Raw genomic sequence first — 57,671 nt, forward strand, 5'->3', positions numbered from 1 at the left:
TTATCATATTCTAAAGTTTGTCTTTTATTAAAAAAAGTTTTTTTATTAATTCGTTAAAATAAGCTTTATAATATTCACTTTCATAGTGTGAGAAAGAGAACCCAAATGGGTGATTTTTACAAGAGTACAAATTGTTTTCAGTCAAATCAATAATTTGTGCATTAGGATAGTTTGAAACAAAAATATTATCTAATTTTTCCCAAAAATAATTATTTCTTTTTATTAGTTGAATTGTACCAAATTCCTTCAACTCCCCATTTTCATAAAACTTTTCTGATAAACGCCCCCTATTTAATATAATATTTGATTCTGGTATAATTTTCGTTACTTTGTCCATAAATTCATGTAGTGATTCACTCCATTTTTCTAACATTCCCTCTTCTGTAATAAAACGATATTGATCCCACTCTTTTACATATCCTGCCAAAGCATTATTTTCTTTTATTAAATAATTATATGTTATTTCACTGCCATTATTTAATACTAATGGTTTTAATAAAGCATCTGCGTATAAATCAACAACAAGAACTTGAGCGTTTGAAGCTGCTAAATCTTCAAAAAACGTTTTAGCCATATCTCTATAAATATGGGGGAATTCATTGTGATCTCTATATTGATCTATTAATTCCATAGGTGCACTCTTTGAATTTATGGAATCCAACCTACTATGAAATTGAGTGAATACACATTCCAAATACATTTTATATTCCGGGTTAAAATATTTTTTAGTATTTAAAGCATTTCTAGAAAAACAAGTCCCTAAAACTGCTACTTTTGGTAGAGCATTATTTTTCTTTTTTATAACCTGCTTCAAGTACATACTTAACGCGTTACGTCCATTGACATAAAATTTCCCGTCTAAATAACTATTAATTTCAAAAGACCCTAGTTCTTGTATTATTTTTTTTTCAACAGTTATAAATTTTGCATTTTCAAATGAAGAACCAACCAATATGTCTATATTGTCTTCAGACTTCACATAAAATTTTTCTATAATTTTAAAATCTACCGTCACCTTCTTATTGTGTATTTTGAAAGAAGAATATTCCTCGTAGTTGAAAACATTAGCTTGCCTTGATCGAATCGCAAAATATAAATTATAATCACTCATATCCTGTTCAAATTCAATTTCACAAAAGCTCCCAATAATTTTTAATCCTTTCAAAGGGATTATTTCTAAATTAAAAATTTTTCTATAAATAAAAACATTTCTTTTTTGATTGAACGTTATTGACTTTTTCATTAGTATGTCTTTGTTTTTTTCAAAAAAAGAGTTAAGATTGATGAAACTCGTGGCCGTATTCTTATTATCGTCTTTAATAAAAGCTTGAATCTTCCATTGCTGATTTATAATTGGATTTGATTCTATTATTGAGGTTACATCTCTTATTTTTATATACTTTTCATTAGTAATAAAATGTTTTGAAGAAGCAAAATCGGTATTTTCTACAATTCTTGAAAGATAAAACTTTAAATCATAATCACTTAAGATATTTAATTTTTCATTATTTAATTCGCATGTGTACAATATTTCTTTTTGTTTAACTAATATATACAAATATTTTTCTTCTGAATAGACATGAATATTATATAGAGAATTAACGTCTGTTATTATTTCATTAATTTTATTTAAACTGTGAATATGTATACATATCTTTAAATCACTAATAATCCCATTTTGAAATGACTTGATTAAATTCAGTTTAATTCCCTCAATACTATAATAAAAATTTAAATTTATTCTTTGCGAAAAAATTCCTATTTTATCTATAAATTCAAATTTAATATCATCGATATCTTTTATATTTTGAAATAATAAATCACCTTTATCTACCTTAAAAAAAGATTCCAAATAGCCTACCTCACTTCAGGTTTTTTATAATATTTATAGTTTTTTGTCTTATATTTTGTTTTACTTCAAATAATTTTTCATACGAATCTCGATACCTAGTTATTAAATGAAAATTATTTTGTTTTACTTCTTCTAATGCATTTTTTAAATCATCTAAATTTGTAACTATTTGTCCAATATCACTATATTTAATTTGAGTTGAAGGAACATGATGCGAAGCATATTTATTATATTGATAAAATATAACGTTTTTTTGTTGGAACAAGAAATCTACAGCTACAGAAGAAAAATCAGTTATTAAAAATTTAGATTGAGCAATCATATCTGCTATTTCTACTTTATCTGTAGATAAAAATTCTATTTCCTTAATATTACTTTCTAAATAACTAACATATTTTTCAAATTGGGGATGCATTAATACTTTCAAACTCAAACCGTTTTCTTTCAAAAATTTAATTATTGATGGATCACTTATCATTTCTAATAATTTTTTATAATAATTACTTTCTAAGAATTGTTCTGTAGATAAATTTTGTAATCCACGTTGCCACGTAGGCATAAATAATACTCCTTTACTATCAGCTATATTCACAGAATTCTCAACTAAATTGTCATGTCGCGACATGCCAGTTATTAGAACTTCATTATCATTATAACCTAATGTTTCTTTTATTATTTCTTTTTCATAAACGCTATTCGCAGTAATATAATCTATCCAATAATTTTTTTTACTTAAGTAGGGTGAAATATTATGGATAATCATACCGTGTTGAATTGAAATCACTTTCTTTTTCAATAATTCTTTTTCGTATATTTTTTTATATAGTTTAGCGTCAAATGGCAACATAGTTTCTTCAATAGTAAATGATGTTATATAATTACTTGCAATTAACATAAATAATTTATGTTTAAAAGATCCGAAGTGTATAAATTCTCCAAAGCGTCCAACTTTTTGTTTAGCCTGTTTTGCATCCTCGTCAATGATGTAATATGATTTTATGTTTTTTTCATTTTTGTTTATATATTCAAATAAAAAGTATGAGTTGTCAGAAGCACTGTTTTTTCGTTCCGATATCAACCATATAGGCTTTATATATATAAATTTATAAATTTTAGAAATGATTTTCAATAAATCTTTTTCAAGTATATGTAGCAAGGCTCTACACTTTAGTCTTGCATTTCTAAATTTTTGAGTTTTTCTCCATGCTCGTGAACTTCTAACATTAAATGAAGTGTCCTCAATTTCTTTAGTCATTTGTTGTTCTATATGATACCAATATCGTCTACTTCTATATAACATTAATGATGTTAGAGCTTCATCATAATATTCATTAAATATTAAACCGTAAAACAAATATAGTGGAGTATTTTTTCTGTTTGTTAAACTTTTATAGGTTTTAAATTTTTCTTTTATTAAGTACATATATTCTAACTGTTTATTTTTTCTTATCTCTTTTTCAAAAACTTTATTATCTATTAAAAAATCTAAAAGTTTTATTAAATCATGCTCTGTTTCAAAAATAGCTTTCATAGTATTTAAAGAATTGGATTTAAAAAATTCAATAGCGAAATCAATAATATCTTTTTTATATTTTTTATTATTTAAATTATTGCCAATATAATAAGAAGACATATACCCCTTACTTTTAGTATATGTGATATTTTTAAAATAACTTTCCATACTTAATGTAATGCCTTCCGCTGTATTAGGGACTAGAACAGTAGAGAAAATTTCTCTATAGTTATCAAATGTATATCTGTTGTTAGAGATATTGTTTATGTTCCGTAAACTCCATTGAACAATTTTTATCTTTTTATTTTTTATTTCTTCTATTCCTTTTTGAATTTGTTTTTGTTTTATTAAAAAATTGGGATTAGCAAATAATATAAAATCGTAATTAGAAGTTTCGAAATTTTCAATGTATTCATAATTGTCGTCAACAACAATCACTCGATCAAAGTAGCTATTATTTTTCATTAATTCAAAATTATCCGCGTTCATATTTCTCATTTTGAATAAAACTAACATTATTTTCATTTTTGTCCACCTCCTATAAGATTCTTAAAAATTGAAAATATTTTATACAATTTATAGCTTTTGCTAAGTTTAAAATTATTAATTTCAGTCACTTTACTTTTAAGTTCTAATCCATTATAAAAGTATTTCCTTCTTGCTTGTAATAAAGCAGAATAAGATATAGCTAGGTAGTAATCTTTATTTGAAATCATTTTTATAATTGGCATCTCATTGTGCATATACATTTCAATAATATTAGGGTTATATTCTTTAATGATTTGGTTTATTTCTTTAAAAATTTTCACTTTTTCATTATTGGTCAATAGTTCAAATTCATCGTCTAAAATTTTCCAGAAAAGGGATCTTAATACATTAATTCTAAAAAAATGAAGTTGTTCTGCATTATAATTTTTATAACAAATATAATAGGCATTTATATCGTTATTTATAGAGTCTAAGACATCTTGATGAGTTAAAGATTTATTTTCTCCTACGTCTCTGTTTCTGTAATAATATACAATAAAAGGGATATATGAAAATGAGGTAGCTTTTGTATATAATAATGTGTCGACTAATTTATCTTCTCCGTTCCTCATATTTTCTACAAATTTGATATTGTTATTTATATAAAATGATTTTCTAATCAATTTCAACACCACACCAACTTTTACTTGAGCAAAAAATGGCGTTAACATTAAATTTGTATTTATATAAGTTTTATTCATTTTATACTCTCTGAAGGTAACATGTTGGAATGTAGAGCCGTCTTCATTAAACGACAACATTTTCCCCATGATAAAATCATCACTAGGTCTAATCTCTTTCAGCAAGGTTTCATAAGCATAAACATCTAAAACATCATCTGGATCCATAAAATGAATAAATTCCCCAGTTGAAAACTCTACTCCAATATTTCTTGGTTTTCCAGGTGAACCTTGGTTTTTCATTAATCTATGATATTTAAAATTCGTGAACTTTGTTTGATAGCATAAAATTTTTTCTTTACTACTATCTGTTGAACAATCATCAATTAATATTACTTCAATATTTTCTTCTCCAATGCTTTGATCCAATATTGAATCAAGGCAATCTTCAATGTAATCTTCAACATTAAAAACTGGAAGTATTACTGAAATTAGCATAATTTTTCTCCTTTAATATGTATTTAGATTTTATTTTTTAATTTTCATTAATTTTTTAAATACTCTTAAAAATAACGAAGAACTTCTGATTTTTAAAGGATATGAAAGATTTTCGTCTTTAATAACTAAATTAATCCCTGTTAATAATTCAATAAACGATACTTTAGCAGAAAAAATGGTTCGGCTAAAATCTTGTACTTTAATCCCTAATATATCTAATTTCTTCTTTTCATAGATATTAACTTTATTATAAATTTGGTTTCGTCTATGAGTATAAACTTCAGCTTGCTCAGATACACCATAAGATTCATGTGAAAACGAAAACACCATTTCTTTATCTTTAATTGAATATTTATGAATATAGCATTTTATTTTTTTAAAATATTTATAATAAGGAAATTCTACACCCTTGATGTTATATAAAACCCACTTGTAACTATTAGGCACTTTTAATTCATTAATTATCCCAATGTCAATATATTTAAATAAAGAAAAAGTTTCTAATTCAAATAATTGATTACCTTTTATAAATTTATAATTTATAATTTTTTCATTTTGTTCTACCATATAATTTAAGTAGTGATTTAAAATAAGATATTGTATATATTTAATCACTTCACCATATCTTTTAATTGAATATGTTATAAGTGGTTTGTAATTATTAATTATATGTGGAGCGTATCTACTTTTAAAATTCCAAGCAACTTTGCTTAAAGAACTATTTTCGTTTCTATCATACAAATAACTTACATTTTTTACTAATCCATACTTTTTTTTATCTAAAAGCAGCATATTAATAAATTTTGCGTCTTCCCAATAATTTACTTGTTCATCAAATAGGTATAAGTTCATGTTAAATATCTTAGACTTAAATACCATGCCGCCTATGTGATATTGGATATATTTAAAATCATTTAAGATATTAATTATTTTTTTGTTTGTATAAAAACGGTAATTTAAACTTTGTTCATAAATCTTATTATCCTTTACAAGTTTTATTGGGGTTGAAATAATCTCTACATTATTATATTTGTTAAAAAAGGATAAAACTTCCTCGAAAAAATTTTTGCTTAAACCATCAGAATCATCCACAAAGGTAACAAACTTCGAATTTTCACTTAAGTTTCTTATACCTGTGTTACGAGCTGCACTAACACCAGCATTAGGTTGACTGATTATTTTCACTTGTGAATTATAACTATATTTTTCTAAAGTTTTCAAAGTATTATCGGTACTGCCGTCATTAACTACTATAATCTCATCAGAGGTGTGTAATAATTTCTTCAAAATATTATTCAACGTTTTCTCAATACTTTTTTCACTATTATGGGTTGGTATAATTACAGAAAACAAATATATCTACTCCTGTTAAATGAATTGTTTTTTATTTTTTAATTCACAATTTTAATGTCTTTATAAACTCTTTTATATCTTCTGACATTTCTTCATCATTTAGTGCAAATTGTATAGTTGTTTTTACAAAACCTAACTTTTCTCCCACGTCATAACGCTCCCCTTTAAAATCGAAAGCGTATACACAATCATCATTGTTTAAATGTTCAATAGCATCAGTAAGTTGAATTTCCCCGCCTGTACCTATTTCTTGTTTTTCTAGATAATCAAATATTTCAGGAGTTAATACATACCTGCCCATGATGGCTAAGTTAGAAGGAGCAGTGCCTTCCTCAGGTTTTTCTACAAATTTTCTCACACTAAATAATCCGCTCTCAGAGTCTAGTGGATCAACGATACCATATCTATGTGTTTCTTTTTGATCAACTTTTTGTACACCAATAATAGACTTTCCAGTTTTTTCATATTGATCTACTAACTGTTTAATTGCAGGATTCTTAGACTGTACTATGTCATCACCTAACAAAACAGCAAATGGTTCAACACCTATAAATTGTTTAGCTGTCCATATCGCATGACCTAAACCTTTTTGTGCTTTTTGTCTTACGTAAAACATATTTGCTAAATTACTCGGATATTGTACTTTATCTAGTAAATCATATTTAACTTTTTCTTCCAATTTCATTTCTAATTCCTTTTGATTATCAAAATGGTCTTCTATCGCTCTTTTATGTTTACCAGTCACAATAATAATATCTTCAATTCCTGCTGCCACTGCTTCTTCAACTATATATTGTATCGTCGGTTTATCTAGTATAGGTAACATTTCTTTAGGCATCGCCTTTGTTGCTGGTAAAAATCGTGTTCCCAATCCTGCTGCTGGTATAATTGCTTTTCTAATCTTCATAATTAATTCTCCCTTAAAACTTTTGAATTCCCATTTCAAAATATATTATTAAGTAGTGCTAAATTGTAATTTTAAATACTAAAGTATTAATAATTAATATTTGAAAAAACACATTGCTTATATTATAACAAAATTAGAAAATATTAATATAGAACTTTACTCTTTTATTTATTTTTTTAAAAACATATATAAAAATTATATCAATTGTATTATCTAAATAGTTTATTTGAAAAGTTATATTTTTCATTTTATTACAAAAACAGTTAAAACGTTTAATAGTATTATGTACACAAACAATATTTAAATAATAAGTTTTAATATATTTATCGCTTATATAACTTAATTTAACTTTACATTTTCTAAATGTTCTTACGGAGCTAAAATCTAATTACTACAATTAATATGCCCCTTTTAAAATAAAAACTTAAAAAACAAAGACTTTATAAAAAGCTTTTATGATTAAGAAAGTGATATAGGTATTGGATATTTGATGATTTATTAAATAATATGAATAGTGTAAGATGCTTTACAAAACATAAATAAAGGACGTATAGATCAGTCAGTTAAAATAACTGAACACTATACGTCCTCTATTGATATCCATTACATTAAGCGTTTCTTACTAAATTTATTATATACCCATCTAATTAATAATGCTGCACTAATAAATAACCCAATATAACCAAATGTTTTAAATACAAAGTTCACGAGGTCCACAAATCCAATGAAACTTAAGATAAAGGCTACAATTAATGAAATCGTTAATAGCGTCACATAGCCCTTACTACTTGGCTGTGTAAACCTACTTAAAAATGGATACAGCATACCAATACAACTATTAAAGATAACACCTATCATCACTGCAGACATAAATATACCAATATAGGGGTGAATATCGTTTGCTAATAATAACGTTGGAATATCTACGCTATTGGCATTTTGAATATTTGCCATCAAACCGCAAGTCATGATTAATAACAAGATACTAAATGAAAGGCCGCCATAAAATGCGCCTCTACGTGCTGTTTTATGACTGATTGAATCGCTCCCCACTATCGTTAAAAAGCTGAAGCTGTTTCCAATTATCAACCCGCCATATACAATAGCATCCCACCACCATAACGAACTAGACGTTTTAGATGGTTTAATATATTGTTCTACGTCTGAAAACGGGATAGTTGGGTTAATGATATTATAGCCAGCGATAATCAATACCGCGATAACTAAAAAAGGTGTAACAATGCTGAGTATGGTCATAATCTTATTAAATTTAAGTTGTAACACAACGAACAATAAAATAACTATACCTAAAGAGCCGGTCCATACCGGGAGACCAAAGCCTTGATATAAAGCAGATCCTCCGCCTGCAACCATAACTACGGTTAATCCAAATAAAAAGAAAATCGTTAAATAATCAATGATTTTCCCCACATATTTACCAAAAATACTATTTAATGAAATTTCATATGTATTCGCATCTAATCGATAACCAATCTTTGAAATTTGTCTAGTTGCAAACGTCACGATAATCCCTGTGAAAATCACAGCAATGTACGCATAGTTACCATGATTAACGAAAAATTGTAATAGTTCTTGGCCTGTAGTAAACCCAGCGCCTACTATAAAACTAAGATAAGCTAGCGCAGTCTTAACTGCAGCTTTATTATCTTTACTCATTTATCATACATCCCCTTTAAATTTGATTAAATTATACTACTTATTAATTTTTCAATGTAAGCTTAACCATTATTAAAAATAATTAATCACTACCTACGAGGACAAACGTTAAAAGATAGTGCCATATCAAAATCTAAAATAAATAAGGGCAAGACAGAAACCCTTTTTTTACAAAGGTTTCATTGTCCCGCCCCAGCAAGCATGATGAGGGTTAAAAAATGAAGTCAGTACGTTTCCAATCCAATCATATACTGTTAACATCATATAAAAGGCTATGCGTTTTATTTATTTCAGCCTCTTAAACAATAATTACGTGTTTTTAAATAGCGCCTGTCTCTTCTAGATTTTTTTCTTTTGTTTCTGGCGCCATACTCAATGATAGTATAAAACCAATAAATAATAGTGCTGAAGAAATATACATGGTTATACTTAGCCCATAATTTGCTAAAATCATAGGGAAGAAAAATGTACTTAAAGTAGAAGCTAATCAGCTTACTGTAGTAGTAACCCCCCGCCGGTGCTTCGTACATGCGTTGGGAATAATTCATATGGATCAATCCATTGATGGCTCCCCACTGCTGTATTGAAAATGCCATATATAATAAATAGTACAAGTATAATTAAAAATGAAGTATTTCCTTCCGATACTATACCTAATGATAACAAAGCTAGCGCAGTAATCAAGAAGGGTTATATTAAAGTTGGTCTTCGGCCATATTTCTCCACTAAGTAAAGTGCAGGGAAAACGCCTATCAAATAAAACATATTGATAACTGCAGATCCTAAGTATTTTAGCGATCCTTCATGAAATCCAAATTGTGATAATATTTCCGGTATATAAGTTCCAATAGCAAATGTAGTCATACCTTGTAATGACCAAAATATAGAAACAAAAACTAAGCTACTTATCTCTGATAACGTCTAGAAAATAAGTAGCTTAAAATATTGCATTTTTATTCAATTATCATTTTAAAAGTTCAGAGTACTGCAGGTTAATGATACGCGCTTTACTTCAGTTCGTTTAAAAGGTCTCAACGTCTGTAAATTGTGATAAGTAAAGTTGCTTATAGGGACCTTCATGTTGCATGAGTGCCTCATGGCTGCCTTCTTCTAATATCTGACCGTCTTTAATAAAGATAATACGGTCAACATCTTTAATCGTTGATAAACGATGAGCAATAATTAAAGATGTTCTATGTTCAGAAAGTTTTTTAAATGCTTTTTGTATCTTGTTTTCTGTTTCAATATCAAGCGCACTCGTCGCTTCATCTAAAATAATAATAGAGGGGTCTTTTAAAAACATTCTCGCAATCGATATACGTTGCTTTTGTCCGCCTGATAATTTTGTACCTCTTTCTCCTACGAGCGTATCAAGCCCAAATGGCAATTCATTGATAAAGTTTTCCAGTTGGGCGTGTCGGATTGCTTCCCATATTTGTGCTTCATCAGCCTCTAAATGTCCATATACAATATTGTCTCTTAACGTGCCAGAAAATAAGAATACATCTTGCTGAACCACACCTATTTCTGAACGCAGAGATGCTAACCGAATAGATTGAATGCTTTGACCGTCAAATAAAATATCTCCTTCATCTACTTCGTAAAATCGAGGTAATAATGAACTAATCGTTGTCTTACCGCTGCCACTTGGTCCTACTAACGCAATTTTTTCACCTTGATAAATTGTTAAATTCATTTTATTTAGAATAGGTGTTTCTCCATAGCCAAATGATACATCCTTATATTGAATTGTTTTAGGTTTAGAAGGCATCTTGATAGCCTGCGGGTCGTCTTGTATTTCTGGGTCTATCGCCAAGATTTCTCTGAAATTATTGAACCCTGCAATGGCTTTTGGAAATAGCTCAATAATCATATTAATTTGTTCTAAAGGTTTAAATAAAACATTCGTAATCATAATAAATGCAACGATGCCCCCATAGCTCAAGTCACCATGCAATACGAAGTAACTGCCAACGATTAATACAATAACCAGTGTTAATTTTTGAGCAATGTGGCTAATCGTAACGTTCCATGACATATAATTATAAGCTTTTAATTTTGTGGCTCTAAAGTCATCATTAATACGATTAAATTTTTGTTGTTCGTGGCGCTCATTAGTGAATGCTTGAACTAATCTAATACCACCAACATTATCCGCTATTAATTCATTAAAACGGGATACATTCGCAAATAGTCCTTTAAACGCACGAGACATTTTTTGATTGAAATATATCGCTAATATAAAAACAATTGGCACTACACAGAATGTAATCAATGCTAATTTCACATCAATTGTCAACATAATGATAAATGCACCAATCAATGTCATAATAGATAAAAAGATATCCTCGGGGCCATGATGCGCCGCTTCTCCAATATCCATTAAATCATTGGTTAAGCGACCAATTAATTTCCCAGATTTTTGGTTATCAAAATACTTAAAGTTTAGTTTTTGAATATGACTATATAAATCATTACGCATATCACGTTCTATATTTGTACCTAACTTATGCCCCCAATAGGTTACAACAAACTTAAGTACTGATGCAATAGCAAAAACACCTAATAAAACCAACCCAAAAATCACAATGAGATTCCAATGATTTGTAGGTAACAAACGGTCTATATAAATACTTGTAATAAGTGGAAAAATTAATTCCAATAAACCTACTACAATAGCAGAACCAAAATCTATAAAAAACAACCCTTTATACGGCTTATAGTAATTCAAAAAAGCTTTCACAACATCCCACCTACTTTTAAATTTATAAACATTCATATGAAGTATATTATGGATTAAATGATAATTATTATCAATGAAATTTATTAAAATTTTATAAATGTGTAAAATCAAATATTCATACATTTTAAAAAACATTATATACGTTATACCAACCAAAAATAAAATAAGAGTGGCACAGACACCAAATATTCTAATTTGGTGACCAATACCACTCATATAAAAACATACCTTTATTATAAATAAACGACAATACTTTTACTTAAGAATGCACAATCATAGATTAACACGACTTTTATACACCAGAATAGGATGAAAATCCGCCGTCTACAGGTACTACAATACCAGTTACAAAACCACTCATATCATGATCCATTAACCAGTATAATGTGCCTAAGATGTCTTCAGGAACACCAAATCGATCCATTGGTGTTTGTGAAAGAATTTTTTGAGCACGTTCTGAATATGAACCATCTTCATTTCTGAGCAATGCTTTATTTTGATTTGTTTCGAAAAATCCTGGCGCAATCGCATTGACGCGTATTTGTCCCGCGAAATATGTGCTTAACCACTGTGTGAAGTTACTTACAGAAGCTTTTGCACCACTATACGCTGGAATTTTCGTCAACGGTGTAAATGCATTCATAGAAGAAATATTGATAATCGTGCCTTTTTCTGATGCCACTACATCTTTACCAAATACTTGTGATGGTAAAAATGTACCTGTATAGTTCAATTTAAAGACTTTGTCTATACCATCTTCTGTAAGGTCAAAGAATGTTTTATCACCTGCTTGATCATACATTTCATCATTTGTGGTCGCATCAGGATGATTTCCGCCTGCACCATTAATCAAAATAGTAATCGCACCAAATTGATCATTGTATGTTTGTTTTGCTTTCTCTAAAGCTTCTTTGTCTAACACGTCTGCTACTAAAGCGACCGTTTGTTGTCTATTTTGATCAATTTCGTCTTGTAATTGTACAATCTTATCTTCAGAGCGGCCTAATATACCTACATTCGCACCTTTTTCTACAAGTGCTTTTACAAATGTAGCGCCGATGACTCCCGTTGCCCCTGTAATAACAACATTCACATCTTTAAATTGTGTTGCCATTATTTTCTCACTCCTTCAATTAATCCATTTATATATGTGGCACCTAGTGCTCTATCGAATAATCCATAACCAGCCTTACCTGTTTCTCCCCAAATCATGCGTCCGTGATCTGGTCTGATTGTGCCTTTAAAATCAATATCTCTTAATGCTTCTGCTATCGCTTTCATATCTATAGAACCATTTTTGGATAAATGACCTGTTTCAACGAAAGAATATTCATCTAAACGTTTAACATTACGCATGTGTACAAAATGAATATGGTCGCCAAATGTTCGAATCATACTCGGTAAATCATTTTCTGCTAATGAACCTAATGACCCAGTACAGAAACAAATGCCGTTATGCGTATCATTATTAATTGATAATAGGCGTTCATAACTTTCCTTATTCTTTATGATACGTGGGATACCGAATATAGCCCAAGGCGGATCGTCCGGATGAATCGCCAGATCAACGTCATGTTCTATCGCAGTTGGCAACACAGCATCTAAGAAATATTTCAAGTTATCCCATAACTGTTCATCTGATGTTTCACGATATGCTGAAATAAGATGATTCATCTCTTTACGTGAGTAACTTTCGTCCCAACCTGGTAAATTTAAATTAGTTGTTAATGGGTCAATATCTTTAATTTGATCGTGGTTATAAATTAATGTATTTGAACCATCTGGCAACTCATAATCTAATTGTGAACGCGTCCAATCGAACACGGGCATAAAGTTGTAAGTCACTGTTTTAATACCATTTTCAGCAAGATTAATGAGCGAAGTCTTATAATTTTCAATTAATTCATCGCGCTTTTCTGTACCTAATTTGATTTCTTCACTTACAGGTAAACTTTCTACAACTTCAAATTTCAAACCTGCATCTTCAATCGATTGTTTTAATGCTGCAATTCTCTCTTTAGTCCAAACCTCTCCAACAGGAATGTCATAAATAGCTGAAACAATGTGTTTCATATCTGGAATTTGTCTAATGTTATTTAATGTTACTGGGTCATCTTCTCCATACCAACGAAATGATAATTCCATCATTATACCTCCTCAACGCCTTCAATTTTAAATAAGTTTACTGCATTGTTATAACAAATATCTTTCAATATTTTAGTTATTGTGTCATCTGACAGTTGAATTTCACCTTTTTCAATCTTATCTCCTAAGAAATTGCATAAAATTCTTCTGAAATACTCATGTCGTGTATATGAGATCATGCTGCGTGAATCAGTGAGCATACCAACAAATTTAGATAATAAACCAACGTTAGCGTAATCTACTAAATGTTGTTCCATACCTTCTTTAGTGTCGTTAAACCACCATGCTGCACCAAGTTGAACCTTATGACTGCTATTTGTAAAGTTACCTGCTGTTGCTTGAACCATTAAATGGTCATTTCCATTATTAGGATAAATAATCGTATCCGATAAAGCTTGGTTTTGTTCAAGATGATCAAGTAATGCATTTAATTTTTTGGCGCTTAGTTGTTCACCTACACTGTCAAAACCGCTATCTGGCCCTGTAATACCAAACATATTCGAATTATTATTTCTTGTTGGTCCAAGGTGGAATTGTACAACCCAACCTAACTCTTCATATACTTTACTAATTTCAGTTAAAATATAACCTGCTAATTCATATTGTTCTGTTTCAGATACTTGCTCGCCACGTTTTAATGCATCATATACCGCATTAGCATCTTTAGCAGATGCTGTAACTAATGGCGTCTTTTCAAAACTTTGATCAGAACTACGTGCACCTTGTCTATCAAAATAATGAACACGTGCTTTTAATGCGTCAATATAAGTACTTAAATCTTTAATATCACAATCTGTTGTTTCATCTAGTTGATTAATTTTTGTATTAATAGAATCTTGATTTAAGAAAACATAACTATCTGGTCTAAAAGTAGGTATAACTTTAAACGTCACCTTGTCGTCTTCATTTAGCAACTTATGATATTTCAAATCATCGCATGGATCATCTGTGGTACAAACGACTTTAACGTTACTTTGTTTAATTAAACTTTGCGGCGTGTGTGAAGGTTTTGCCAGTTTTTTATTAAGTGATTTGTACAATTTTTTGACGTTCACTTTATCCAAATCTGTGTCTTCGTCGAAATAACGTTTTAGCTCAAGTGCACACCAATGATACATTGGGTTCACAATAGCGTAAGGTAACATATGCATAAATGCTTTGAATTTATCAAAATCATCAACAGTACCTGTAATGAATGCCTCTTCAATGCCATAAGCTCTCATTAAACGCCATTTATAATGGTCGCCACCTAGCCATAATTGTGTGATATTGTCGTAATTTTTATTTTCATAAATTTCTTTCGAATCTAGATGACAGTGAAAATCATAAATAGGTAAATCTTTAACTTTTTGGTATAACTTAACTGCTGTTTTATTATTTAATAAAAAATTGTCATTAATTAAAGTCATAACTTTGCCCCTTTTCTATAATCCTAATAATTTTGGAAGGAATAATGATAATTGTGGAATAAATGTGATAATAAGCATTAAAATAATTAGTGCTCCAAAATAAGGAACTAAATATTTAAATACTAATTCTACACGAACGCCACCTACGCTTGCTCCCACAAACAGTGCACTACCCACAGGTGGTGTGATATTACCAATACATAAATTGAAAGCAATAATAATACCAAAATGTATTGGGTCAAGTCCTAACACTTCTGAAATCGGTAAGAAGATTGGTGTAAATATAAGTACAGCTGGCGTGATGTCCATAAATGTACCAATCACTAATAAAATAACGTTGATTAATAATAGAAGTGCAATCGGATTGTCTGTCATTGAAATAATACCGTTAGATATTGCTTCTGGTAGTCCTGTATAACTCATAACAAGTGAAAACAATGCAGAAGCGGTTATTAAAAATAAAATCATACCGCTAATTTCTGCTGTTTCTTTGATAACATTTGAAAGTTGCTTTATTTTCAAACTCTTATAAATAAGCGACAACACTACAGAATATAAAACTGCTACTGCAGCGCCTTCCGTAGCTGTAAAGATACCAGATACAATACCTCCTATAACAACTACGATTAAAAATAAACTTGGCAACGCATCAAGTGTTAGGAATAATTTATCTTTCCAACTTATTTTTTCTGACACTTTATAGCCTTGTTTTTTTGCCATAAAATAAGCGACAATCATACAAGCAATACCCCATAAAATACCAGGGATATAACCTGCGATAAATAGTGCAGCAATAGATGTACCACCGCTGACTAATGAATATACAATCAATAGCGAACTCGGTGGAATCATTAAACCTGATGGTGCAGATGCAATATTTGCTGCTGCGGAATATTCTTTTTTATAGCCTTGCGTTTTTTCCATCGGGCCCATGATACGTCCCATCGCTGCGGCTGCAGCAACACTTGAACCAGAAATAGAACCAAACAGCATATTCCCCACAATATTGGTATGCGCTAATGAACCCGGTAATCGCCCTACTAAAACTTTAGCAAAATTCACTAATCTAAATGCGATGCCTCCGTTATTCATAATGATGCCTGCTAGTACAAATAGGGGTATGGCTAACATTGTAAAATCATCAATCCCTGTCACCATCCGCTGTGCGGCAGTCACAATTGTGACATCAAATGGCAGTATTAATAATAAAGTGATAATTGAACTTAAAATAATCGAAAGTGCAATAGGCAGCCCCATAATCAGAAAGACGAAGAACGTGATGAACAAAACTAACCCTGCAGTTGTCGTCATAAACCATCACCGCCTTCAACCTCATTACCTTCTTGAACTAATTCCTCTTTGTTCAATAAATTGTAAAATGCATAGAAAATGATAAATATACCCGACACTGGTAACGCACCATACATCAATGCCATCGATAAACCTGTAGATGGCGCGATCTGAGACCAAGTTAATTTCACAACTTCAAATCCGCCCCAGATCATAAGTATAATCGCGACGATAATTAAGATAACGTCTGACATTTTCTCTAAAATAACTTGTGCTTTCTCAGGTAATTTCTCTCTCATAAACACGATAGCAATATGTTGTTTAATTCCAAATACATAACTTGCACTCAATAAGCCAAACCAAATTAACAAGAATCTAACAATCTCTTCACTCGTTGTACTGGGTGTGTTAAATATAAATCGCGTTGCCACTTGATAAATGGATAAAATCACCATTACAAAAAGCGAGATACCTGCCAACGTTAACAGCAATCTATCAATGATTTGCTTTGCTTTCTTCATAGCGTTGTTCCTCCTTCTCGATTAATTTATAATCCTCTTTTGTGTCTGGATTATTTTTAAATTTATCTTGAAGTGGTTTAGAAGTCGCTTTAAATGATGTTTTATCTACATCATGAAATTGCACTCCCATTTTTTCTTTAGCTGTTTTCTTGGCGTTTTTTACTTCCTTATCCCAAATCACTTCATGCTTTTTAGTAGAATAATCAGCAGCCTCTTCTAACCATTTTTGTTGTTGTTTTGTCAAACTGTCGTAGGTTTCTTTATTCATGATTAAAATATCGGGTACGGTTGCATGTTCTGTATAATAATAATTTTTAGCAACTTCACCATGGTTATTAGTCGTTAAGGCTGTTTCATTATTCTCTGCTGCATCAATCACGCCTGACTGCATGGCTGTATAAACTTCGCCAAAATCCATTGGCGTAGGCGTGCCACCTAATGACTTGATTAAATCAACACTTGTTTTCCCTGGTTGAACTCGTACCTTCAACCCTTTCAAGTCTGTGTTGTCTTTAATTTTTTTATCTTTGGTATAAATATTACGCATACCTGCATCATAATAAGTGATACCTAAAAACCCTTGATCATCTGTGGATTTAAAAAACGCATCTTGTACGTTCTTCTGCTTCATCACATGGCGATAATTATCTTCAGATTCAAATAAATATGGCATATTAAATAGTGAGTATGTCGGTGAAAAGCTTTCGAGTGCGCCTGCTGATACTTTTGTCATTTGTATAGCATTGGTTTGGGTCATTTCAATCGCTTCACGTTCGCTGCCGAGTTGGCCGTTGGGGTATATATTCACTTTAATTTGACCATGTGACTTTTTTTCTAATCTCTCTTTAAATATCTTTAATGATTTATGCACAGGATGCTCAGTTGGTTGATTATGTGCTAACATAATTTCTTTTTGCTTATCTTTAGCTTTAACATCCCCATTTGTTAATATCATCGATGCCATCCCAATCATAAAGAATGCGCTTACAAGTAGAAATAAAATTTTTTTCATAAAGATAATGCCCCTTGTATTGCAATTTTTATCGTTTTAACGCTCCAAAATGTGTTGATAAATTAAACACATCACTTTCTTGTACGTTGAGTGCATCTTCATTTGTCGTATGCTGTAGGACTGAACATTTCGTTGCAAAGTCAACCGTTTCTCCTAGTTGCCACCCTTTATTCAATCCATGTAAAACACCCGCCATAAATGCGTCTCCTGCGCCAATACGGTTTAATACAGTATATGCATATGCTTGACTTTCGATATAATCGTCCTTTGTAAGGATAATACCTTGTAAGGTACTTTGTTCAATATTTCTATTACTTGAAGCCATCAACGCAATATCATATTGCGATTGAATCGTCTTTGCACAAGTTTTCATATCGTCATCTAAAGCATTGGTTTCAAGCAAATGTGTAGCATCCTTTTTCCCAAAAAATAGTACATCAACTAAAGGTAAAATTGACTTAATAACTGGAACTGCTTCTTCTTTATCCCACAAATTGCTTCTAAAATTAATATCAAATACGATTTTAACGCCCTTTTCTTTCAAATGTGCTAATACATCAACAATCTGACGACGTATCGTTTTATTTACAGCTAATGTAATACCTGTAAATACAAAATAGTCACCATTTTGAGCGTTAATATCATTCATGACACTGGCACCATGTTCAGCGAATGTTGAATATTCCCTATCGTAAATGACTTTACCACTGCGAAAACCAAAACTTTCTTCCATATAATAAGTGCCTACCCGGCCGTTATTATATTTGATAAATGATGTTCCCACACGTGTTTGAAACATTTTTTGCAAAGCTAAGTGACCAAGTGCATGATTAGGTAATACCGTTAATATTTCAGTAGGATGACCAAATTGTGCTAACGTTACAAGTGCGTTTAATTCTGCGCCACCCACGTTTACTTTAAACGTGCCTGCGTCTTTCAACTGTTCGTAATCAGGTGGCGTATAACGTAACAACACTTCACCAAACCCATAAACTGTCATTGTTATACCTCGCTTTTTATTTCTGAAATATAGCTTTCTAGAGCTTCTTTACCTTCTTGTTGATAAATTTTTGTGATTTCACTACCTATGCCCACTGCAAAACTTCCAGCATCTAACCATTCTTTGTGATTCGCTTTTCCTACGCCACCCGTCGGTACAATTTCAATTTGTGGTAACGGCCCTTTAAAATCTTTAATAGACTTAGGCGTAAATTGAGTAGCAGGGAATAATTTAAGCACTTTGCACCCATATCTTAATGATTCGACCATTTCTTTGACTGTCATACATCCAGGAATATATGGTACATCATACAAATTGGCAATTTTAGCTGTTTCTTTATCAAAACTAGGGCTTACAATAAATTTTGCCCCGTTTAAAATAGCAGTCCGCGCAGAAACACTATCTAATACTGTACCAGCGCCTATCAATGCGTCTTCTCTTTTTGATAATTTAGCTATTATGTCCATAGCATTAGGCGTCGTTAATGTTACTTCGATAATATGAAGCCCCTTATCTATAATTGTATGCGCAATATCCAAAAACGATGCTGCATCATCCGTGCGCATCACGGCAATATGCTGACCTTGTTGAATTTCTTTCATTGTGTTAATTGAATCCATCTCTTCAACCCCTCATAATTATATGATTTACAATACTATTTCAAAATAACAACGTTGTTATTATCATACAAAAAAATATTGTAATGCTTATCTCTATGGTATAATTAATTCGAATTTAAATCAATCAATTTCAAGGAGAAATTTTATGGCTGTAACTTTAAAAGACGTTGCTGAAGCCTGTGGAGTCAGTTATTCCACAGTTAGTAAAGCACTTAAAAATTCTCATCTCGTTAAACCCAAAACAAAAAGCATGATTCAGCAAAAAGCACTCGAAATGAATTATATCCCTAATCATTCAGCAAGAGCACTCGTATCTAAGAAAAGTGGCACAATTGGATTAATATGGCCTTCTGTTGATCGTGTAGCAGTTACTCATCTGATTTCAGAAATAAATCATGCGATTAAAGATTTAGGTTATGTCATGTTTGTTTCAATAGATGACGTTGCTGCAGCCTCAAAGAAATTTGTGGAATTCGGTTGTGATGGTATCGTCATTTTTGATGAGGGAGATGCTACAAATTTATCTCCAGAAATTTATAATAATGTGCCTGTGGTAGCTTATGGTGTTAATCGCGATATTCCTTATCCAATGATTAATGTAAATCATTCAGAAGCGATGATTATGGCAATTAAAGCACTCGTAAATCAAGGCGTAAATTCCATTGACTATATTGGTGATATACATACAAGCGATACACGTCAAATTGCTAAAAAAGAAACTATTACACAGTACTGTGAAAAACACCACATCGATTATCGTATCATTGATTCTACAAGCTTGAACGCTATCGAAACTGAATCTTCCGTTAAACATTTTTTACAGTATAACGATCTTGCTCAAGGTGTAATTTGTGGTAGTTATGACATCACAGTCGGAACCATTAATGCACTTGGTCCAAACGACCACCCTATTTTGTATTCTTATGATAATATTCCACAAATTAAAAAATTAGATTATCCTGTCAATGCTATTGGGGTCCCAACGACAGAAATTGCACAGAGTATTGTAGATACTTTAGATAAAATAATCAAAAACGAAGAGACTCAATCAACTTACCATCTTCATCCCAAAATTCAAAAAAACATATAGACATAAATATGCCCAAACCTTAGTATTGCGGTTTGGGCATGTTTATGTGTTTGATTGATGTTTGACAAGAGGGCTACTTTTTATCATTAACCTACTTGATATAGAAGATAAGCTTAATGTATAAATATAGATACTCAATATATTATAATAAGAATAGGGAGTTCTTATTTAAGTGAATGAATGGGGAGAATTATGTTATTCTAGATAAATTTATTATGAGTTCTGAATTATGAAACGCAATTATGCTCGCTACTTTGGCGTTAGGGATTATCATTAACATATTAACTTTTTCTCTTCTATCAATTAATAATAACCAGTACGCATAACCCTCTATACATCTATTATATTACGCATATCGTCATGATTAAAATACATAGTTGGAATATATCGTATTCTACCACGGAATACATTTTAACTATAATGCGTTCAAGTTTTATTAACGCATTTTATTTTGTTTCTTTTAAAAAATTAATCCATTCATGCGTTACATAATTCATATAACTATCTTTTTTCCAAATAACACCTAAATTCCATGACACATCAGCGCCCTTAATGTCTAAGCCTACAACATCATCATTCAAAATATTTACAATACTTTCTGGTAATATACTGACACCGATACCATCACGAATCATATTTTCAATAAATGTAATTTGTGACATTTTCGCTACTGTTTTAGGATGAAATCCAACTTTTCTGCAGCTTTCAATAATTTGATCCTTTAAATAGTAGTCATCATGAAACATAATAAAACGTTCATTTTTTAAATCACCTAAGTAGACCGATGATTGTTTGGCAATTTCAGACTGCTTATCTACTACTAATAATAATTTTTCATTGTATAAAGGGACAGCGTGATAAACATCATCATCTACGGGTAACGTTGTGATACCTACGTCAATCTCATCATTATTTAAATATAATTCAACTGCTTTACCGCCCCCTTCAATGACTTCATAAGTCACATTGGGGTATTTATTATGAAATTGATTCAAGCTTTCTGTAAAAAGCCTTACATTCATAATCGCTGATATCCCAACTCTAATATGACCTCTTTCTAAATTTGTTACATCTCCCATTTCTAAAGATAAATCATCTAAGACGGCTAATGCTTCTACACATTTATCATAAAATATTTGGCCGATATCCGTTAAAATAATGTGTTTTTTTCTTCTATCAAACAAGGTAATGTTGAATTCATTTTCAATACTTTTAATATTTTTACTGATTGTAGATTGCGCAATATATAAATGTTCAGATGCTTGGGTCATCCCACCATTTTTCACAACTTCTACAAAATATTTCATTTGCTTAATTTCCATTTTTAACCCCTCTGAATCGCTCTATAATCGTTTGCATACGTAATTATTTCAAAGCTTCCATTGCTGTTTTTGTTGCCATTTGAATCACTTTATCATTAGGTTTTGCATCTTTGCCATCTTTTTTCGTATAAATAGCAAGCACAATCGGCTCTTTTTGGTTTTTAGGATATATAAAAGCCAAATCATTGCGCGTACCATAAGTTAAACCTTGACCACTTTTGTCACCTACTACGGCTTGTTTAGATACACCAGCCTTAATTAAAGTATCGCCCGTTTCATTATGAATCATCACATTTTTTAATAAATTACGATTAGCTTTACTCATATCTTCATTCGTTAAAATGTGTTTTAATGTCATTGCCGCAGCTTTAGGCGTTGTAGTATCTGCAGTACTTGTTGGATCATATAAATTTAATTCGGGTTCTAATCTTTGCGGATTTGATATATTATCTTCGAGTTGTTTTAATTCTTCATGAAAACCCTTGATGCCACCAATTTCATTAATAATTTTATTATTAGCTGTATTATCACTTTGTAGCATAGATGCTTGGATTAATGCTTTTAAAGTCATCTGACTACCTACATATTTTTCAGTTACAGGTGAGTTTGCTACAATATCATCTTTCTTTATATCTATTTTTTTATTTAGTGTTGAGGTAGCAGTGTTTTGTAATAATATCCCGCTGGCGATTGCTTTATATGTAGATGCAAATGCAAATCGTTCATCTGAGCGATGTTGTATGTGTTTGCCATTAGCTGTATTTACACCATAGACCCCTACGATTGTATCATTGTCTTGTTCAATTTGCTCAAATGTCTTTGCTGAAGCAGTATTCCCCGTTAAAATGAGCAACATAAACCCAACCAATATACTTAAACATAATTTCATCATTTTTTATTCTCCCCTTTTCCTATATATGATTGCTATGTCTTTACTTAAGTTTAACTATAATCATAAATATTATAAAATACAATTATCTTATAAAAGGAACTCATAAAACGTACAAATGGAGATAGATTAGTAATCTACCACGTCTATTTAATTTTTCTATTAAAGTCATTATAAGCGCCTTTTAATAAGATCCGCCTAAAATTCAAAGCACTTCATGCACATGTGTTTTTCAATCCATCGTCCTTATCATATTTAAAGCTGGGACATGTATACATGCCCCAGCCCCATATTGCTAACTGTATTGAGTCGTCTGAGTTCGATTGACTCATAAAACGTCTTGTTGATAACAATAATTAGACACTATTATCAAAACACGTCACGTTTTATAAATACCAGTTACAGTTATTGACCAATTGTCATTTCCATTAAGTTATCGTTTTGATCAAAGAAAGCAGTATAAGAGCCATTATTAGTATCATAAGTTACAAATGTGCCATCGCCGTTACCTAATTTACCTTCTTCAGTTATTTCGTTAGATGTATGTGCTTTTTTAAAAGTATCTTTAGAAACTGAGTCAGGTTTAGTAAAGAAAGTGATTTGTACTACTTCATTTGCGCTATTAAATTCTACTGTCGTATCATAAACTTTCTTGTTATGATCAAACTCTTCTTTGGCTCCTGTATCAACTTTATAACCATTGATTGAGACGTTATCATATTTCAAAGCACGTACAAAGTTATAATCTTGAGTGAATGAAGGATCATATGTGGTATAACCTTCATAATTGTACCATGGTGTTTCGGCTTTTAAATTAACGTCACTTTCACTGCTGGCACCACTTGCGCCACCTTCACCGTGACCCCATTTTTGAACCTGTTCTGCTGCTTGCACGTTCGGACTACTCGTGGCAACATATGCTGCTGAAGAACCTAAGACAAGTGTGGATACAACGACTGTTGACGAAAGTATCTTTACTACTTTATACATAATTAATTCCTCCTTATTCGTAGTCTCTCAAATGCAAAGTGTAATTATTCACCTTAATCATACACCTATCATTTATATTTGCAAGCAAAAAATACCCTCTATTTCTTATATACTTAAACAACCCTTTAGAAAGCGTTTTAATGTAATGGAGATTGTTTTGTTTTAGAATTAAATTTATGATTAAAAATATTTCAATTAGTGGAATTCATTGTAGGCATTTGTGGTTTAATTATGGTGTTGATATTAAATATGTTACTAGGCCTATTTTAACTACAGCATTTCAAACAATTCCTATATAGTTAAGGCGAAACTTTACTGATATGCTACTTAATCTGGTAAAGTTACATAAATAAGTATTTTAGAAAGGATGATTTATAATGCGTTATATTTTACAAGTTGATTTTCCTATTGATGGCCCTTTTGGAGAAGAGATGGCAACCCAATTCTCTGATTTAGCAAAGTCTATTAACAAAGAACCAGGATTTTTATGGAAAATATGGACTGAAAATGAGGCAACCAAAGAAGCTGGCGGCATATATGCATTTGATAGTTACGAAAATGCAGAAAACTACTTAAACATGCATAATGAACGTCTTAAATCTATGGGTGTGCCAAACGTAAATGCAAAAATTCTAGCTACCAATGATACGCTCACTCAAATAACGCATGGTCGCTTAGATTAAATCAATGAATCTATATAATCAAATAAGCCTTTCATATCAATCAATATTTTGATATGGAAGGCTTATTATATTTATATCTTGACTATCCAATTTTGATAATTAAAATATTTTCCAACGGTATTTCTAATATAGTTGCGCCATTTCTTTTAAGAAATCTTGATACGTAATTTTATTTTGAGATAGACGCGCAACAAGCATATATATCTTCTCATTTTGAGTAAATTCATTTTTGTACAAATATGATTCTTTTTCTGCCTCATTTGCTAAAGGGTGTTGGATGTTTCCCCTTTTTGAAAAAGCTTCGTAATAACGCAAACCAAACAAGCGTTGAGAATAACCATCAATATGAATGCCATCTGGATTTGCTGTTAACCCTTCCGCTGTGACATAAAAACATTGTGCATTTTTATTGGCTACACTTTTAATGATTTCGTTAATTTCTTGATATTCTGTTGCACTCGCACCAAACCCATCTTGTCCTAAAAATTCTCCTAATAAGCCCATCACAAAAGTAAGTTGCGGTTTATGAAGTGCTTCTCTAAAATACGTAATTAAATGCATTAATTTCGATTCATATGTTTGAAATTGCTTATTTTGGCTATCACTTTCCCCTTGATGCCATAACACACCCATCAGGTCAGATGTTTCCATTGCGAATCGGGCTTCACTTAACGCATGACGTGTCAATGCGCCATTATCTTCCCAATCATCAATAGAAGTACCTCCATCTGCACATGGGATTAAACCAATAGTTTCATTGGGATGATTATCTAACCACATCTTTGCAAAAGATGCAGCCGGTCCTATACCAGCAACAGAACGGTCGCTATGTATTGGTTCCTCCATCATCTGCCATCTACCATTTCTTAATACAAAAATACGCTCATCTATAATAGGCTTCACACTATTTAAAAAACCACGACCTGCCATATTTGATTGCCCAATAAGTAAAATTGATTTCATAACTCATTTCCTTTCAAATTCCAACTTTTTATTATTTTAACATTTAATAACAAATACCGTTATTCTATACACATGCATTAAAAATTTAAAACTATTACCGCATTGCTTATTCTATAGTTAAACTTACTCTCTTTAGTTTTTTATTTTCTTTATTTATTTTCAAAATTTATACGGTACGATACTTTATATAAATAAATTATAAAAATGGAAATATATAAACTTTACTTTTTACTCTAATTATCATATCATGGAATGGATTTTTGAGAGGAGTTTGTTATTTTGGAGAGGAAGATAGAGCTCACATATGCTAGGGCGATTTTTTGTATTACTATAGCTATCGTTCATTGTTTAACTGGTTTAGTCAATGACCCTCATATTACATCATTTGAAAAAATAAGTTTTAGTTTTGTGCAAGTTATTTTACTATTCGCAACACCATGCTTTATTATTTTGTCGGAAATTTTGTTAGGTATGCGATATTCAAATAGCATCCCTAAAAACTTTTTACTAAAACGAATGAAGTTTATTTTAATTCCATATGTTTTATTCGGTTTATTCGTTACGTTTAAATTATTTTTAGGTGACGGCTCAAATAAATCATTTTTAGACATTTTTATAAGCATTGTTATAAAAGGTAATTTTTTTGGGTGGTTTGTAATTGTTATTTTCCAGTTTTATATATTACATCGCTTATTCTATAAATTATTAAGCAAAGCCAATCCAGCCTTTGTACTTATTACAACTTTTATAATTAGTTTTGCACATTCTTATTTAATGTATTATAGTACGTCGTATCTTGAGTTTTGGGGTTTTTACCCTTTGTTTAACAGAACTATTATTTTATATTGGTTATTTTATTTTATAGTTGGGTTCTATTTCGGAAAATATTACGACACCGTAATTCAATTTTTAAAACGTCATTTAATTTGGCTTATTTTAATCTGGATTTTAGCTATTTTATATATGGCATTTAATTTCTTTTATTTAGGTGTATATTTAAATGAATCCAATCGGTTTGACTTAGTCTTATTTTCTGCAGTTAGTTTTGTGTTTATCGTATATTTTTCAAAACTATTGGCTAAATTTAATTTAGTGTTTATCTTTTTGATTAGTGAAATTTCCTTTTTCATTTACTTATCACATCAAATTATTGTAGATGCTATTTCTAGGTCACTGGCATCATTTGTCACATTGCCAATACCATTTTTAATAATAAATACTATTTTCACACTTGGTTTTTGTATTGGTTTAGCTGTTATTTTATCATTTATACCTTATGTGAGAATGATTGTAGGGAGAAACACATTACATCCTATGGTTATTAATAATTATAAACATCATAGTTAGTCATATTAAAAATGCTGAGACATTCAAAATGTCTCAGCATCTTCTATAATATTAATCATAGATGATTAGAATGAAAATAGCCTTAATATCAATCAATTAAAATGTTGTTTTTTTAAAGAGCCATTTTTCATTGATGAAGGAGTATATCATTCTTATACAAGAATAAGCATCTTAGTTCTTGTAATCATGTCGCATTTGTAGTTCTTATACATGAACCTTAGCTTATGTAGTCCACTTAAACTCCGTCATTTTTACATAAATTTCTAATTCTTGTACGCTTTTTACTTAGCCATCTTGCCTTCTTGTTTACGTAACAAAATCACTTAAAAAAATGTGATCCTTGTCTTGGTTTCTTATTTCAATTTAATCATCTAATAAATGATAAAATTGTTCAACCGCTTCTTTATTATATAATTCTGGATCAAACTTAGCATAATCAGGCGTTTCACCGCTGATAAACTGTTGTATGCTTGCTTGTAGTGATTCAGAATCATTGAAACTAAGCATGCCGTATTTACCATAATCAAGTACATATTGATTAGCTGGTATATCTGAAGCAAGGATATCAATGCCTACTGTCAAGGCCTCTAATAGGACCATTGATTGGCCTTCATAATAAGATGGTAAGACAAATAATTCACAATCTTTCATAATATTAAATGGATTTCTTTTTTGCCCCATTAAAAATACGTGTTCTGACAAATTCAATGATTCTATTAACTTATTAAGCTGATGTTTAAGCGGGCCATCGCCTAAAATATACAGTCTAGCATTCGGATTGGCTTCTACGATACCACTAAATGCTTTAATTAAATTATCAAATCCTTTTTCAGGTGATAACCTGCCCATCGTCATTACTTTATAATCATTTTTATGGAAAGGCACACTAGTAATTTGCTTATCTTGTTCCCTAACGATGACACGTTCTCCGTTTTTCATAAAGATATCATTGTCTTCATTAATCGAATTATAAATTCTATCTAAATTAATCGTATTCATTGAAGCATTAAATTTATTAATTGTTTTTCTAGTTGCTATTTTTTTAATATTTTCTTGTTTCGTAACTTCAGAAACACTTACAAGCTTATCATAATAAGGATATAAGGACATAACGCCTTTTAAATTAGTGTAATGCGGTCTCACGCCATTTACTTTACGTTCCATGTCCATTTTCATATCACTATGCAAGTATATTAACTTTCGTTTAGCGTTACTTGCTAATAATAATTCTGACCAGAACATGGCATAGCCACTAAAGTCAATGACTACATCAAACTCTGAATTACCAAATACTTTCCTAAACTCACGCTCATACAATTCATTAGGGTAGATTTTTTCTTCAATTTTAGATTTAATACCTCGATTACGTACTAAAAGGTTACGATAATATTCCATAGTAGTAGCTAGTAACGGACCTTTTCTTAAAATAACCCTAACATTTTCATTTAAACTCTTAAGGTTATCCACGACGTCCTTATTTCTATTGAAACCTAAGTAAATTGTAATATCATACCTATCATAATCCACGTTTTCTAATAAATTCATCATGGATGTCGTTATACCATTTGGTTTCATGCCACCAGGGTAAATTAATAATCGTTCTTTTCGATTTTGTTGTTTTTCTTTGTGCTGTTGGGTTGTATTAAATACTTTGTTAACTACACGCTCTGTAACATGACCATCATCATAATTAGCAAACTTTTGTTGATAAGCACGATAATTATCATTATATTGAGTCAATATATTTTGTTGGTGGTTCACTGTATCTACCAATGTTTCTATTGAATGTACGCTAGGCCCTGGCAAACTATCAACCGGTAGATAGAAGCCTCTGTTTTCCTCATAGTCTTCATAATCTGGCGTATAGAAAATAATCGGTTTATTAGTAACTAAATAATCAAAAAAGATGCTCGAATAATCTGTTACCAATAAATCAACAATACTTAATAGCTCATTTGTATCAAAGGTATCATTTACTAGATATTTTTTTAATTTCTTATTGCCTTCTGCTTTCCTATAAATGAATGGATGCACTTTTAACAGTACTTGATAGTCTGTTTTTTTATTTAATACTTCTATCATTTCTTCCATTTCTTCAATATTATCTTCTGGCGTGCTTACAGTATGACCGCGCCACGTAGGTGAGCATAATAATATAGGTGCATTCGTCATTTTAAGGCCTTGCTTTTTCAATTTTTGAATGACTGTTTCAGATTGTGCTTTTAGCGTTGCATCAATTCTAGGGTATCCTATTTCTAAAATTGCATCGTCATTTAACTCTTCTAATTTAAACGCTTTTTTAAAAATATCAGTAGTATGTTGATTAGGTGAAATAATGTAATCAGAACTCAAGAAATTCCTAATAGTATTTTGAGATTCTAATAAATTATCTTTGATATCCAATCCCATTGACTTTAACGGTGTGCCGTGCCAAGTATTCACATAAACTTGATTTGGTTTTTTCGTGAAATATGTAGGGAATGTTGCATTATTAATGAGATATTTACACTTAGCTAAATAATGTAAATAATCATCACTTTCTTTAACAATAAACTTTACGTTTTTATATTTATTAAACTTTTTTGAATATGCCTTTTGCATTTTTTGAGATGCAACGACCCAAATATGTATATATTTTTGATAGGCTTGGTGTTCCATTAAATATTTAAAAATAGCGTACGGACTATCTGTCATACTTTGTCCGTCTCTAACTTGATATAAAATATGATTTTCATCTACTTCGATTGTTTTATATAAATTGGCATAATGCATAATATTTTTGGTGTATTTGCTTCTTAATTGTAATTTTAATGGTTCTAAAACAAATTTTAATTTTCTTTTTCCTTGATTTAATACAAACTTTTTAGCTTTCCCTGCCATTGTTCCACCTCATCATTTATTTATCTGTTTTTGAGTAATTAATATATTCTGTTAAGCCTGATACAATATCATATTTAGGTTTAAAGCCCAGCGCTTCTAAACCTTTAATTTCAGCACATGAATGCTTGATATCGCCACTTCTTGGCTCAGCAAATTGATAGCTAATAGACTTATTATAAATCAATTTGAATTTTTCAAAAATTTGTAGCAATGATATTTGTGTACCGGTAGCTAGATTATATATTTTACCATTTGACGCTTCATTATCAATAACGATTGCCACTGCTTGTACTAAATCCTTTATGTAGACAAAGTCTCTAGTTTGCTCACCGTCTCCAAAAAATGTAAAGGGTTCATCGTTTTTAAATTTTTATCCATAATTGATAGAACGCCAGAATATGGAGAGCTTGGATCTTGTCTAGGACCATAAACATTAAAGAATCTTAATGCAGTTGTTGGTAAATCATATAATTTATTATAAAGTTTTGCATATTGTTCCCCAGCATACTTTTCTATAGCATATGGTGATTCAGGATCAATAAATGTTTCAATCTGTTTTGGTAATTCATCTGTATTACCGTATACAGCCGCAGATGAAGCGAAAATAAATTTTTTTAACTTAGCATTATATTGACGATTTGCTTCTAAAAGATTTAATGTACTATCTATATTAATAGATTGCGAGTTTATAGGATTATTTATTGTTTCTACAACACTGACTACTGCTGCTAAATGAATGACAATATCAAATTGTTTCTGCTTTATAAGTTCTGTCACGAAAGATTTGTGCATCACATCTTCTTCAATAAAGTGTGCGTCATCTATAAAATCAACATTTGAACGATGGCCTGTACTTAAATTATCTAATATAAAGACTTCGTTATCATTAATAAAATACGCCGCTAAGTGAGAACCGATAAACCCAGCACCGCCAGTAATTAGAATTTTCATTTGTTCACTCTCCTACTTCCTCGTTTTATTATACATTGCACTGTTTTGATTAATCGAAAAAATTATAACACATATTCTTTAAAAAAGTTATTAATTAAATAAAATAATTACAAGCATGTGATAAACAATATATGACAATATATTGTTTATTTCGTATTTTCTTATTTAAGTTCAAGTTTAACAAGTTTGCATTACAAATCAAAAGAAAAAGAGGTAAAATTGTAATAATAATTGAACAAAAACACGATTAACTCATGTATTTGTGTCGGTGCTTACGAATTAAACTAAGTAATATCAATATACAAATCATCATAAACAGGGTAAACGCACCGCTTATAATAAAAGTTTTATAATTCGTTAATGGGGTCACAACCACGCTCGGGGGTTTCATATCGCTTGTTAAATAGTGTCTATCTGGGTCAAGTACAGTTATTTTATTATTCAAGATTTCAAAGCGCACTGGCTTATCTTTTTCTACTACATCTTTTAATGGTTGTTCGACTTTATACCATCTTCCATTTATATAATGCATCCCTTTTGAAAGCACTTCTTTATATTGATATCGTTCATATACTCTATCCAATAAAGCATTACCTATCACATGACGCTTATACTCAGAATCATCCACGTCCCAATGTCCAACGCCCAACAACACCTGCACAATTCGAAAACCACCTTTTTGGACAGTAGCAGTATAATTATATGCAGCATGTCCACTTGAACCAGTCTTTAACCCGTCTGTGCCTGGATATTCATGTACATCCCCTTTTAATGAATGGAGATATGTGTGAAACTGTTCTTCTAATTTAGTGTTCGGTTTACTAACATAAGTCGCATGTTTCGTATATTTTGTTATGTTAGGGTAAGTATTCATCATATAATATGCTAATTTTGCAAAATCTCTAGAAGTTGAAATATTATCTTCATTTAAAGCAAATCCTGTAGGCAAATATTGTTTACCAACTATTGCATTTTCAGCGCCAAATGGGTTTGTAAAATAAGTATTTCTCATACCTAAATCTTTAGCACGTTGATTCATGCCTTTTACAAACTGACGCATGTCAGGCTCTACTTGTTGCATTAGCATGCGCGTAGCTACATTAGAACTAGGCACAACCGTAAGATAAATAAGTTCTTCAACACTGTAAACTGCACCTTTTTGCATTTTATTATTACTTAACAAAGGGTGTTGACTAAAGACTTCCTCATCTACGGTGACAGTGATCTTTTTATCTAAAGGTAATGTACCTTCTTTAATTTTATCTAATACAAATGTCAAAGTCATTAGCTTAGACATACTTGCTAAAGGCCATTTCCGATCAATGTTTTCTTCCCATAAAATTCTACCAGTATGGCTATCTGCGACAATACTTCCTTTAGGTTGATAAAATGAACTCATTTCGATGCCGTAAGACTTTGTGACATCAATAGAGGTTTCTGCATGCATTTGCGAGGGAAATATAAAAATATTAATTAAACATAATAGAATAAAAAAACGTTTCATTGTAATATATCCTTATAAGTATAAAATAATACATATATTATACTATAGAGATCTACAATAAAACGCTCATTCATTTTACTATAAACTTTCAAAATTTTACTGCTTATTATATACAATCATTATAGACACAGTTTCTTTTTCTGACGCTTTTGATAAAAATAATTAGCAACAACAATATCAACGATAGCTACACCAACAGATTTAAAAATCGTTATTTCATCTTCGGATTCACGTCCAGGTAAATTTGATTTAACAATATGACCTAATTCACCGTATAAATCTTCCTGACTAAACAGACCTTCTTTCAGCGGAGTAATTAAATCGCCTGTTTCTTCTAATGCTGCTTGTGATGCTTCTACGACAATTTTATCTGCATTTGCTATTGCTTGTGAAGGTAACTCTTGCATATCAGGCTTAAATGAACCTACCGCATTAACGTGGACACCCGCTTTTAATGGCTGACTAAAAACTGGCCTCACCGCATTTGTAGCAGTGACAATAATATCTGCATTGGTTATAGCGTCATTTACAGCTTCCATTATTTCAATATTTATAGAAGGATATTTATGTTGAACGGCTTCAGCAAATGTTACTGCTTTACGATATGTTCTATTATACAGTTGGATATATTTAATATCTCTAACAGCACATACGGCTTCAATCAGTCCCTGCGCTTGATCGCCAGTCCCAATCACACATAACGTTTCTGCATTTTGACGTGCCAGATATTTTGTGGCTACCCCCGATATGGCACCTGTACGTATCTTAGTTAAGTACGAACCTTCTAATACAGCTAATGTTTCTCCAGTTTCGTAATCTGATAATATTACAGACCCTACTATCGTGTTTTTACCAATTGTCGTATTATTTGGCGCGACTGTTACTGTTTTAAGGCCAACAATTTTTAACTCATCCGATAAAGCAGGCATGACAAGGTAACGGTTATCTCCATTGAAAGGTAAAGCGTAGCGCAATGGCGTATCAGTTTTACCTTCAGAATAAGCACTTAAAGATTCCGCCACCGCTTCAACAACTTCTTCCATATTTAATAATTGTGCTTGTTCATTTGCATCAATAAATTCCATAAGTCACCCCTATTCTTCAACACTTTCACTTTCTGATTCTAGAATACCACTCTTTTTATTCAATTTACTTTCGAACATAATGAGCCCAATCATCAATACAATCAGTAAAGGGATAATCAACCATGCGAATTGATTGTTTACATACACCGAAACAAAGTATATCGCTAATAACGACCCTAAAGCCAATATATTTTTCGCAAATAATAGCCAATAATCTATTTTCACACTAAACCATGATTTATGAGTTCTTTCTTCATGTTTAATTTGATATATCGTAAACTTTAAATGGGTAATCAAACTATAAATCATTACTAAAATAGCTGCCATTAATATCAGCCTATGATAAAAACTGTTTTGCAATAAATCTGAAGCAGCTGCCAATAAGATGGCAATACCAAAGCTCTTCACTTCTGAATGTTGCTTCATACTTATATCCTCACCTTTGTCGTTAGTTCTGTATGCTTATGTTTACAATAACATACATTTTTCCAAAATGACGCTTATGTTTAAACACCCCATTATGGATTTAAACGAATTCCAGTGATCACTTAACAGCACTTTTAATGATTTCCACATTCGTTGGTTTTAAAGTTGATCATTCAAACAGTTTTCAAAATAAGCATCAGTATTTGTTTGTATTTGTTCGAGTGTTGCACCTTCTTGGATCTCTATTAATTTCATAACATTATCTTCAAATTTAAAAACAGCTAAATCTGTAATCAATGTATTAACAACGCCCGCACCAGTTAATGGCAATTCGCATTTTGATTTAATCTTTGACTGTCCGTGTTTATTCATATGATCCATAATTACAACTACCTTTTGCGCGCCAACGACCAAATCCATCGCACCGCCCATGCCTTTAACTAGTTTGCCAGGTATCATATAATTTGCTAAATCGCCTGTTTCTGATACCTCCATACCGCCAAGAATAGCTAAATCGATATGCCCGCCACGAATCATGGCAAATGACTCTGCATTATCAAAATAAGACGCACCTTTAGCAGCAGTTACTGTTTCTTTACCAGCATTGATTAAATCAGGATTCACTTCATCTTCCGTCGGATAAGGTCCAATACCTAGTAATCCATTTTCAGATTGGAAAAAGACGTTTTCCACATGATCATTGATTTCATTAGCTACAAGCGTGGGCATCCCGATACCTAAATTAATCACCATATCGCTTTTGATTTCTCGTGCAGCACGTTGAATAATCTTCTTGCGTTGTGCTTGTTTATCCATGGTTAGCCTCCTTCACTGTACGTTTTTCTATACGTTTTTCATAATCCTTTCCTAAATATATAAAGTCTACATATACGCCTGACATATGCACGTCATCTGGATCAATGTCTCCTAGTTCAACAATTTCTTCAACTTCAACGACTGTGGTTTGAGCTGCCATGGCACATAAAGGATTAAAATTACGTGCAGTCTTTTCAAACACTAAATTGCCAAAGGTATCCGCCTTTTGCGCTTTTACAATCCCAAAATCACCTTTAATAGCACGTTCCATGACATATGTTTCTCCGTCAAATCCACGCGTTTCTTTACCTTCAGCAATTAATGTACCTACACCTGTTTTTGTATAAAAAGCAGGTATGCCTGCACCGCCTGCACGTAGTTTTTCAGCTAAAGTACCTTGTGGTGTTAACGCTACATCTAATTCACCATTAATCAGCTGTTGTTCAAATATTTTATTTTCACCTACGTATGAACTAATCATTTTATCGATTTGTTTTTTCTCTAATAGGCGACCCAATCCAAAATCTTCGACACCACAGTTATTGCTTACTACAGTTAGTTTTTTAGTACCTTTTGAACGAATTGCTTCAATAGCATGTTCCGGTATACCACATAAACCAAATCCTCCAGCAAGTACTGTCATGCCATCTTTTAAGTGGTCAAACGCACTATGTATATCTTGAATTACCTTTGACATTGTAAAACCTCATTTCTATATTTAAAATTAATACCTAGTATTAAAAACAATTATACTTGAAATTATTTCTGAAGTCTTTTAATTGATGTTGGCGTTTTCATTTTAGATAAACAAAAAAGTTGCCAGTAATAATAACTGACAACTTTTAGACTATTTTGGACTATGCAATTTCGATTTGGAAACGACGAATTACTGTACCATCTTCTAAGATAGAGGGTTCAATTTCTTCTCCCCCATTGTGTAAGATAACAGATGCAGAAACTTCATTATCTTTATCACAAGTAATTAAAGCTTCTTGTACGCCAATGCGTGATAAATAATCTAATGACTTTTTCAAAATTTTGTTACCAAAGCCTTTGCCTCGATAACTATTACGAATACCGTAGCCAACATGGCCACCAATAACTTTCAATTTTTCATTCAAATTATGACGAATATTGGCAGCACCAATGATTTTATCATCGTCAATTAAAAACAATGTTGTGTTATCTACCGACTCATCATTAGATTTGTTATCTGCTAATTCGTGAACAATTTCTTCAAAATTACTATACTTGGTGATATTCGTAATCTCAGGCACTACCATTTCATCGTGATCAATCCATTCTTTCATATAATCACAATATAATGATTCGTCACTCATTGTTAACTCTCTAAATTCAACCATGTTGACACTCCTTCCCTTTAGTCGCTATTCAATCGGTTCGTCATGGGTATTAAGATAAAATACGTAATGATCTGTCCACGCACCATGCTCAAAAATAAATCCTTTACGCAGACATTCAAATTCAAAGCCAACTTTTTCAATGAGCTGTATTGAAGGCTGATTATCCAAATTAATATGGGCTTCAATTCTGTGAAACTTTAATGTTTCTTTCGTCTGTTTAATAAGTTCAGTTAAAGCTTCATAAGCGTAACCTTGACGCCAATATTGGTTATGAATAAAATAACCTATTTCTGCCCATTGAAATTGGTCTCGGCTTAAATTTTTAATATTAAGCATGCCTAAGTGATGCCCAGCTTTATCAAAGACAGCAAAAATATATAAATCATCTGCTTCAATCGCTTGTTGATGCTTTTGTATCATTGCTGCAAACCAAGGTTCTGTCGCATCTGACATATCTATTTGTCCTTTGTCATATTTATATTGAGAAGCATGACGATTGACAAACCCAGACAACCAAGATTCATAATCTTTTTCTTCCAACGGTCTAATGATAAGACGTTGTGTACTGAATTGCAACCCTAAATTATTATTCATTCAAAAACCCCTTAATAAAAGGCTTTAGCAACCAAACTATAACATCGTTTGGTATAAAATCAACCTTTTAATTTGAAACGATGAGACACCTATATAAACAATCAAATACATTACTTTTAATCATTATATAACATAGTTTTTAAAATCATTTTTTACGATTTTATTTTCTATCATTTCTTCCATAATTCATTTTTATTATTAATGCATCACAATCATATAATTTTCTATAAAATCAACGACCTATCTTAAAATCATACCCTATTCAAAAGTCAAAAAACGAAAGCATAAAGAATATAACCTCTTTTTCTAAAAATTGCGTTCTTCAACCCATTCTTTGTTAATTTAGAAAAAAGATATAAGCACTAACATGCTTACATCAGAACGACTATACTTCATATATAGATGACATAATCTAAAGCTGTTGCACGCTTCATAGCTCAATTAATAAAGGAATGGCATTTCATATTCCACTTTATAATCACCTTACTGTCAATATCATAAAAAAACCTGAGATACATAAATATCTCAGGCATTTCTTACGATTATCATAACTAGAACCCTCAACACACTTATATTGCGTTTTTAAAGAGTCATCTACGCTGCCTAAGTATGGTAACAAAATGATTTAGAAATGATAGCTTTTTTCAAGTTCCCATCAAGTATGACTGGCATAAAATACCATTGGACTCTAGCTTTATATCGTTCTTTAAATAGTTCCTAATTCTTTACCTACTTTTTCATATGCAGCTAATGCTTGGTCAAGCATTTCTTTTGTATGCGCTGCTGTTGGCATATTACGTACACGACCCGTACCTTTAGGTACTGTTGGAAAAACAATAGATTTCACATAGATACCTTCGTCTTTTAAGCGACTACTGAATGTTTGTGTTTCTTTTTCATCACCTATAATTACTGGCGTAATAGGCGATTCAGAATTACCAATATCAAAACCTAATTTTTGTAAGCCATCTTTCAAGTAATTACCATTTTCCCAAAGTTTATCATGTAACGCTGTAGATGCCATTAATTTTTTTACAGCTTCTGTGATTGCTTTCGTGTCTCCAGGTGCTAATGATGTTGAGAATAAAAATGGTCTAGATTGCGCTTTTAACCAATCGATTAATGATTTCGTGCCTGCTACATAACCACCAACAACACCGATGGCTTTTGATAATGTACCAATTTGGAAATCAATCTTATCTTGTAATCCGAAATGTTTAACTGTTCCAGCACCTTTACCCATGACACCTGATCCATGTGCATCATCGACATAAGTAATTAAGCCAAATTCTTCTGCAATCTCAACGATTTCTGGTAACTTAGCTACGTCACCATCCATACTAAATACACCATCAGTAATATACATAACTTTGTTATATTGTCCAGATTCTACAGCTTCTTTCGCTTTAGCACGTAAATCAACCATATCTGAGTGGTTAACACGAATAATCTTTGCTTTAGACAAACGACAACCATCAATAATAGAAGCATGGTTTAATTCATCTGAAAGAATCGCGTCATTTTTATTCATAACTGCTGAAATGGCAGCCATATTACAGTTGAATCCAGATTGGTACGCAATAGCTGCTTCAGTTCCTTTAAATTCTGCAAGTGTTGCTTCCAATTCATCATGCACATCTAAGGTGCCGTTGATTGAGCGTACGGCGCCCGCGCCTACACCATGTGTATCGATGGCATCCTTTGCTGCTTGTTTTAAATCTGTATCTGTTGCTAGTCCCAAATAGTTATTTGATGATAAGTTCACATAATTTTTTCCATTAATAGTAATTTCTGGCCCATTAGCGCCTTCAATTGTATCAATTTCATTATATAATCCGTTATCTTTCAAATATTGAATATTTTCATCTAAAAAGTCATGTAGTGACTGTACCACTGCAATGTCCCCCTTTGAGTTATCTAATGTTATGCTTATCATACCCCATTTTTTATCAACAGGAAAGTAGAATCATCTTAAACAGTAAAGCGTTTTCTACGATTTAATTGCTATGATAATCATTGGCTCTACAGTTAAGTCATTTAAAATGGTATAATGGAGTAATCATTTTTAAGAAAGAAGGGTTGAAGTTGTTTGACTGGTTTCAACTAGCTAAAGAAAAAGAAAACTCAATGATTCAAGTGCGTCGTTACTTACATCAATATCCTGAATTATCATTCGAGGAGTATCATACACGTGATTACATCCTCAATCAACTCAGCCAATTATCATGTGAAGTACGTTCACCGGTTGGACGAAATGGTATCGTTGCGACATTTACAGGTCATGGCGATGGGCCTACAATCGCTTTACGTGCTGACTTTGACGCATTACCTATCGACGAATTGACTGATTTAGATTATAAATCTAAAAATCCAGGTGCTATGCACGCTTGTGGGCATGATGGTCATACTGCAATATTATTAGCCGTTGCAGAAATCATCGAAGCACATCAAAATGCGCTCAATGGCAATGTAGTATTAATCTTCCAATATGGTGAAGAAATTATGCCCGGCGGATCGCAAGAAATGATTGATGATGGCTGTTTACAAAATGTAGATAGAATTTATGGTAATCATTTATGGAGTGGTTACCCAACTGGTACGATTTATTCTCGACCAGGTGCTATGATGGCATCCCCAGATGAATTCAATGTGACAATACATGGCAGAGGCGGTCATGGTGCTAAACCACACGAAACCATTGATCCTGTTGTGATTATGGCTGAATTTATTATGAGTGCACAAAAGATTGTATCTCGAACTATCGATCCAGTAAAGCAAGCTGTCATCAGTTTTGGAATGGTGCAAGCTGGTTCAGCAGATAACATCATACCAGACAGTGCATTTTGTAAAGGAACGGTTCGTACATTTGATACAGAGATACAAGCCCATGTCATGAATAAAATGGATAAATTATTACAAGGATTGGCTGTCGCAAACGATATCACATATGATTTGGATTATATCAAAGGTTATTTACCAGTCCATAACAATCCGACATGCTATGAAATTGTAAAACAAGCTACTAATGATATGAATTTAAGATTTAATGAATCAGAACTGATGATGATTGGTGAAGACTTTTCACATTACCAAAAAGTACGTCCAGGTGCGTTCTTTTTAACTGGCTGTGGCGATCCTGAAAAAATACCACATATCCGCACCACAGTCCTTATTTCAATTTAGATGAAAAAGCTATGAAATACACGGCTAGTCAATTCTTAAAAATATTAGAGTTAGAAAACGTAATTAGCCAACCTACAACATAACTAACATCTTAAACCCATATAAAATAACAATGGCTGGTAAAATTCAAAAATATACTTATTCCAAAGCGTTCAATTTTCAATTCGAAGTGTCTTTGATATAAAATAATTCATAGGCGCATAATCTCTCCTTAATTTATTTGGTCGGATATTTAAATTATAGAGATTTTGCGCTTTTTTTGTATCAAAAAACAGGACTGATATAAAAACCAGTCCTGTTTAGCATAGTGTCTAAAAAAAGAGCCTCCAATATTGGAGACCCTCTTAATCTATTTTTAAGATAAACTATCTTATTTGAAGATTTCAGTTACAACGCCTGATCCAACAGTACGTCCACCTTCACGGATTGAGAAACGAGTACCGTCTTCAATAGCGATTGGAGAAATCAATTCAACTTGCATTTCTACGTTATCGCCAGGCATAACCATTTCAGTACCTTCTGGTAAAGTAACAACACCAGTTACATCAGTAGTACGGAAATAGAATTGTGGGCGGTAGTTACTGAAGAATGGCGTATGACGTCCACCTTCATCTTTAGATAAAACATAAACTTCTGCTTTGAAGCTTGTGTGCGGTGTAATTGAACCAGGAGCAGCTAAAACTTGACCACGTTGGATATCTTCACGTGCAACACCACGTAATAATGCACCAATGTTGTCACCAGCTTCAGCATAGTCTAATAATTTACGGAACATTTCTACACCAGTAACAGTTGTTTTGCTTGATTCTTCTTGCATACCGATGATTTCAACTTCTTCACCGACTTTGATTTGACCACGTTCAACACGGCCTGTAGCAACAGTACCACGACCAGTGATTGAGAATACGTCCTCAACTGGCATCATGAATGGTTTGTCAGAATCACGTTCTGGAGTTGGAATGAAGTCATCAACCGCTTGCATTAAGTCTAAGATTTTTTGCTCATAGTCAGCGTCGCCTTCAAGTGCTTTTAATGCTGAACCAGAGATTACAGGTACATCGTCACCTGGGAAGTCATATTCGCTTAATAAGTCACGAACTTCCATTTCTACTAATTCTAATAATTCTTCATCGTCAACCATGTCAACTTTGTTTAAGAATACAACTAATGCTGGAACACCAACGTTACGTGATAAAAGAATGTGTTCACGCGTTTGTGGCATTGGGCCATCAGCAGCAGATACTACTAAGATAGCTCCGTCCATTTGAGCAGCACCAGTGATCATGTTTTTAACATAGTCAGCGTGTCCTGGGCAGTCAACGTGAGCATAGTGACGTTTGTCAGTTGTATACTCGATGTGAGAAGTATTGATTGTAATACCACGTTCTTTTTCTTCTGGAGCGTTGTCAATCATGTCGTATGATTGTGCAACAGCGTCACCATTTTTTGCTAAAACAGTTGCAATAGCAGCTGTTAAAGTAGTTTTACCGTGGTCAACGTGTCCGATTGTACCAATATTGGCATGTTCTTTTGAGCGATCGAATTTTTCTTTAGCCATTATAAAATCTCTCCTATTCGTTAGAAAATTAATTGTAAAATTTATCTCTCATGACAGTTTCTCACCATCATGAGAAAATGATTTATTTAGGTTTAAAAGGACTGTACAGTACCTTTATAATGCATTTTCCCAAAAAAATCAATTGATAAAACTGTAAACTACATAATTAAACTTTACATGTATTGTACAGACTAGCGCTAAACAATACAAGTTTAATTATTCAGCTTTATTACCACTGTTTTTCTTGATAATATCTTCAGCAACTGATTTTGGAACTTCTGCATAGTGATCGAAGTACATTGTGTATGTTCCACGACCTTGTGTGTTAGAACGTAATGCAGTTGCATAACCGAACATTTCTGAAAGTGGTACAAAAGCATTTACAACTTGTGCATTACCACGAGGTTCCATACCATCAACGCGTCCACGACGAGAAGTTACGTCACCCATGATGTCGCCCATGTATTCTTCAGGCATTTCGATTGTTACTTTCATCATTGGTTCTAAGATAACTGGATCACATTTTTTGGCAGCTTCTTTAAGTGCCATTGATGCAGCAATTTTGAAGGCCATTTCTGATGAATCGACATCGTGGTATGAACCATCAAATAATCTAGCTTTAACATCAATTAATGGATATCCAGCTAATACACCATTTTCCATTGAATCTTTAAGTCCTGCTTCAACTGATGGAATGTATTCACGAGGAACTACACCACCAACGATAGCGTTTTCGAATTCGAAACCTGCACCTGTTTCGTTAGGTGAGAATTCAATTTTAACGTCACCGTATTGACCACGACCACCAGATTGACGAGCGAATTTACCTTGAACTTCTGCTGATTGCTTGAATGTTTCACGATATGAAACCATTGGCGCACCAACATTACATTCAACGTTAAATTCTTTCTTCATACGATCAACTAAGATATCTAAGTGAAGCTCACCCATACCGCCGATAATAACTTGTCCAGTTTCTTCATCAGTATGCGCATGGAACGTTGGGTCTTCTTCTTGTAATTTAACTAAAGCTGTAGTCATTTTATCTTGGTCTGCTTTAGATTTTGGTTCAACTGATAAGTGAATAACAGGTTCTGGGAAATCCATTGATTCCAAGATAATATCATTTTTCTCACCACATAAAGTATCACCAGTACCAGTTTCTTTAAGACCTACCGCAGCAGCGATATCTCCTGAGTAAACTGTGTTTAACTCTTGACGAGAGTTAGCGTGCATTTGTAGTAAACGACCTACACGTTCACGTTTGTTCTTCGTAGAGTTTTTAACGTATGAACCAGATGATAATGTACCTGAATACACACGGAAGAATGTTAATTTACCAACATAAGGGTCAGTCATTACTTTGAACGCTAATGCAGCGAACTCAGCGTCGTCATCAGCTCTTGCGATAACTTCTTCGTCTGGGTCTTCAGCACGGTGGCCGACAATTGGTTTAACATCTAATGGTGATGGTAAATAATCAATTACTGCGTTAAGCATTAATTGAACACCTTTGTTTTTGAAGGCAGTACCAACAAGAACTGGGTAGAATTCAATATTATTAGTTGCTTGACGAATAGCATCTTTTAATTCAGCTACAGTAATTTCTTCGTCACCAAGGTATTTTTCCATTAATTCATCACTAGTTTCAGCTACTGCTTCAATTAGTGTTGCACGAGCTTCTTCAGCTCTTTCTTTGTGATCTTCAGGAATTTCAATTTCTTCAATTTCAGTTCCTAAATCATTGTTGTATTTGAAACATTTCATTTCAACTAAGTCGATGATTGCTTCAAATTCATCTTCCGCACCAATTGGTAATTGGATTGGTTGCGCATTCGCTTGTAAGCGATCATGAATAGTGCTTACAGCATATTCAAAGTTCGCACCTAATTTGTCCATTTTGTTTACAAAAACAATACGAGGAACGCTGTAAGTTGTAGCTTGACGCCAAACTGTTTCAGTTTGAGGTTCAACACCTGATTGTGCATCAAGTACAGTTACCGCACCATCAAGTACACGTAATGAACGTTCAACTTCTACAGTGAAGTCTACGTGTCCAGGTGTATCAATGATGTTTACACGGTGATCATCCCATGAAGCTGTTGTTGCAGCTGATGTAATTGTGATACCGCGATCTTGCTCCTGTTCCATCCAGTCCATTTGTGAAGCTCCTTCGTGAGTTTCACCGATTTTATGGATACGTCCAGTATAGTAAAGAATACGTTCAGTCGTAGTTGTTTTACCAGCATCGATGTGAGCCATGATACCGATATTACGAGTTCTTTCTAAACTAAAATCTCTAGCCATGTATTTTTCTCCTTCCAGTATAACTGCGAATAAATACTATAAATATGGCGATACCCTAAACATGCACCTAGATAGTAAACTATCGTTTTGGAACACGCTCAGGGAAAAACCTACTATCCTACCAACGATAGTGAGCGAAGGCTTTGTTAGCTTCAGCCATTTTATGAACGTCTTCACGTTTCTTAACTGCACCACCAGTGTTGTTTGCAGCATCTAAGATTTCGTTAGCTAAACGTTCTTCCATAGTTTTTTCACCACGAAGACGTGAATAGTTAACTAACCAACGAAGACCTAAAGTAGTACGACGTTCTGGACGAACTTCTACAGGTACTTGATAGTTAGAGCCACCTACACGGCGTGCTTTAACTTCTAATACTGGCATGATATTGTCGATCGCTTCTTCAAATACTTCGATAGCTTCACGACCACTGCGTTCTTGAACTAATTCAAATGCAGAATAAAGAATTTTTTGAGCTGTTCCACGTTTACCATCTAACATAATCTTGTTAATTAATTTTGTAACTAATTTTGAATTATGAATTGGATCTGGTAATACGTCTCTTTTTGGTACTGATCCTTTACGAGGCATAATGTAAATCCTCCCTTCCTAATTGTAATATATTTTTATGCTTTATAACGAAAATTTACGCAATCTTAAACTTATTTTTTATTTTGTTTAGGTTTTTTAGTTCCGTATAATGAACGTCCTTTTCTACGACCGTCAACACCTGAAGTATCAAGTGCACCACGTACGATATGGTAACGCACACCAGGTAAGTCTTTTACACGTCCACCGCGTACAAGTACAACACTGTGTTCTTGTAAGTTATGGCCGATACCAGGGATATACGCGTTGATTTCAATATTGTTAGACAAACGCACACGCGCATATTTACGTAACGCAGAGTTAGGTTTTTTAGGTGCCATAGTACCTACACGTGTACAAACACCACGTTTTTGTGGTGAATTTAAAGTAGTGTACTTTTTCTTTCTGCTATTGAAGTTTTTGTTCAATGCTGGTGAATCATAGTTTTTTGATTTTCTTTGTCTTGGTTTACGTACCAATTGGTTAATAGTTGGCATGAATGTGTCCTCCTCTCTTCTTTTATAATCCCACACATCCAGGTGGTTCATTTTAAGGGTAAATAAAATTTAGTAAGAAAAATCTTACTAATCTCATTTCAATAATGCAACAATTGTCGCATCAACGTTTATACCTACATATTTTCCTAAAGCTTGTTTGCTTTCGAAAAATGAGATAGATATGTCTTTGTGATTGATTTGACTTAATACGCGAGTCATTAAATGAACTTCAACGTCTTCAGCAATAATCAATGATGTAACTTGATCTTTATTCAAAGCTTTGAGCGTTTGTTTAAGACCAATAACATAGTGTTGTTTGTTAAAGCGTGCAACTTTTTCATTAGACATTTAAATATCCTCCAAAGTTCTGCTTGCATCAACCTTAATAATAATAACATCTAAATTACTGCTAAGTCAACTTTAATTAACATTTTTTACAGGAATTATTTTTTAAAAATAAGAGAGCGAAACAAAGGTTAAATTTATAAAATTTAATCTCTGTTTCTACCCTCTGTAAAAGGATTAGGTTTTAAAAATTTAGTATAAATACTTTTAATTTTTAATATTGGACTGGATCAATACAGTACTCATAATGAATACAATATACGCTAATCATTTTTTAACAATAGCATTAGATTTCAGTTGTTTGAATATCTTCTACAACTTCTTCTGGTGTTGCTTTGTCATACTGAACATCGCTATAACGTCTCATACCTGTACCAGCTGGAATTAATTTACCAATAATAACGTTCTCTTTAAGTCCAAGTAAGTTATCACGTTTACCTTTGATTGCTGCATCTGTAAGTACACGTGTTGTTTCTTGGAATGAAGCTGCAGATAAGAAGCTTTCAGTTTCAAGAGAAGCTTTCGTAATACCAAGTAATACTGGTTTAGATGTAGCTGGACGTTTACGGTCTTTGAACGCTTCACGGTTAGCATCTGTAAAGTTATGAATGTCAACAAGTGCACCTGGAAGTAATTTCGTATCTCCAGCTTCAATGATACGCACTTTACGTAACATTTGTCTTACCATAACTTCAACGTGTTTGTCATCAATTTCAACACCTTGCATACGGTAAACTTTTTGCACTTCTTTTAATAAATAACTTTCAGTAGCATTTAGACCTGAAACAGATAGGAAGTTCTTAGGTTCAATTGAACCTTCTGTAAGAGCTTCACCACGTTCAACACTTTGGCCGATTTCAACTTTTAATCTTGAGGTACCTGAAGCCAGGTAAGATTTAGTTTCATTTTCGCCTTTGATTACGATTTCTTGTTGACGGTCTTTTGCAACACTAATGTCATCAACAACACCTTCAATTTCAGTAATCACTGCTTGACCTTTAGGGTTACGCGCCTCGAAAATCTCTTGGATACGAGGAAGACCTTGAGTGATATCGCTACCTGCTACCCCACCTGTATGGAATGTACGCATAGTAAGCTGTGTACCTGGTTCACCAATTGATTGTGCAGCAATTGTTCCAACTGCTTCACCAACTTCAACTTTTTCACCAGTAGCAAGGTTTTTACCGTAACATTTTTCACATACACCATGACGTGTGTTACATGTAAATGCTGAACGGATATACATTTCTTCTATACCAGCGTCCGTGATATTCTTAGCGATTTCTGCTGTTACCAATTCATCTGGTCGAACGATCACTTCGTCTGTTTCTGGGTGACGGATAGTTTCTTTTGAGTAACGGCCTTCAATACGTTCACTGAATGGTTCGATCATTTCTGTACCTTCTTTAATATCAGATACAAGTAAACCTCGGTCAGTACCACAGTCTTCCTCACGAACAATAACATCTTGTGCCACATCAACAAGACGACGCGTAAGATAACCAGAGTCTGCTGTTTTAAGTGCTGTATCGGCAAGACCTTTACGTGCACCGTGAGTAGAAATGAAGTACTCTAATACAGTTAAACCTTCACGGAATGATGAAGTAATTGGTAATTCAATAATCTTACCTGATGGTGCAGCCATAAGACCACGCATACCTGCTAACTGAGTAAAGTTAGATGCGTTACCACGAGCACCAGAGTCACTCATCATAAAGATTGGGTTGGTTTTTTCAAGTGATCCCATCAATTCTTTTTGAATTTGATCTTTAGCATCTGTCCAAATTTCAACAACTGCATTATAGCGTTCAAATTCTGTGATTAAACCACGGTTAAATTGTTTTTGTACTTTATCTACTAATTTTTCATGTTCATCTAAGATTTGTTGTTTATCTGGTAATACAACAATGTCAGATACACCAACAGTAATACCCGCTTTAGAAGAGTATTTGAATCCTAAGTCTTTCATTCTGTCTAACATCATTGATGTATCAGTGATGCTGAAGCGATTGAAGACTTCTGCAATGATATTACCTAAGAAATTCTTATTAAATGGATCGATGAGTTCTTGGTTATCAAAGTATGCTTTCAATCCATCTTCACCTAATTCAGTAGCAGAAACGAAATATTTATCTGGTGTACTGTTTTCTAAATTAGATTTAGTTGGTTCATTAATATATGCAAATGAATCAGGGATGATTTCATTAAAGATAACTTTACCAACAGATGTTGTTAAGATTTTTTTGTTTTGTTCTTCTGTAAATGTTGGGTTGTTAAATGATGATGCATGTACGCCAATACGCGTATGCAAGTGCACATAACCATTTGCATAAGCTTTGAGTACTTCATTTGTATCATTGTAAATTGTACCAGTATTTACAGCATCTTTACGCTCTAAAGTAAGATAATAGTTACCTAATACCATGTCTTGTGATGGTGTAACAACAGGTTTACCATCTTTAGGGTTTAAGATATTTTGAGCTGCAAGCATTAGCATACGTGCTTCTGCTTGTGCTTCTTTAGATAGCGGTACGTGAACAGCCATTTGGTCACCGTCAAAGTCAGCGTTATAAGCTGTTGTTGCAAGTGGGTGTAAACGGATTGCACGGCCTTCCACTAACGTTGGTTCAAATGCTTGGATACCTAATCTGTGAAGTGTTGGTGCACGGTTTAAAAGAACTGGATGTTCTTTAATAACATCTTCTAATACATCCCAAACTTCATCATCCATACGTTCAATCTTGCTCTTAGCATTTTTAATGTTTGTTGCAATTTCACGCTGAACTAACTCTTTCATAATGAAAGGTTTGAATAGCTCTAATGCCATTTCTTTAGGTAGACCACATTGATACATCTTCAAGCTAGGACCAACAGCGATAACTGAACGGCCTGAATAGTCAACACGTTTACCTAATAAGTTTTGACGGAAACGACCTTGTTTACCTTTCAACATATGTGAAAGTGATTTTAATGGACGGTTACCTGGTCCAGTTACTGGACGACCACGACGACCATTATCTATTAATGCATCCACTGCTTCTTGTAACATACGTTTTTCGTTTTGTACGATGATGCCAGGAGCACCTAAATCTAACAAACGTTTCAAACGGTTATTGCGGTTAATAACACGACGGTATAAGTCGTTCAAGTCACTTGTAGCGAAACGTCCACCATCTAATTGAACCATTGGTCTAATTTCTGGTGGGATGATTGGGAGTACATCTAATACCATCCAAGCTGGGTTGTTACCAGAATGTCTGAATGATTCAACTACTTCTAGACGTTTAATTGCACGTGTAAGTCTTTGTCCAGTTGCAGATTCTAACTCATCACGCAACGCTTTTAATTCGGCGTCTAAATCAATTTCATCTAGTAATTCTTTGATTCCTTCAGCACCCATTTTAGCTGTAAATTGACCTGGGAATTTATCATAGTATTCTCTGAATTCTGCTTCAGATAATAATGTCTTTTTCTCTAATCCAGTTGGTCCTGGGTTAACTACAACGTATGAAGCAAAGTAAATAACTTCTTCTAACGCTCTTGGTGACATATCTAATAAAAGACCCATACGACTTGGGATACCTTTGAAGTACCAAATGTGAGATACAGGTGCAGCTAATTCAATGTGCCCCATTCTTTCACGGCGTACTTTAGATTTAGTTACTTCTACGCCACATCTGTCACAAACCATACCTTTATAACGTACACGTTTGTATTTACCACAACTACATTCCCAGTCTTTTGTAGGTCCGAAAATTCTCTCACAGAATAGACCATCTTTTTCTGGTTTTAAAGTACGATAGTTAATTGTTTCTGGCTTTTTAACCTCACCAAAAGACCATGAACGGATTTTTTCAGGTGAAGCAAGTCCTATTTTCATATAATGGAAATTATTTACATCAATCAAGGAGCCTACCTCCTTCAATTTAGATTAGCTGTGCAAATTGATTGATTGCTCTATATCAATAATAGATAAACCGAGAATGAGGCAAGTAATCAATACTTAACCTCAATACGGTAAATCTTTTTATAAACTTAAATGCGAATTGTATTAGTCAGTAATTTCTTTTTGTGATTGTGGTGCTCCTTTTTGTTGGAGATCCACTTTGCGTTCTACTGCGTCTTCATCTTCATTATCCTGCATGTCAATTTCATTGTCATGCTCATCCATAATCTTAACGTCTAAGCCTAAACTTTGTAGTTCTTTCATCAATACTCGGAATGATTCAGGCACACCAGGTTTAGTAATGTTTTCACCTTTAACAATAGATTCGTAAGTTTTAACACGACCTACAGTATCATCAGATTTATAAGTTAAGATTTCTTGAAGTGTGTATGCAGCACCGTAAGCTTCAAGTGCCCATACTTCCATCTCACCGAAACGTTGTCCACCAAATTGTGCTTTACCGCCAAGTGGTTGTTGTGTCACAAGTGAGTAAGGTCCAGTTGAACGTGCGTGTAGTTTATCGTCAACCATATGTGCAAGTTTCAGCATATACATAACACCGACTGAAATTCTGTTATCAAATGGTTCACCTGTACGTCCGTCATACAATACTGTCTTACCGTCACGTGCCATGCCAGCTTCTTCAATTGTTGACCATACATCTTCGTCACTCGCACCATCAAATACTGGTGATGCGACATGAATACCTAAGTTTTTAGCAGCCATACCTAAGTGCAACTCTAATACTTGTCCGATATTCATACGTGATGGCACACCTAATGGGTTAAGCATGATATCAATTGGTGTACCGTCTGGTAAATAAGGCATATCTTCTTCAGGAACTAGCTTAGAAATAACACCTTTGTTACCGTGACGACCACACATTTTATCACCAACATGAATTTTACGTTTTTGAACGATATAAACACGTACTAATTGGTTTACACCTGGAGATAGTGTGTCATCTCCCTCTTCACGGTTGAAGACTTTAACATCTAGAACAATACCGCCTGCACCATGAGGTACACGTAACGATGTATCACGTACTTCACGTGCTTTTTCACCGAATATTGCATGTAATAAACGCTCTTCTGCTGTTAATTCTGTTACACCTTTAGGCGTTACTTTACCTACTAAAATGTCACCATCATTAACTTCAGCACCTACGTATACAATACCACGGTCATCTAAGTTTTTAAGTGCACTATCTGAAACGTTAGGGATATCACGTGTAATTTCTTCAGGTCCTAGTTTTGTATCACGCGCTTCTGATTCATACTCTTCAATATGAATAGAAGTATAAACGTCATCTTTCATTAGACGTTCACTCATAATTACAGCATCCTCGTAGTTATAGCCGTCCCAAGTCATGAAGCCGACAACTACGTTTCTACCTAACGCCATTTCACCAAGTTCCATTGAAGGACCATCGGCTAATATTTCACCTTTAGCTACGACATCACCTGTAGCAACGATAGGTCGTTGGTTATAGCAAGTACCTGTGTTTGAACGTTTGAACTTAGCTAATGGGTAACGATCGATTTCTCCCTCGTATTCTTGGCCATCTTCTTCAATAAGTTGACGTACAAGGATTTCATTAGATTCAACGTGCTCAACACGTCCTTTATTTTTAGCAACAATAGCTGCACCAGAATCGCGTGCTGCTACGTGCTCCATACCAGTACCTACGAAAGGTGATTCTGGATTCATCAATGGTACCGCTTGACGTTGCATGTTTGCACCCATTAATGCACGGTTAGAGTCATCGTTTTCTAAGAAAGGAATACATGCTGTCGCTGCCGAAACAACTTGTTTAGGAGATACATCCATATAATCCATTTTTTCTTTAGCCATCACTGTGTTATTACCACGGAAACGACAAACAACTTCGTCGTCTAAGAAGCGACCATTTTCATCTAAATTAGAGTTCGCTTGTGCTACCACATAGCTATCCTCTTCATCAGCTGTTAAGTAATCGATTTGATCAGTAATGCTGTTTGTTTCAATATCTACTTTACGGTATGGTGTTTCGATAAAGCCAAATTCGTTTACACGTGCATAACTTGATAATGAGTTAATCAAACCAATGTTTGGTCCCTCTGGCGTTTCGATTGGACACATACGACCATAGTGTGAATAGTGAACATCACGTACTTCCATTTGAGCACGTTTACGTGTTAAACCACCAGGTCCTAATGCTGATAGACGACGTTTATGTGTCAACTCTGCTAATGGGTTAGCTTGGTCCATGAATTGTGACAATTGAGAACTACCAAAGAATTCTTTAATAGATGCAATTACAGGACGAATATTGATTAATTGTTGTGGTGTAATAGAGTCTGTATCTTGAATAGACATTCTTTCACGTACAACACGTTCCATTCTTGATAAACCAATACGGAATTGGTTTTGTAACAACTCACCTACTGAACGTAGACGACGGTTACCAAGGTGGTCAATATCATCTGTAAAGCCAATACCACTTAACAAGTTAAAGAAATAAGACATTGATGCAATGATATCTGCCGGTGTAATGCATTTCACTTCAGAGTCTGGGAACGCATTACCAATCACTGTAGTCGTACGACCTTCTTCATCATTCGGAACATACACTTTGATTGACTGTATTTCAACTGGCTCATCAATCACTGTACCTTCTAGTTCAAACACTTCACTGTTCGCGTTAGCTTCTAATACGTCCATGATTTCATCTAAATTACGACGATCTAAGACTGTGCCTTCTTCAGCAACAATTTCGCCTGTTTCAGTATTAACAATAGGTTCTGCTAATTTTTGATTGAATAGACGGTGTTTTAAATGAAGTTTTTTATTTGCTTTATAACGACCTACACTTGCTAGGTCATAACGTTTTGGATCAAAGAAACGTGAATATAGTAAACTTTTAGCATTTTCAACTGTAGGAGGTTCGCCTGGGCGTAAACGCTCATAAATTTCTAATAATGCTTGATCTGTGTTTTCTGTACCATCTTTTTCTAATGTGTTACGTAAGTACTCGTTATCACCTAAAAGATCAATGATTTCTTGATCTGTAGAGAATCCTAAAGCACGTAACAACACGGTTAATGGTAGTTTTCTTGTTCTATCAATGCGTACATATACTACGTCTTTTGCGTCAGTTTCATATTCTAACCATGCACCACGGTTAGGAATGATTGTTGCATCATAGTTTGTGCGACCATTTTTATCTAGTTTTTCATTAAAATATACGGATGGTGAACGAACTAGTTGAGATACAATTACACGTTCAGCACCATTAATGACAAATGTACCTGTATCTGTCATTAATGGGAAATCACCCATAAACACTTCTTGCTCTTTCACTTCGCCTGTTTCTTTAATGATTAGACGTACTTTTACACGTAGAGGTGCAGAATACGTCGTGTCACGGTTTTTCGATTCTTCTAAATCATATTTCGGTTCACCAAGTCTGTAATCAACAAACTCTAAAGATAGATTACCTGTGAAATCTTCAATCGGTGAAATGTCTCTAAACATTTCATATAAACCTTCTTCTAAGAACCACTCGTAAGATTTAGTTTGAATCTCAATTAAATTCGGTAATTCTAATACCTCTGAAATTCTCGCATAGTTTCTACGTTTACGATGTCTTCCATATTGGACAAATTGACCTGCCAAACAGATTCACCCCTCAAAAATTGCGTGTTTACTTTTACTAAATAAGCAAATATAATTAGACAAAAAGAAAACGGTAGCATACCTCATGACACCATTTTCTATTTCACCTTATATACTTTGTTAATTTATACGTAAAAGTACACACTTATTGAACATAATTTTTTACATTCTATTACTATATCAGAACAGTGCTTTTTAATCAACCTTTTACACTGCTTAATATGTAATAGCCTTTACTTTTTTCTATGACTTTCACGTTGTCAAATGTCTCTTCCATTTTCTTCTTAGCAGATGGCATACCTTGTTTTTTCTGAATAACAACATAAAGCGTGCCATTTGATTTTAATTTTTTAAATGAATCTTCTAAAATACTGTGAACTACCTTTTTGCCTGCTCTAATTGGTGGGTTAGTTAGGATTGCATCAAAAGCATTATCCTCTACCTTCGACAAACCATCACTTTCTTTAATTTCTACATTTTCTATGTGATTTAGTTTTCCATTTTTGGCCGATAAAGCAAGTGCACGTTGGTTTACATCAACCATCGTTATTTCATGATGCGGGGATACTTTCGCAATCATCAAACCAATCGGTCCATAACCACAGCCAACATCTATTATTTTTTTAGTGGGCCCAGGGGGATTTTCTTTTAAAAAAGTGCGTATTAGTAAATCTGAACCAAAGTCTATTTTCCCTTTAGAAAACACGCCTGAATCAGTTACTAATTTTAAATCATAATTTTTGTAGGAATACGTAAAAGGAAGTTCATCACTTTCTACTTCAGGATTTTCATCATAGTAATGACTCATGATTACACCTCTTTTAATCTAATTCGTCTTAGATTAATACTATACCCATAACGCGATGCTATTAACAAATGCTTGGAGGGGTATAGATCAAATAAGATAAAACCCCGTTATATCGATAACGGGGTTTTCATTTCTCAAAGATTTCAGAATATCCATATAACACTTAAAATCAACGTACCGAAGCAGCTAATGTATTAAGCAATTCGGATAATCTTCAATATATAATTATGAACTGTTAGCCAGCTAGAATTATTTTAATTCTACTGTAGCGCCAACTTCTTCTAATGTTTCTTTAAGTTTTTCAGCTTCTTCAGTTGGTAAGCCTTCTTTAATTACTTTAGGCGCTCCGTCAACTAATTCTTTAGCATCTTTCAATCCTAAGCCAGTAGCTTCTTTAACAGCTTTAACGACTTTGATTTTAGATGATCCAGCTGATGTTAATTCAACATCGAATTCTGTTTTTTCTTCAGCTTCGTCTCCGCCGCCTGCTGCACCTGCTGCTGCTACTGGAGCTGCTGCAGTTACACCAAATTCTTCTTCAATTGCTTTTACTAAGTCGTTTAATTCTAAAACTGACATTTCTTTAATTGCTTCAATGATTTGTTCTTGATTAGCCATTTTAATATTCCTCCATTAATTTTGATTAGTTAATTATGCGCAATTATTCAGCGCTTTCTTCGTTTTGTTCTTTATCTTCTCCAACAGCTTTAACCGCATAAGCGAAGTTGCGTACTGGAGCTTGTAATACTGATAAAAGCATAGAAACAAGACCGTCATGTGATGGTAATGTACCAACTGTGTTAACTTCTTCGCCTGAAATAACAGAACCTTCCATAACACCTACTTTAATTTCTAAAGCTTTATGTTCTTTTGCAAATCCTGCAAGTACTTTTGCTGGAGCAACAACATCTTCTGTTGAAGTAGCAACTGCAGTAGGACCTACTAAGTGTTCATTTAAACCTTCTAAACCAACTTGTTCAGCTGCACGACGAACCATAGTATTTTTTAATACTTTGAATTCCACGCCAGCTTCACGTAATTGTGAACGTAATTCAGTTACTTCAGCAACAGTTAGACCACGATAGTCAACGATTACAGTAGATACTGAATTTTTAAGTGACTCAGCAATTACATCAACTTGTTGTTTTTTAGCTTCGATGATAGCAGACATTTAGACACCTCCATAGTTTTTTTATTTGGTGCTTTTAATCTTGATTACAACCATTAATCACGACAACTAATAATTTTGTCTCAATAAAAAAAGCACTTTCTACCCACGGCAAAAAGTGCTTGAAAGATCTAAAAATCTTCACGTTCAAGTCAATTTTAGCCTCGGTAGGATCATTTTTAAGTTATCGCTAACTCCTACTGTCTTAGGTAAAATAATACATTAACCAATATAACTGGTTCAATGTGGTATGTCAATACATTTTTAAGGGGACAGGGTAGAAATCATTTCAAAATGATTTCGCCGTCCACCTCTGGCAAGTAGAACGAGAAAAAAGAGTACAAGTACTATGTTCTTTCATAAATGCTACTAACTCAACAGATTAAGCATTGGCACTTTAAAATCTTAATAAAGCACATTTTCTTTTTAGTCATCTATTGCCAATATAATATTCAACTCTGAAACATTATTTATATCTCAGTATTTTCATTTATATATAAGATTATAGTTTGAAACTAGAAGTATCAACTTTAACTCCAGGGCCCATTGTTGTCGTAACAGCAACAGATTTGAAGTAAGTACCTTTAGCTGAAGATGGTTTGGCTTTAGTTAACACATCTTGTAATGCTTTGAAGTTTTCAACAAGTTTGTCCGTATCAAATGATACTTTACCAATTGAAGCATGCACAATACCTGCTTTTTCAGCACGATATTCTACTTTACCTGCTTTGATTTCTTCAACTGCTTTTGTAACATCCATTGTTACAGTTCCAGTTTTAGGGTTTGGCATTAAACCTTTAGGTCCTAATACACGACCAAGTTTACCAACTTCGCCCATCATGTCTGGTGTAGCTACTACTACGTCAAAATCGAACCAACCTTGTTGGATTTTTTGAACATATTCACCTTCACCTACGAAATCAGCACCTGCTGCTTCTGCTTCAGCTGCTTTATCACCTTTTGCGAATACTAATACACGTTGTGATTTACCAGTACCGTTTGGTAGCACTACTGCACCACGGATTTGTTGATCATTTTTACGTGTATCAATTCCTAAACGGAACGCCACTTCAACTGATGCGTCAAAGTTTGCGATACTTGTTTCTTTAGCTAACTCAACTGCTTCTTCAACACTATAGTGTTTTTGGCGGTCAATTTTATTAGCTACTTCTTGAAATCTTTTACTTTTCTTAGCCATTTCATGTCCTCCTTTAGTGGTTTTAGCGGAATTTCCTCCCACATTTACTTGCTTTTGCAAGTTAAGAGCAGATAACAGAGAGGTTGCAAAATTGTATTTTATATCAGGAAACATTTCCTTAATAAACGACACGCTTCCTCTTATTACGACAATATTGAACGCTCTGATCCTGTTTGTCATTTCTGTCATCTGCTTCATCGTCAATCTATGTTTTTAGTTAATTTTTAAAATTATTGAACTGTGATACCCATACTACGTGCAGTACCTTCGATAATACGTACAGCTGCTTCTTCGTCTGCAGCATTTAAGTCTTGCATTTTTTGGTTTGCAATTTCACGTACTTGATCTTTAGTTACTGTAGCAATTTTATTTTTGTTAGGTTCACCAGAACCTTTTTCAACGCCAGCTGCTTTTTTAAGTAGTACTGGAGCCGGTGGTGTTTTTGTAATAAATGTAAATGAACGATCTTCATAAACACTAATTTCTACCGGAATGATTAAACCTGCGTCTTCTTGTGTACGTGCATTGAATTCCTTACAGAATCCCATAATGTTCACACCTGCTTGACCTAATGCTGGACCAACGGGTGGTGCTGGGTTCGCTTTACCTGCAGGAATTTGTAATTTAACAACTTTTTCTACTTTTTTAGCCACGATGTGCACCTCCTTGATATCGTGATGTGGTCACAGGACTGAGTTTTGTCCTCCCACTCTTCTACATTTCGTGACGAAATGAACGCTCTATGAGCGCGACCACAGTATTATAACATTGTCCTTATATATAAAGCAAGAGTAAAGCGTAACTTTTTATATAGCTCCCCTAATCATTTTAATGATAAGGGGGCTTAATGCATGAGCTCTAGCTCGGGCGTTCCTCTAATTACGTCATTAAAATGATTGGATAGCCTTAATGCATATAAAGTAACACTTCTTGCTTCAACAAGGTTAGTGTTACTTATACAAGTGCGAGCGCACTTGTATAGCTTTACTTTAACAAATCCTTGAAAAGAACTTTATCCGTTAATATATGCTTTTCGCTATATTTGTTTAGCTATAATTTTTCAATTTGATCAAATTCTACTTCAACCGGTGTTTCTCTACCAAACATGTCTACAAGAACTGTCAATTTGAATTTATCCGCTTCAATTTCTTGAACTTCACCCACTTGGTTCGCAAATGGACCAGATTTGATTTGAACTTGTTCACCTAAATCTAATTCAACATCAATTGTTTTTTCTTTCATGCCCATTTGTTTCAAGATGAAACGTGCTTCCTCAGGTAATAACGGATTAGGTTTTGATCCAGCACCTGCTGAGCCAACAAATCCTGTTACTCCTGGTGTATTTCTTACAATATACCATGATTCATCGGTCATTATTAATTCTACTAAAACGTAACCGGGGAACGTTTTTTTAGTTAATGTTTTGGCTTTACCATCTTTAACTTGTGTTTCTTCTTCTTCTGGTATAACCACTCTGAATATCAATTCAGTCATATTCATAGATTCTACACGTTTTTCTAAATTCTTTTTAACTTTGTTCTCGTAACCAGAATAAGTATGCACAGCATACCAACGCTTTGCGCCAACTTCTTCAGACATGTCGTCACTCCTATCTATTTAATTAACTCTATAATTCTACCAATTCCTAAATCTAAAACATAGAAGAACGCTAAGAAAAATACTACCGTTGCTACAACGATGACAGTATATTTAAACAATTCTTCTTTCGTTGGCCAACTTGTTTTTTCCATTTCTGACTTTACGCCTTGAAAGAAATTTTCTTTTTTAGCCATTAGCAATACCTCCGTATTAATTCGTTTTTTCCT

General features: G+C 33.1%; 48 protein-coding genes, 2 pseudogenes and 1 other annotated feature. Of the genes and pseudogenes, 4 read left to right on the top strand and 46 right to left on the bottom strand.

Annotated elements, in window-relative coordinates; translation table 11 throughout:
• Positions 1–10: 10 nt before the first annotated feature.
• The 18 genes from IEU88_RS08935 to eda all read right to left on the bottom strand — a co-directional run bounded on the left by IEU88_RS08935 (position 11) and on the right by eda (position 19,688).
• Entirely contained in the window at positions 11–1,852 is a 1,842-nt protein-coding gene (locus tag IEU88_RS08935) for a DUF6270 domain-containing protein (RefSeq protein ID WP_115359584.1), read from the bottom strand.
• Positions 1,853–1,862: 10 nt separating this feature from the next.
• Positions 1,863–3,890, bottom strand: coding sequence for a CDP-glycerol glycerophosphotransferase family protein (locus IEU88_RS08940; protein ID WP_115359585.1), 2,028 nt, complete (start codon positions 3,888–3,890; stop codon positions 1,863–1,865).
• Complete coding sequence (locus IEU88_RS08945; protein WP_115359586.1) at positions 3,887–5,011, bottom strand: glycosyltransferase family 2 protein; 1,125 nt, start codon at positions 5,009–5,011, stop codon at positions 3,887–3,889. Before IEU88_RS08945 ends, IEU88_RS08940 begins: the two co-directional genes overlap by 4 nt.
• 30 nt (positions 5,012–5,041) lie before the next feature.
• Positions 5,042–6,364: a glycosyltransferase family 2 protein gene (locus IEU88_RS08950; protein WP_160148686.1), complete on the bottom strand. Its 1,323-nt coding sequence runs from the start codon at positions 6,362–6,364 to the stop codon at positions 5,042–5,044.
• A gap of 43 nt (positions 6,365–6,407) precedes the next feature.
• Positions 6,408–7,271, bottom strand: a complete 864-nt coding sequence (gene galU / locus IEU88_RS08955; protein ID WP_103373692.1) for a UTP--glucose-1-phosphate uridylyltransferase GalU — start codon at positions 7,269–7,271, stop codon at positions 6,408–6,410.
• Positions 7,272–7,874: 603 nt separating this feature from the next.
• Positions 7,875–8,948 (bottom strand): YkvI family membrane protein, encoded by a 1,074-nt coding sequence (locus tag IEU88_RS08960; RefSeq protein WP_107644000.1) that lies wholly within the window; start codon positions 8,946–8,948, stop codon positions 7,875–7,877.
• Positions 8,949–9,267: 319 nt separating this feature from the next.
• Entirely contained in the window at positions 9,268–9,402 is a 135-nt protein-coding gene (locus tag IEU88_RS13765) for a hypothetical protein (RefSeq protein WP_255312544.1), read from the bottom strand.
• A 38-nt stretch (positions 9,403–9,440) separates the two neighbouring features.
• A complete protein-coding gene (locus tag IEU88_RS08965; RefSeq protein WP_148095949.1) occupies positions 9,441–9,632 on the bottom strand; it encodes a sugar porter family MFS transporter in 192 nt (63 codons plus the stop codon).
• A gap of 6 nt (positions 9,633–9,638) precedes the next feature.
• Positions 9,639–9,812, bottom strand: coding sequence for a hypothetical protein (locus IEU88_RS08970; protein WP_107643999.1), 174 nt, complete (start codon positions 9,810–9,812; stop codon positions 9,639–9,641).
• 157 nt (positions 9,813–9,969) lie between these two features.
• Positions 9,970–11,727 carry an ABC transporter ATP-binding protein gene (locus tag IEU88_RS08975; RefSeq protein WP_103373646.1) on the bottom strand — a complete coding sequence of 586 codons (1,758 nt, stop codon included), beginning with the start codon at positions 11,725–11,727 and terminating at the stop codon, positions 9,970–9,972.
• 256 nt (positions 11,728–11,983) lie between these two features.
• Positions 11,984–12,805 (bottom strand): SDR family oxidoreductase, encoded by an 822-nt coding sequence (locus IEU88_RS08980; RefSeq protein WP_096810887.1) that lies wholly within the window; start codon positions 12,803–12,805, stop codon positions 11,984–11,986.
• Complete coding sequence (locus IEU88_RS08985; RefSeq protein WP_096810888.1) at positions 12,805–13,836, bottom strand: mannonate dehydratase; 1,032 nt, start codon at positions 13,834–13,836, stop codon at positions 12,805–12,807. Before IEU88_RS08985 ends, IEU88_RS08980 begins: the two co-directional genes overlap by 1 nt.
• Positions 13,837–13,838: 2 nt before the next feature.
• On the bottom strand, positions 13,839–15,245 hold the full coding sequence (gene uxaC, locus IEU88_RS08990; protein ID WP_103373635.1) for a glucuronate isomerase: 1,407 nt from the start codon (positions 15,243–15,245) through the stop codon (positions 13,839–13,841).
• 15 nt (positions 15,246–15,260) lie between these two features.
• Positions 15,261–16,556, bottom strand: a complete 1,296-nt coding sequence (locus IEU88_RS08995) for a TRAP transporter large permease (RefSeq protein WP_103373636.1) — start codon at positions 16,554–16,556, stop codon at positions 15,261–15,263.
• Positions 16,553–17,056, bottom strand: coding sequence for a TRAP transporter small permease (locus IEU88_RS09000; RefSeq protein ID WP_096810891.1), 504 nt, complete (start codon positions 17,054–17,056; stop codon positions 16,553–16,555). Before IEU88_RS09000 ends, IEU88_RS08995 begins: the two co-directional genes overlap by 4 nt.
• A complete protein-coding gene (locus IEU88_RS09005; protein WP_103373637.1) occupies positions 17,031–18,068 on the bottom strand; it encodes a TRAP transporter substrate-binding protein in 1,038 nt (345 codons plus the stop codon). Before IEU88_RS09005 ends, IEU88_RS09000 begins: the two co-directional genes overlap by 26 nt.
• Before the next feature lie 28 nt (positions 18,069–18,096).
• Positions 18,097–19,068: a sugar kinase gene (locus IEU88_RS09010; protein WP_103373638.1), complete on the bottom strand. Its 972-nt coding sequence runs from the start codon at positions 19,066–19,068 to the stop codon at positions 18,097–18,099.
• Positions 19,069–19,070: 2 nt separating this feature from the next.
• Positions 19,071–19,688: a bifunctional 4-hydroxy-2-oxoglutarate aldolase/2-dehydro-3-deoxy-phosphogluconate aldolase gene (gene eda / locus IEU88_RS09015; protein WP_096810894.1), complete on the bottom strand. Its 618-nt coding sequence runs from the start codon at positions 19,686–19,688 to the stop codon at positions 19,071–19,073.
• Between the two features lie 145 nt (positions 19,689–19,833).
• On the opposite strand from eda, the gene IEU88_RS09020 reads away from it, so the two are divergent.
• The gene (locus IEU88_RS09020; protein WP_103373639.1) at positions 19,834–20,778 is read left to right on the top strand and encodes a LacI family DNA-binding transcriptional regulator; all 945 of its coding nucleotides are present in this window, start codon (positions 19,834–19,836) and stop codon (positions 20,776–20,778) included.
• A 446-nt stretch (positions 20,779–21,224) separates the two neighbouring features.
• On the opposite strand, the gene cidR is transcribed toward IEU88_RS09020, so the two are convergent.
• The 3 genes from cidR to isaB all read right to left on the bottom strand — a co-directional run bounded on the left by cidR (position 21,225) and on the right by isaB (position 23,979).
• Entirely contained in the window at positions 21,225–22,100 is an 876-nt protein-coding gene (gene cidR, locus IEU88_RS09025) for a cidABC operon transcriptional activator CidR (protein WP_103373640.1), read from the bottom strand.
• 43 nt (positions 22,101–22,143) lie between these two features.
• A complete protein-coding gene (gene bla / locus IEU88_RS09030; protein WP_103373641.1) occupies positions 22,144–22,992 on the bottom strand; it encodes a class A beta-lactamase in 849 nt (282 codons plus the stop codon).
• A gap of 402 nt (positions 22,993–23,394) precedes the next feature.
• A complete protein-coding gene (gene isaB / locus IEU88_RS09035; RefSeq protein ID WP_103373642.1) occupies positions 23,395–23,979 on the bottom strand; it encodes an immunodominant staphylococcal antigen IsaB family protein in 585 nt (194 codons plus the stop codon).
• 377 nt (positions 23,980–24,356) lie between these two features.
• On the opposite strand from isaB, the gene IEU88_RS09040 reads away from it, so the two are divergent.
• Positions 24,357–24,662, top strand: a complete 306-nt coding sequence (locus IEU88_RS09040; RefSeq protein ID WP_103373643.1) for a monooxygenase — start codon at positions 24,357–24,359, stop codon at positions 24,660–24,662.
• 123 nt (positions 24,663–24,785) lie between these two features.
• Here IEU88_RS09040 and IEU88_RS09045 read toward each other — a convergent pair whose 3' ends face one another.
• Positions 24,786–25,625: a sialate O-acetylesterase gene (locus IEU88_RS09045; protein ID WP_103373644.1), complete on the bottom strand. Its 840-nt coding sequence runs from the start codon at positions 25,623–25,625 to the stop codon at positions 24,786–24,788.
• A 279-nt stretch (positions 25,626–25,904) separates the two neighbouring features.
• Here IEU88_RS09045 and IEU88_RS09050 point away from each other — a divergent pair, with 279 nt between their 5' ends.
• Positions 25,905–26,972, top strand: coding sequence for an acyltransferase family protein (locus tag IEU88_RS09050; RefSeq protein ID WP_103373680.1), 1,068 nt, complete (start codon positions 25,905–25,907; stop codon positions 26,970–26,972).
• Between the two features lie 363 nt (positions 26,973–27,335).
• On the opposite strand, the gene IEU88_RS09055 is transcribed toward IEU88_RS09050, so the two are convergent.
• The 10 genes and pseudogenes from IEU88_RS09055 to IEU88_RS09100 form a co-directional block, all read right to left on the bottom strand.
• The gene (locus tag IEU88_RS09055) at positions 27,336–29,852 is read right to left on the bottom strand and encodes a glycosyltransferase (protein WP_096810902.1); all 2,517 of its coding nucleotides are present in this window, start codon (positions 29,850–29,852) and stop codon (positions 27,336–27,338) included.
• Positions 29,853–29,868: 16 nt separating this feature from the next.
• Positions 29,869–30,803, bottom strand: a pseudogene (locus tag IEU88_RS09060) (NAD-dependent epimerase/dehydratase family protein).
• A 247-nt stretch (positions 30,804–31,050) separates the two neighbouring features.
• A complete protein-coding gene (locus IEU88_RS09065; protein ID WP_103373709.1) occupies positions 31,051–32,307 on the bottom strand; it encodes a DUF1958 domain-containing protein in 1,257 nt (418 codons plus the stop codon).
• Between the two features lie 119 nt (positions 32,308–32,426).
• On the bottom strand, positions 32,427–33,392 hold the full coding sequence (locus tag IEU88_RS09070; protein WP_103372863.1) for an ornithine cyclodeaminase family protein: 966 nt from the start codon (positions 33,390–33,392) through the stop codon (positions 32,427–32,429).
• Positions 33,393–33,401: 9 nt separating this feature from the next.
• Positions 33,402–33,818: a hypothetical protein gene (locus IEU88_RS09075; protein ID WP_096810906.1), complete on the bottom strand. Its 417-nt coding sequence runs from the start codon at positions 33,816–33,818 to the stop codon at positions 33,402–33,404.
• Between the two features lie 159 nt (positions 33,819–33,977).
• Positions 33,978–34,634 carry a 3-oxoacid CoA-transferase subunit B gene (locus IEU88_RS09080; protein WP_103372864.1) on the bottom strand — a complete coding sequence of 219 codons (657 nt, stop codon included), beginning with the start codon at positions 34,632–34,634 and terminating at the stop codon, positions 33,978–33,980.
• Positions 34,627–35,331, bottom strand: a complete 705-nt coding sequence (locus IEU88_RS09085) for a CoA transferase subunit A (RefSeq protein ID WP_103372865.1) — start codon at positions 35,329–35,331, stop codon at positions 34,627–34,629. The genes IEU88_RS09080 and IEU88_RS09085 overlap by 8 nt, the downstream gene beginning before the upstream one ends.
• 160 nt (positions 35,332–35,491) lie before the next feature.
• Positions 35,492–35,998, bottom strand: coding sequence for a GNAT family N-acetyltransferase (locus tag IEU88_RS09090; RefSeq protein ID WP_096810909.1), 507 nt, complete (start codon positions 35,996–35,998; stop codon positions 35,492–35,494).
• Positions 35,999–36,022: 24 nt separating this feature from the next.
• A complete protein-coding gene (locus IEU88_RS09095) occupies positions 36,023–36,592 on the bottom strand; it encodes a GNAT family N-acetyltransferase (RefSeq protein WP_096810910.1) in 570 nt (189 codons plus the stop codon).
• A 706-nt stretch (positions 36,593–37,298) separates the two neighbouring features.
• A complete protein-coding gene (locus tag IEU88_RS09100) occupies positions 37,299–38,486 on the bottom strand; it encodes a glycine C-acetyltransferase (RefSeq protein WP_103372866.1) in 1,188 nt (395 codons plus the stop codon).
• Between the two features lie 191 nt (positions 38,487–38,677).
• On the opposite strand from IEU88_RS09100, the pseudogene IEU88_RS09105 reads away from it, so the two are divergent.
• Positions 38,678–39,858 (top strand): annotated as a pseudogene (locus IEU88_RS09105) (M20 family metallopeptidase).
• Between the two features lie 287 nt (positions 39,859–40,145).
• Here IEU88_RS09105 and tuf read toward each other — a convergent pair.
• The 14 genes from tuf to secE form a co-directional block, all read right to left on the bottom strand.
• Positions 40,146–41,333, bottom strand: a complete 1,188-nt coding sequence (gene tuf, locus IEU88_RS09110; RefSeq protein ID WP_103372867.1) for an elongation factor Tu — start codon at positions 41,331–41,333, stop codon at positions 40,146–40,148.
• 216 nt (positions 41,334–41,549) lie between these two features.
• On the bottom strand, positions 41,550–43,640 hold the full coding sequence (gene fusA / locus IEU88_RS09115; protein WP_096810914.1) for an elongation factor G: 2,091 nt from the start codon (positions 43,638–43,640) through the stop codon (positions 41,550–41,552).
• A 118-nt stretch (positions 43,641–43,758) separates the two neighbouring features.
• Complete coding sequence (gene rpsG, locus IEU88_RS09120; protein ID WP_019468564.1) at positions 43,759–44,229, bottom strand: 30S ribosomal protein S7; 471 nt, start codon at positions 44,227–44,229, stop codon at positions 43,759–43,761.
• 71 nt (positions 44,230–44,300) lie between these two features.
• Positions 44,301–44,723, bottom strand: coding sequence for a 30S ribosomal protein S12 (rpsL, locus tag IEU88_RS09125; protein WP_096810915.1), 423 nt, complete (start codon positions 44,721–44,723; stop codon positions 44,301–44,303).
• Between the two features lie 93 nt (positions 44,724–44,816).
• Positions 44,817–45,071 (bottom strand): ribosomal L7Ae/L30e/S12e/Gadd45 family protein, encoded by a 255-nt coding sequence (locus IEU88_RS09130; protein ID WP_103372868.1) that lies wholly within the window; start codon positions 45,069–45,071, stop codon positions 44,817–44,819.
• Positions 45,072–45,354: 283 nt separating this feature from the next.
• On the bottom strand, positions 45,355–48,948 hold the full coding sequence (gene rpoC / locus IEU88_RS09135; protein WP_170006859.1) for a DNA-directed RNA polymerase subunit beta': 3,594 nt from the start codon (positions 48,946–48,948) through the stop codon (positions 45,355–45,357).
• A gap of 171 nt (positions 48,949–49,119) precedes the next feature.
• The gene (gene rpoB, locus IEU88_RS09140) at positions 49,120–52,671 is read right to left on the bottom strand and encodes a DNA-directed RNA polymerase subunit beta (protein WP_103372869.1); all 3,552 of its coding nucleotides are present in this window, start codon (positions 52,669–52,671) and stop codon (positions 49,120–49,122) included.
• 199 nt (positions 52,672–52,870) lie between these two features.
• Positions 52,871–53,479 (bottom strand): class I SAM-dependent methyltransferase, encoded by a 609-nt coding sequence (locus IEU88_RS09145; RefSeq protein ID WP_096810919.1) that lies wholly within the window; start codon positions 53,477–53,479, stop codon positions 52,871–52,873.
• 249 nt (positions 53,480–53,728) lie between these two features.
• Positions 53,729–54,097, bottom strand: a complete 369-nt coding sequence (rplL, locus tag IEU88_RS09150) for a 50S ribosomal protein L7/L12 (protein WP_096823951.1) — start codon at positions 54,095–54,097, stop codon at positions 53,729–53,731.
• A 43-nt stretch (positions 54,098–54,140) separates the two neighbouring features.
• Positions 54,141–54,650 carry a 50S ribosomal protein L10 gene (gene rplJ, locus IEU88_RS09155; protein ID WP_096810921.1) on the bottom strand — a complete coding sequence of 170 codons (510 nt, stop codon included), beginning with the start codon at positions 54,648–54,650 and terminating at the stop codon, positions 54,141–54,143.
• A gap of 77 nt (positions 54,651–54,727) precedes the next feature.
• Positions 54,728–54,875, bottom strand: a sequence feature (ribosomal protein L10 leader region).
• A gap of 274 nt (positions 54,876–55,149) precedes the next feature.
• Complete coding sequence (gene rplA / locus IEU88_RS09160) at positions 55,150–55,845, bottom strand: 50S ribosomal protein L1 (RefSeq protein WP_096810922.1); 696 nt, start codon at positions 55,843–55,845, stop codon at positions 55,150–55,152.
• A 230-nt stretch (positions 55,846–56,075) separates the two neighbouring features.
• Positions 56,076–56,498: a 50S ribosomal protein L11 gene (rplK, locus tag IEU88_RS09165; protein WP_096810923.1), complete on the bottom strand. Its 423-nt coding sequence runs from the start codon at positions 56,496–56,498 to the stop codon at positions 56,076–56,078.
• A gap of 397 nt (positions 56,499–56,895) precedes the next feature.
• Positions 56,896–57,444: a transcription termination/antitermination protein NusG gene (gene nusG / locus IEU88_RS09170; protein ID WP_019468574.1), complete on the bottom strand. Its 549-nt coding sequence runs from the start codon at positions 57,442–57,444 to the stop codon at positions 56,896–56,898.
• A 14-nt stretch (positions 57,445–57,458) separates the two neighbouring features.
• On the bottom strand, positions 57,459–57,638 hold the full coding sequence (gene secE / locus IEU88_RS09175) for a preprotein translocase subunit SecE (RefSeq protein WP_103372870.1): 180 nt from the start codon (positions 57,636–57,638) through the stop codon (positions 57,459–57,461).
• Positions 57,639–57,671: the final 33 nt, after the last annotated feature.

The sequence above is a fragment of the Staphylococcus nepalensis genome (assembly GCF_014635045.1).
GTDB classification, from domain to species: domain Bacteria; phylum Bacillota; class Bacilli; order Staphylococcales; family Staphylococcaceae; genus Staphylococcus; species Staphylococcus nepalensis.

Bases quoted from the DNA above. Each gene is read 5' to 3' on its own strand.
- IEU88_RS08940 (WP_115359585.1), bottom strand. From the start codon at position 3,890: ATGAAAATAATGTTAGTTTTATTCAAAATGAGAAATATGAACGCGGAT.
- IEU88_RS08945 (WP_115359586.1), bottom strand. From the start codon at position 5,011: ATGCTAATTTCAGTAATACTTCCAGTTTTTAATGTTGAAGATTACATT.
- galU (WP_103373692.1), bottom strand. From the start codon at position 7,271: ATGAAGATTAGAAAAGCAATTATACCAGCAGCAGGATTGGGAACACGA.
- IEU88_RS08960 (WP_107644000.1), bottom strand. From the start codon at position 8,948: ATGAGTAAAGATAATAAAGCTGCAGTTAAGACTGCGCTAGCTTATCTT.
- IEU88_RS13765 (WP_255312544.1), bottom strand. From the start codon at position 9,402: ATGATTTTAGCAAATTATGGGCTAAGTATAACCATGTATATTTCTTCA.
- IEU88_RS08970 (WP_107643999.1), bottom strand. From the start codon at position 9,812: ATGACTACATTTGCTATTGGAACTTATATACCGGAAATATTATCACAA.
- IEU88_RS08975 (WP_103373646.1), bottom strand. From the start codon at position 11,727: ATGAATGTTTATAAATTTAAAAGTAGGTGGGATGTTGTGAAAGCTTTT.
- IEU88_RS08980 (WP_096810887.1), bottom strand. From the start codon at position 12,805: ATGGCAACACAATTTAAAGATGTGAATGTTGTTATTACAGGGGCAACG.
- IEU88_RS08985 (WP_096810888.1), bottom strand. From the start codon at position 13,836: ATGGAATTATCATTTCGTTGGTATGGAGAAGATGACCCAGTAACATTA.
- uxaC (WP_103373635.1), bottom strand. From the start codon at position 15,245: ATGACTTTAATTAATGACAATTTTTTATTAAATAATAAAACAGCAGTT.
- IEU88_RS08995 (WP_103373636.1), bottom strand. From the start codon at position 16,556: ATGACGACAACTGCAGGGTTAGTTTTGTTCATCACGTTCTTCGTCTTT.
- IEU88_RS09000 (WP_096810891.1), bottom strand. From the start codon at position 17,056: ATGAAGAAAGCAAAGCAAATCATTGATAGATTGCTGTTAACGTTGGCA.
- IEU88_RS09005 (WP_103373637.1), bottom strand. From the start codon at position 18,068: ATGAAAAAAATTTTATTTCTACTTGTAAGCGCATTCTTTATGATTGGG.
- IEU88_RS09010 (WP_103373638.1), bottom strand. From the start codon at position 19,068: ATGACAGTTTATGGGTTTGGTGAAGTGTTGTTACGTTATACGCCACCT.
- eda (WP_096810894.1), bottom strand. From the start codon at position 19,688: ATGGATTCAATTAACACAATGAAAGAAATTCAACAAGGTCAGCATATT.
- IEU88_RS09020 (WP_103373639.1), top strand. From the start codon at position 19,834: ATGGCTGTAACTTTAAAAGACGTTGCTGAAGCCTGTGGAGTCAGTTAT.
- cidR (WP_103373640.1), bottom strand. From the start codon at position 22,100: ATGGAAATTAAGCAAATGAAATATTTTGTAGAAGTTGTGAAAAATGGT.
- bla (WP_103373641.1), bottom strand. From the start codon at position 22,992: ATGATGAAATTATGTTTAAGTATATTGGTTGGGTTTATGTTGCTCATT.
- isaB (WP_103373642.1), bottom strand. From the start codon at position 23,979: ATGTATAAAGTAGTAAAGATACTTTCGTCAACAGTCGTTGTATCCACA.
- IEU88_RS09040 (WP_103373643.1), top strand. From the start codon at position 24,357: ATGCGTTATATTTTACAAGTTGATTTTCCTATTGATGGCCCTTTTGGA.
- IEU88_RS09045 (WP_103373644.1), bottom strand. From the start codon at position 25,625: ATGAAATCAATTTTACTTATTGGGCAATCAAATATGGCAGGTCGTGGT.
- IEU88_RS09055 (WP_096810902.1), bottom strand. From the start codon at position 29,852: ATGGCAGGGAAAGCTAAAAAGTTTGTATTAAATCAAGGAAAAAGAAAA.
- IEU88_RS09065 (WP_103373709.1), bottom strand. From the start codon at position 32,307: ATGAAACGTTTTTTTATTCTATTATGTTTAATTAATATTTTTATATTT.
- IEU88_RS09070 (WP_103372863.1), bottom strand. From the start codon at position 33,392: ATGGAATTTATTGATGCAAATGAACAAGCACAATTATTAAATATGGAA.
- IEU88_RS09075 (WP_096810906.1), bottom strand. From the start codon at position 33,818: ATGAAGCAACATTCAGAAGTGAAGAGCTTTGGTATTGCCATCTTATTG.
- IEU88_RS09080 (WP_103372864.1), bottom strand. From the start codon at position 34,634: ATGGATAAACAAGCACAACGCAAGAAGATTATTCAACGTGCTGCACGA.
- IEU88_RS09085 (WP_103372865.1), bottom strand. From the start codon at position 35,331: ATGTCAAAGGTAATTCAAGATATACATAGTGCGTTTGACCACTTAAAA.
- IEU88_RS09090 (WP_096810909.1), bottom strand. From the start codon at position 35,998: ATGGTTGAATTTAGAGAGTTAACAATGAGTGACGAATCATTATATTGT.
- IEU88_RS09095 (WP_096810910.1), bottom strand. From the start codon at position 36,592: ATGAATAATAATTTAGGGTTGCAATTCAGTACACAACGTCTTATCATT.
- tuf (WP_103372867.1), bottom strand. From the start codon at position 41,333: ATGGCTAAAGAAAAATTCGATCGCTCAAAAGAACATGCCAATATTGGT.
- fusA (WP_096810914.1), bottom strand. From the start codon at position 43,640: ATGGCTAGAGATTTTAGTTTAGAAAGAACTCGTAATATCGGTATCATG.
- rpsG (WP_019468564.1), bottom strand. From the start codon at position 44,229: ATGCCTCGTAAAGGATCAGTACCAAAAAGAGACGTATTACCAGATCCA.
- rpsL (WP_096810915.1), bottom strand. From the start codon at position 44,723: ATGCCAACTATTAACCAATTGGTACGTAAACCAAGACAAAGAAAATCA.
- IEU88_RS09130 (WP_103372868.1), bottom strand. From the start codon at position 45,071: ATGTCTAATGAAAAAGTTGCACGCTTTAACAAACAACACTATGTTATT.
- rpoC (WP_170006859.1), bottom strand. From the start codon at position 48,948: ATGAAAATAGGACTTGCTTCACCTGAAAAAATCCGTTCATGGTCTTTT.
- IEU88_RS09145 (WP_096810919.1), bottom strand. From the start codon at position 53,479: ATGAGTCATTACTATGATGAAAATCCTGAAGTAGAAAGTGATGAACTT.
- rplL (WP_096823951.1), bottom strand. From the start codon at position 54,097: ATGGCTAATCAAGAACAAATCATTGAAGCAATTAAAGAAATGTCAGTT.
- rplJ (WP_096810921.1), bottom strand. From the start codon at position 54,650: ATGTCTGCTATCATCGAAGCTAAAAAACAACAAGTTGATGTAATTGCT.
- rplA (WP_096810922.1), bottom strand. From the start codon at position 55,845: ATGGCTAAGAAAAGTAAAAGATTTCAAGAAGTAGCTAATAAAATTGAC.
- nusG (WP_019468574.1), bottom strand. From the start codon at position 57,444: ATGTCTGAAGAAGTTGGCGCAAAGCGTTGGTATGCTGTGCATACTTAT.
- secE (WP_103372870.1), bottom strand. From the start codon at position 57,638: ATGGCTAAAAAAGAAAATTTCTTTCAAGGCGTAAAGTCAGAAATGGAA.